The sequence below is a fragment of the Streptomyces sp. NPDC048481 genome (assembly GCF_043200075.1).
Lineage (GTDB): Bacteria > Actinomycetota > Actinomycetes > Streptomycetales > Streptomycetaceae > Streptomyces.
This window is the reverse complement of record NZ_JBICXC010000004.1, coordinates 281,657-338,669: the sequence shown is the minus strand read 5'-3', so window position 1 is coordinate 338,669 and position 57,013 is coordinate 281,657. Positions and strand designations below refer to the sequence as shown.

45 protein-coding genes and 1 pseudogene (1 of these 46 only partly in view) are annotated in these 57,013 nt (G+C 74.3%); 18 read left to right on the top strand and 28 right to left on the bottom strand.

All coding sequences use genetic code 11. The features are described from left to right. Positions 1-1,301: the 3' portion of a cytochrome P450 gene (locus tag ACGFSH_RS15585; protein ID WP_393348691.1), read on the top strand. 112 nt of this gene lie to the left of the window's left edge; only the last 1,301 of its 1,413 coding nucleotides appear in the window; its start codon lies beyond the left edge, outside the window; its stop codon occupies positions 1,299-1,301. Between the two features lie 104 nt (positions 1,302-1,405). Here ACGFSH_RS15585 and ACGFSH_RS15580 read toward each other — a convergent pair whose 3' ends face one another. From ACGFSH_RS15580 to ACGFSH_RS15535, 10 genes are all read right to left on the bottom strand, one after another. Then, the gene (locus tag ACGFSH_RS15580) at positions 1,406-3,880 is read right to left on the bottom strand and encodes a cellulosome protein (RefSeq protein WP_393348689.1); all 2,475 of its coding nucleotides are present in this window, start codon (positions 3,878-3,880) and stop codon (positions 1,406-1,408) included. Positions 3,881-4,145: 265 nt separating this feature from the next. Beyond that, positions 4,146-5,183 (bottom strand): LacI family DNA-binding transcriptional regulator, encoded by a 1,038-nt coding sequence (locus ACGFSH_RS15575; RefSeq protein WP_393348687.1) that lies wholly within the window; start codon positions 5,181-5,183, stop codon positions 4,146-4,148. A gap of 194 nt (positions 5,184-5,377) precedes the next feature. Next, the gene (locus ACGFSH_RS15570; protein ID WP_393348685.1) at positions 5,378-5,932 is read right to left on the bottom strand and encodes a DinB family protein; all 555 of its coding nucleotides are present in this window, start codon (positions 5,930-5,932) and stop codon (positions 5,378-5,380) included. A 264-nt stretch (positions 5,933-6,196) separates the two neighbouring features. Continuing rightward, a complete protein-coding gene (locus ACGFSH_RS15565; protein WP_393348683.1) occupies positions 6,197-8,059 on the bottom strand; it encodes a hypothetical protein in 1,863 nt (620 codons plus the stop codon). Next, positions 8,056-11,898, bottom strand: coding sequence for a DUF5682 family protein (locus tag ACGFSH_RS15560; RefSeq protein WP_393348681.1), 3,843 nt, complete (start codon positions 11,896-11,898; stop codon positions 8,056-8,058). The genes ACGFSH_RS15565 and ACGFSH_RS15560 overlap by 4 nt, the downstream gene beginning before the upstream one ends. A gap of 5 nt (positions 11,899-11,903) precedes the next feature. Beyond that, the gene (locus tag ACGFSH_RS15555) at positions 11,904-13,088 is read right to left on the bottom strand and encodes an AAA family ATPase (protein ID WP_393349160.1); all 1,185 of its coding nucleotides are present in this window, start codon (positions 13,086-13,088) and stop codon (positions 11,904-11,906) included. Positions 13,089-13,123: 35 nt separating this feature from the next. After that, entirely contained in the window at positions 13,124-18,133 is a 5,010-nt protein-coding gene (locus tag ACGFSH_RS15550) for a hypothetical protein (RefSeq protein WP_393348679.1), read from the bottom strand. Next, positions 18,130-18,984: a DUF4132 domain-containing protein gene (locus ACGFSH_RS15545; protein WP_393348677.1), complete on the bottom strand. Its 855-nt coding sequence runs from the start codon at positions 18,982-18,984 to the stop codon at positions 18,130-18,132. The genes ACGFSH_RS15550 and ACGFSH_RS15545 overlap by 4 nt, the downstream gene beginning before the upstream one ends. Before the next feature lie 225 nt (positions 18,985-19,209). Continuing rightward, positions 19,210-19,599 carry a cold shock domain-containing protein gene (locus ACGFSH_RS15540; protein WP_329407036.1) on the bottom strand — a complete coding sequence of 130 codons (390 nt, stop codon included), beginning with the start codon at positions 19,597-19,599 and terminating at the stop codon, positions 19,210-19,212. A 167-nt stretch (positions 19,600-19,766) separates the two neighbouring features. Continuing rightward, positions 19,767-20,153: a DUF5997 family protein gene (locus tag ACGFSH_RS15535; RefSeq protein WP_393348675.1), complete on the bottom strand. Its 387-nt coding sequence runs from the start codon at positions 20,151-20,153 to the stop codon at positions 19,767-19,769. 58 nt (positions 20,154-20,211) lie between these two features. Here ACGFSH_RS15535 and ACGFSH_RS15530 point away from each other — a divergent pair, with 58 nt between their 5' ends. Beyond that, positions 20,212-21,021 (top strand): LysR family substrate-binding domain-containing protein, encoded by an 810-nt coding sequence (locus ACGFSH_RS15530; RefSeq protein WP_393348673.1) that lies wholly within the window; start codon positions 20,212-20,214, stop codon positions 21,019-21,021. A 78-nt stretch (positions 21,022-21,099) separates the two neighbouring features. Here ACGFSH_RS15530 and ACGFSH_RS15525 read toward each other — a convergent pair whose 3' ends face one another. Further along, positions 21,100-21,576, bottom strand: a complete 477-nt coding sequence (locus ACGFSH_RS15525; protein ID WP_393348671.1) for an Lrp/AsnC family transcriptional regulator — start codon at positions 21,574-21,576, stop codon at positions 21,100-21,102. A gap of 411 nt (positions 21,577-21,987) precedes the next feature. On the opposite strand from ACGFSH_RS15525, the gene ACGFSH_RS15520 reads away from it, so the two are divergent. Beyond that, positions 21,988-23,499: an FUSC family protein gene (locus ACGFSH_RS15520; RefSeq protein ID WP_393348669.1), complete on the top strand. Its 1,512-nt coding sequence runs from the start codon at positions 21,988-21,990 to the stop codon at positions 23,497-23,499. A 130-nt stretch (positions 23,500-23,629) separates the two neighbouring features. Continuing rightward, the gene (locus ACGFSH_RS15515; RefSeq protein ID WP_393348667.1) at positions 23,630-24,670 is read left to right on the top strand and encodes a lactonase family protein; all 1,041 of its coding nucleotides are present in this window, start codon (positions 23,630-23,632) and stop codon (positions 24,668-24,670) included. A 203-nt stretch (positions 24,671-24,873) separates the two neighbouring features. Here ACGFSH_RS15515 and ACGFSH_RS15510 read toward each other — a convergent pair whose 3' ends face one another. Together ACGFSH_RS15510 and ACGFSH_RS15505 are read right to left on the bottom strand one after the other, a co-directional pair. Continuing rightward, positions 24,874-25,797: a sirohydrochlorin chelatase gene (locus ACGFSH_RS15510; protein ID WP_393348665.1), complete on the bottom strand. Its 924-nt coding sequence runs from the start codon at positions 25,795-25,797 to the stop codon at positions 24,874-24,876. Between the two features lie 188 nt (positions 25,798-25,985). Beyond that, complete coding sequence (locus tag ACGFSH_RS15505; protein WP_393348663.1) at positions 25,986-27,002, bottom strand: N-acetylglucosamine kinase; 1,017 nt, start codon at positions 27,000-27,002, stop codon at positions 25,986-25,988. A gap of 200 nt (positions 27,003-27,202) precedes the next feature. On the opposite strand from ACGFSH_RS15505, the gene ACGFSH_RS15500 reads away from it, so the two are divergent. Then, positions 27,203-27,880 carry a uracil-DNA glycosylase gene (locus ACGFSH_RS15500; RefSeq protein WP_393348661.1) on the top strand — a complete coding sequence of 226 codons (678 nt, stop codon included), beginning with the start codon at positions 27,203-27,205 and terminating at the stop codon, positions 27,878-27,880. Between the two features lie 354 nt (positions 27,881-28,234). On the opposite strand, the gene ACGFSH_RS15495 is transcribed toward ACGFSH_RS15500, so the two are convergent. Next, the gene (locus tag ACGFSH_RS15495) at positions 28,235-29,386 is read right to left on the bottom strand and encodes a WD40/YVTN/BNR-like repeat-containing protein (RefSeq protein ID WP_393348659.1); all 1,152 of its coding nucleotides are present in this window, start codon (positions 29,384-29,386) and stop codon (positions 28,235-28,237) included. 158 nt (positions 29,387-29,544) lie between these two features. On the opposite strand from ACGFSH_RS15495, the gene ACGFSH_RS15490 reads away from it, so the two are divergent. After that, positions 29,545-30,126: a hypothetical protein gene (locus ACGFSH_RS15490; protein ID WP_393348658.1), complete on the top strand. Its 582-nt coding sequence runs from the start codon at positions 29,545-29,547 to the stop codon at positions 30,124-30,126. A 404-nt stretch (positions 30,127-30,530) separates the two neighbouring features. Here ACGFSH_RS15490 and ACGFSH_RS15485 read toward each other — a convergent pair whose 3' ends face one another. Beyond that, positions 30,531-32,291, bottom strand: coding sequence for an acyl-CoA dehydrogenase family protein (locus tag ACGFSH_RS15485; RefSeq protein WP_393348656.1), 1,761 nt, complete (start codon positions 32,289-32,291; stop codon positions 30,531-30,533). Between the two features lie 73 nt (positions 32,292-32,364). Between ACGFSH_RS15485 and ACGFSH_RS15480 the strand changes: the two genes are divergently transcribed. Beyond that, the gene (locus ACGFSH_RS15480) at positions 32,365-33,117 is read left to right on the top strand and encodes a PaaX family transcriptional regulator C-terminal domain-containing protein (protein WP_393348654.1); all 753 of its coding nucleotides are present in this window, start codon (positions 32,365-32,367) and stop codon (positions 33,115-33,117) included. A 158-nt stretch (positions 33,118-33,275) separates the two neighbouring features. Here the strand turns inward: ACGFSH_RS15480 and ACGFSH_RS15475 are convergent, their stop codons facing one another. Both ACGFSH_RS15475 and ACGFSH_RS15470 read right to left on the bottom strand, forming a co-directional pair. After that, on the bottom strand, positions 33,276-34,007 hold the full coding sequence (locus ACGFSH_RS15475; protein ID WP_393348652.1) for a pectate lyase: 732 nt from the start codon (positions 34,005-34,007) through the stop codon (positions 33,276-33,278). Between the two features lie 256 nt (positions 34,008-34,263). Continuing rightward, on the bottom strand, positions 34,264-35,244 hold the full coding sequence (locus ACGFSH_RS15470) for a polysaccharide lyase family 1 protein (RefSeq protein WP_393348650.1): 981 nt from the start codon (positions 35,242-35,244) through the stop codon (positions 34,264-34,266). Positions 35,245-35,667: 423 nt separating this feature from the next. Between ACGFSH_RS15470 and ACGFSH_RS15465 the strand changes: the two genes are divergently transcribed. Continuing rightward, positions 35,668-37,002, top strand: coding sequence for a PHB depolymerase family esterase (locus ACGFSH_RS15465; RefSeq protein WP_393348648.1), 1,335 nt, complete (start codon positions 35,668-35,670; stop codon positions 37,000-37,002). A 486-nt stretch (positions 37,003-37,488) separates the two neighbouring features. Here ACGFSH_RS15465 and ACGFSH_RS15460 read toward each other — a convergent pair whose 3' ends face one another. Beyond that, positions 37,489-38,856, bottom strand: coding sequence for an FAD-dependent oxidoreductase (locus ACGFSH_RS15460; protein WP_393348646.1), 1,368 nt, complete (start codon positions 38,854-38,856; stop codon positions 37,489-37,491). 201 nt (positions 38,857-39,057) lie between these two features. Here ACGFSH_RS15460 and ACGFSH_RS15455 point away from each other — a divergent pair. Further along, positions 39,058-39,615 (top strand): annotated as a pseudogene (locus ACGFSH_RS15455) (DUF6214 family protein); the annotation flags it as partial. 75 nt (positions 39,616-39,690) lie between these two features. On the opposite strand, the gene ACGFSH_RS15450 reads toward ACGFSH_RS15455, so the two are convergent. Beyond that, positions 39,691-40,314: a DUF305 domain-containing protein gene (locus ACGFSH_RS15450; protein WP_393349158.1), complete on the bottom strand. Its 624-nt coding sequence runs from the start codon at positions 40,312-40,314 to the stop codon at positions 39,691-39,693. 204 nt (positions 40,315-40,518) lie between these two features. Here ACGFSH_RS15450 and ACGFSH_RS15445 point away from each other — a divergent pair, with 204 nt between their 5' ends. Further along, a complete protein-coding gene (locus ACGFSH_RS15445) occupies positions 40,519-42,021 on the top strand; it encodes an LVIVD repeat-containing protein (protein WP_393348644.1) in 1,503 nt (500 codons plus the stop codon). On the opposite strand, the gene ACGFSH_RS15440 is transcribed toward ACGFSH_RS15445, so the two are convergent. The 4 genes from ACGFSH_RS15440 to ACGFSH_RS15425 form a co-directional block, all read right to left on the bottom strand. Continuing rightward, a complete protein-coding gene (locus ACGFSH_RS15440; protein WP_393348642.1) occupies positions 42,009-42,683 on the bottom strand; it encodes a TetR/AcrR family transcriptional regulator in 675 nt (224 codons plus the stop codon). The genes ACGFSH_RS15445 and ACGFSH_RS15440 overlap by 13 nt on opposite strands. Positions 42,684-42,922: 239 nt before the next feature. Further along, positions 42,923-43,645, bottom strand: a complete 723-nt coding sequence (locus ACGFSH_RS15435; protein WP_393348640.1) for an HAD family hydrolase — start codon at positions 43,643-43,645, stop codon at positions 42,923-42,925. Positions 43,646-43,655: 10 nt separating this feature from the next. Further along, positions 43,656-44,405 (bottom strand): phosphatase PAP2 family protein, encoded by a 750-nt coding sequence (locus ACGFSH_RS15430; protein ID WP_393348639.1) that lies wholly within the window; start codon positions 44,403-44,405, stop codon positions 43,656-43,658. Positions 44,406-44,743: 338 nt separating this feature from the next. Further along, positions 44,744-45,292: a DUF5134 domain-containing protein gene (locus ACGFSH_RS15425; protein ID WP_393348637.1), complete on the bottom strand. Its 549-nt coding sequence runs from the start codon at positions 45,290-45,292 to the stop codon at positions 44,744-44,746. Between the two features lie 254 nt (positions 45,293-45,546). Between ACGFSH_RS15425 and ACGFSH_RS15420 the strand changes: the two genes are divergently transcribed. Further along, on the top strand, positions 45,547-47,253 hold the full coding sequence (locus ACGFSH_RS15420) for an FUSC family protein (protein WP_393348635.1): 1,707 nt from the start codon (positions 45,547-45,549) through the stop codon (positions 47,251-47,253). A gap of 203 nt (positions 47,254-47,456) precedes the next feature. Next, positions 47,457-47,963: a MarR family winged helix-turn-helix transcriptional regulator gene (locus tag ACGFSH_RS15415; protein ID WP_393349156.1), complete on the top strand. Its 507-nt coding sequence runs from the start codon at positions 47,457-47,459 to the stop codon at positions 47,961-47,963. Between the two features lie 138 nt (positions 47,964-48,101). Here the strand turns inward: ACGFSH_RS15415 and ACGFSH_RS15410 are convergent, their stop codons facing one another. Next, positions 48,102-48,866 carry a VOC family protein gene (locus ACGFSH_RS15410; RefSeq protein ID WP_393348633.1) on the bottom strand — a complete coding sequence of 255 codons (765 nt, stop codon included), beginning with the start codon at positions 48,864-48,866 and terminating at the stop codon, positions 48,102-48,104. Between the two features lie 222 nt (positions 48,867-49,088). Beyond that, positions 49,089-49,487 (bottom strand): VOC family protein, encoded by a 399-nt coding sequence (locus tag ACGFSH_RS15405; protein WP_393348631.1) that lies wholly within the window; start codon positions 49,485-49,487, stop codon positions 49,089-49,091. 72 nt (positions 49,488-49,559) lie between these two features. Here ACGFSH_RS15405 and ACGFSH_RS15400 point away from each other — a divergent pair, with 72 nt between their 5' ends. After that, positions 49,560-50,099, top strand: coding sequence for a GNAT family N-acetyltransferase (locus ACGFSH_RS15400; RefSeq protein WP_393348629.1), 540 nt, complete (start codon positions 49,560-49,562; stop codon positions 50,097-50,099). Between the two features lie 13 nt (positions 50,100-50,112). Here the strand turns inward: ACGFSH_RS15400 and ACGFSH_RS15395 are convergent, their stop codons facing one another. Next, positions 50,113-50,796: a glycerophosphodiester phosphodiesterase gene (locus ACGFSH_RS15395; RefSeq protein ID WP_393348627.1), complete on the bottom strand. Its 684-nt coding sequence runs from the start codon at positions 50,794-50,796 to the stop codon at positions 50,113-50,115. A gap of 260 nt (positions 50,797-51,056) precedes the next feature. Here ACGFSH_RS15395 and ACGFSH_RS15390 point away from each other — a divergent pair, with 260 nt between their 5' ends. The 4 genes from ACGFSH_RS15390 to ACGFSH_RS15375 all read left to right on the top strand — a co-directional run bounded on the left by ACGFSH_RS15390 (position 51,057) and on the right by ACGFSH_RS15375 (position 54,999). Beyond that, complete coding sequence (locus ACGFSH_RS15390) at positions 51,057-52,454, top strand: DUF6421 family protein (RefSeq protein ID WP_393348625.1); 1,398 nt, start codon at positions 51,057-51,059, stop codon at positions 52,452-52,454. 41 nt (positions 52,455-52,495) lie between these two features. Further along, positions 52,496-53,242: an SDR family NAD(P)-dependent oxidoreductase gene (locus tag ACGFSH_RS15385; protein WP_393349155.1), complete on the top strand. Its 747-nt coding sequence runs from the start codon at positions 52,496-52,498 to the stop codon at positions 53,240-53,242. Then, positions 53,239-54,309: a threonine aldolase family protein gene (locus tag ACGFSH_RS15380; RefSeq protein WP_393348623.1), complete on the top strand. Its 1,071-nt coding sequence runs from the start codon at positions 53,239-53,241 to the stop codon at positions 54,307-54,309. Before ACGFSH_RS15385 ends, ACGFSH_RS15380 begins: the two co-directional genes overlap by 4 nt. Before the next feature lie 96 nt (positions 54,310-54,405). Beyond that, positions 54,406-54,999 carry a transglutaminase domain-containing protein gene (locus ACGFSH_RS15375; protein WP_393348621.1) on the top strand — a complete coding sequence of 198 codons (594 nt, stop codon included), beginning with the start codon at positions 54,406-54,408 and terminating at the stop codon, positions 54,997-54,999. Positions 55,000-55,116: 117 nt separating this feature from the next. Here ACGFSH_RS15375 and ACGFSH_RS15370 read toward each other — a convergent pair whose 3' ends face one another. Together ACGFSH_RS15370 and ACGFSH_RS15365 are read right to left on the bottom strand one after the other, a co-directional pair. Then, positions 55,117-55,845: a lysophospholipid acyltransferase family protein gene (locus tag ACGFSH_RS15370; RefSeq protein WP_393348619.1), complete on the bottom strand. Its 729-nt coding sequence runs from the start codon at positions 55,843-55,845 to the stop codon at positions 55,117-55,119. A 185-nt stretch (positions 55,846-56,030) separates the two neighbouring features. Then, positions 56,031-56,438 carry a DUF4395 domain-containing protein gene (locus ACGFSH_RS15365; protein ID WP_393348618.1) on the bottom strand — a complete coding sequence of 136 codons (408 nt, stop codon included), beginning with the start codon at positions 56,436-56,438 and terminating at the stop codon, positions 56,031-56,033. A gap of 75 nt (positions 56,439-56,513) precedes the next feature. Here ACGFSH_RS15365 and ACGFSH_RS15360 point away from each other — a divergent pair, with 75 nt between their 5' ends. Then, complete coding sequence (locus ACGFSH_RS15360; protein WP_393348616.1) at positions 56,514-56,927, top strand: TlpA family protein disulfide reductase; 414 nt, start codon at positions 56,514-56,516, stop codon at positions 56,925-56,927. The last annotated feature ends 86 nt before the right edge of the window (positions 56,928-57,013 follow it).

Below are 57,013 nucleotides of genomic sequence, written 5' to 3'. Positions count from 1 at the left end.
TGTACGAGAGGTTGCGCCGCGCCCATGGCCCGGTCGCGCCGGTCGACCTGCTCGGCGTGCCCGCCTGGCTCGTGCTGGGCTACCGCGAGGCGCTCGACGTGCTCCAGGACGACGCCGCGTGGCCGAAGGGCCTGGAGAACTGGCGGGCCCGCACGGACGGCGAGGTCCCGGCCGACTGGCCGCTCGGACCGTCCCTGGAGGTCAACCACGTCCTGATCCAGGACGGCCCCGGCTACCGCCCGTTGCGCCAGGCGTGGGACGCGGCCCTCAAGCCGTTCCAGGACCCGCGGCACGCGCAGGCCAAGCGGCTGAAGATCGCCGTCACCGCCTACGCCGACGAACTCATCAGCCTCGTCGGACAGGCCGGCGGCACGGGTCTGGCAGACCTGTCCGCCCAGTTCTCCCGTCCGCTGCCGCTGATGGTCGCCAGTCATCTGCTCGGCTTCCCCGGTTCGCAGGGCGACGACGCGCTCATGGACATGTGGCGGGTGCTGGACGCCGGTCCGGACGCCGAGCCGGCGCTCCGGCGGCTGCTCGCCGCGCTGGCGGAACTCGCGGCCGTGAAACTGGAGAAGCCGGGGGACGACTTCCCCTCCTACCTGCTGGCCGCGGCCCCCGGGCTGTCGCTGGACGAGCTGGCCCGCGAGCTGTTCATGCTGCTGGGCATGACCTCGGACCACGTCGGGATCCTCATCTCCAACACGGTCGTCGACGTCATGTCCGGAGAGGGCGGCGTGCGGGCGAGCCTGTCCGCCGGCATGGTCAGGGAGAGCATGAACCGGGTGGTCATGCGCAAGCCGCCGCTGGTGAACTTCGTGCCGCGTTTCGCGGCGAGGGACACCCGGCTCGGGGACTACACGATCCGGGCGGGTGATCCCGTGTGGATCTCCTCCGCCGCGGCGCACGCCGACCCGCTCTTCGCCGGCAACGTGTGCCCGGACACCACGGTCAGCACCCGCGCGCACCTCTCGTGGGGCGCGGGCCCGCGCCAGTGCCCGGCGCGTGAGCTCGCCTCGACGGTCGCGGCGGTCGGCGTGGGACGGCTCTTCGAGCGGTTCTCCCACCTGGAACTCGCCCTGCCCGCCGACCAACTGCCCTGGCGTTCCTCGCCGTTCATGCGGGGCCTGCGTTCGCTGCCGGTGCGCTACGAGCTGGTGCCGACACCGGCCCGGCCGCCCGTGCGGTCCCCGGCCGAGGAGTCGGCCGACGACCCGGCCGAGACGGTGCTGCCGGATCCGGCCCTGCGGCAGCGCTCCTCGCTGTGGCGCTATCTGACGGGCCTGATCGGCGTCGGCCGCTGACCCGGCGGGTCCTCCCTCCGGAGGGTGTTGCCCGCGCCCGGCCAGGCCCGGCCCTCGCGGCGGGGGCCGGGCCGAAGCGGCCGGGCCGCGGTCGTCGTCCTGTGTCATGACGCCCCGGCCACCACCCGGCCCAGCTCGACGCGGGCGATGTCCGGGGCCGGGCCGGTCGCGTTGGCGAAGACCACGCTGTTGGCGCCCTGTTCCAGGTCGACGGGGACGCCCAGCGTCCAGAAGTCGTGGGCGCTCCAGGTGTTCTTGAAGGCCACCCTGCGCGGTGTCGCGGCGCCGACGGTGATGTCCGCCGTACGGGACACGATGTCCGTGTTGTAGGCGTGCCCGTTGTCGCGGCGTTCGTCGTGCGCGTAGTGCACCACCAGCACATGGCGCCCGGAGGCGGGGGCGCGCACCGTGAACTCCGCCGTGCCGGGACCGCCGCCGAGGCCCCCGATGTGAGAGCCGCCGGGGGCGTGGGCGTCGGCGACGAGCTTCGCGCCGCCCCTCAGCACGGCCGACGCGGCGTCGCAGGACAGGACGCCGTCGGTCGAGCCCGTCCCCGAGACGTCCAGCGAGCGCACCGCCGCCTTCCGGGCGGTCACGGCGACGCGGTTGTTGCCCGCCACCAGGTAGAGCCGCGACGGCCGGTCCGGCGCCGCCGTCGTCCACGCGCCGTGCAGGGCGAGCCGGACGGGCGCGGAGCCGCGCACGATCACCGTGTAGTAGCCGTCGCGCGGGGCGTACACGTCGAACACCGCCCGGTCGCCCTCGCGCAGGACGAGGGCGCCCGTGCCGACGCCCGTGGACGAGGAGTAGTCGTACGACGGCTGCCCGGTGATGTCCGCGAGCGCGGCCTCGTACGCCGCGGTCGGGACCCCGGTGCTCGCGGTGAGGTCGATGCGGTCCAGGGTGACCTCGGCGTCGCCCTTGGCGAGCGTCAGCACATGGGCGCCGGCGGCCAGTTCGACGCCGAGGTCCTTCCGTCCGCGGTGGGCGTCGTTCTGCGTGGAGGGATACGGCACCGTGGCCGCTTCGGCGCCGTCGACGAGCAGTCGCTGCGTGGCGGGGCCGCCGGACCCGTTGCCGTACAGGATCGCCAGGTCGTAACGGCCGTCCGCCGGGACGGTCACGGTGAAGTCGACCCTGCTGTCGGGGGTGCCGAGGGGGCCGACGTCCCTCGTGCCCGAGGCCGCGTAGCCGTTGGCGTCGCTCACCGTGCCGTGGGTGCGCACCTCGCCGGCGGTCACGACCGCGTCCTCGGCCTCGTACGAAGCCGACCAGGGCACGCGGGCCGGGGCAGGGACGCCCGTCCCCGCCGGGGTCAGGACGATCCGGTACGCGGACATCCGGTGCAGCCCCCGCAACGGCACGGTCGCCGAGCCGTCGTCCGCCACGTCGACGATGGCGCGGGCGAGGACCGGCGGTGCGGCGTGCGGGCCCTCGTAGCCCGACCAGGCCGCCCCGGCGACGATCGCGGTGACCGCGCGCCCGAACACGGACCGCGGCACGTCACGCAGGACGACGTCCACGTCGCCGTCCGAGCCGCCGAGCAGGACCTGGACCTGACGGCGTGAGACGTCGAGCGAGGCGAGGCCCTGAAGGGTGTCCACGGCGTCGGCCCGCGGCGGGGCGACCCGCACGGTGTCGCCGGTCAGCCCCGCGTACCAACGGAACAGCCACCAGGCGCCGTTGGGGACGCCGCCGCGCACCACCACGCCGCTCAGGTCGCCCGCAGCGTCCCAGTAGGCCTGGTTGGCGTGGACCTTGTTCCGCTCGAACAGCGAGACCCACTGCACCAGTTGGCCCGGCACCGACTGATCACGCCGGTTGGCGTACTCGTCGATGCTGATCCTCAGCGGCGCGATGCCCAGCCGGCGCTCGATCGAACGGCAGTCGTCGATGTGCCCCTGGAAGTCCCGCAGGGCGTCAGGGCTCAACTCGTGCCAGGTCAGGATGTGGGGCAGGACGTCCTCCCGCCGGGCGAAGGCGAGGAAGTCGGCCATCAGCCGGTGGTGGTAGCCCGTCTCGTTGGGGCCGGCGATCCTCGCGGCGGGGTCGATCGCGCGGATGCGCCGGTACACCGTCCGCCAGTCGTCGAAGAACCGGTCGCGGTTCGCCTCGTAGCGCTGGCGGTCCTCGACGCCGAGGTCGTACCAGATCTGGTCCGGCTCGTTGAACGGGACGTAGACGAACCGGTCGCCGTTCGGGTCCGCCGACGCCTGCGTGACGACGTCGTCGACGCGGGCGAGGTACTCGTCGAGGCCGGGGTCCTCGTACGGCCATCGCGCGAAGACGTCCTGAAGCAGCACGTTGATCTCGCCGCCGCCGTTGCGGAAGAACGACCGGGACACCGAGAGCGCGTCGCCGTTGGGATGCTGCGCGCCGCCCTCCGGCTTCTGCGAGATGCTCGTGATCTTCAACGGCTCCAGCACGGCGTCGCCCGGCACGCCGTCGTCGCTGAGCCCGTACAGGGCGCCGTTCGCGCCGAGCAGCACGGGGCCTTCGGAGAGGGCGAGTTCGACGGTGAGGCGCTGCGGGACGGCCGGGGCCGCCGGGGAATCTGCTGGGGGGAGGGTGCCTGACATGGCGTTGACTCCAGATGCGACGGCGACGAGAGCGGTTCCCGCGCGGGGGGCGGGGCGGGGCGTGCGGTGCGGGGAGTCCGGTGGCCGGATCCGCGGCCGGGGCGGGCGCCGGGAGCGACCCTCACAGCTCGGGGGCGTGCGTGGGCGAGAGCTTCCGGACGGCCGCGGGGCTGCGGGGCTGGGGGGGGGAGGGCTGTGTGGGGTGCGGTTGTGGGGGGTGCGGGGAACGAGGGGCGGATGGTGGAAAGGGGCGCTGAGGGGGCGTTCAGTCGTGGGCCGGCGCCACCCCCGAGCTTTCGCGCTCGATCAACTCGGGCGCGGCCACGGGGTGCGGGGCGACCCGCTCCGACTCCTCCAGCGCGCCGTGCAGCAGGGTGAAGGCGGACCGGCCGAGGCCGGTGAAGTCCAGGCGCACGGTCGTCAGGGACGGCGTGAGGCAGGCGGCGTACGGGGCGTCGTCGAAGCCGGCCACGCTGACCTCGCCCGGCACGGACCGGCCCGCCTCGTGCAGGGCGCGCAGCACACCCACGGCGAGGTCGTCGTTGCCGCACAGGATCGCGGTGACGGCGGGGTCCGCGGCCAGCGCGAGGCCCGCCGCGCGACCGTCCGCCGGGCTCCAGCCGCCCCGCACCGGCCGGGGCAGGGGTGCTCCCGCGGCGCGCAGCGCGTCGCGCCAGCCGGCGCTGCGGGCCCCGGTGCGCCGGGTGCTGGACGGGATCGTCACGTGATGCACCGTCTCGTGGCCCAGGGACAGCAGATGCGAGGTCGCCTCGAAGGCGGCCTCGCGGTCGTCGGTCCAGACCCAGGTGCGGTCTGAGACGGGCGGGCTCGCGGGAGTCTCGACCACGCCGACGACGGGCAGCCCGGCGGGCACCGCGCTCAGCGCCCGCACACCGGCCGGATCGTAGGCGATCACGATCAGCCCGCCGCCCGTGTCCGCGGCCCGCTGGACCGCGTCGGCGACCGCGGACTCCCCGGCCGACTCCAGGACGCCGACGCCCACGGAGTAGGCGGCGGCACGGGCGGCCTCCTCGATCCCCCGGAGGATGGAGGCGGGACCGTAGTGGGTGGTGTCGGCGGTGAGGACGGTCACGGCGCGGTTGCGCCCGCGGGCCAGGGCGAACGCGGTGGCGTTGCGCCGGAATCCCAGTTCGCCGACGGCGGCGAGCACGCGCTCGCGGGTCGTCGGCCTGACGCTGGGATGGTCGTTGATCACGCGCGAGACGGTCTGGTACGAGACCCCGGCCGCCGTCGCCACGTCCCGGATGCTCGCGGGACGCTTCGGGTGACCGGTCGCATCCATGATCCGATGGTGACCGGTCACACGGGGAGGGTCAAGAGACCGCGGACGGGGGTCGCCACGGAGACGCACGCGCACACCCCCGGGCGTCCGGGACCGAACGCCGTGCGGTGTGCGGCGTGCCCGGACGCACGGACGCACGGACGCCCGCGCTGACGGTCGTACGTCGTGCCCGGGCGTCCGCGGTCGGCCGGTGCTCAGCCCATGCTCTTCGAACCGTCCAGCGCCTCACGGATGATGTCGGCGTGACCGGCGTGCTGGGAGGTCTCCGCGATGATGTGCAGCAGGACCCGGCGGGCGGACCACTGCACTCCCGGCTCGAACCACGGAGCCGACGGCAGCGGGTGCGCCGCGTCCAGGTCGGGCAGGGACCTGATCAGGGCGTCGGTGCGGTCCGCCACCTCCTCGTAGGCCTTGAGGACGTCCGCCAGCGTCTCGCCGGGCAGCATCCGGAACTCGTCGGCCCGCGCGGCGAAGTCGGCCTCCGTCATGGCGCTGAAGTCGCCCATGGCCGAGGGGCCCTCGACGATGAAGTCGGCCCAGCCTCGTTCGACCGCGCTCACGTGCTTGATCAGCCCGCCGATGCACAGCTCGCTGACCGTGGCCCGTTCGCCGGCCTGCTCGTCGGTCAGGTCGCGGGCGGTGAACCGCAGGAAGTGCCGGTGCTTGGCGAGGGTCTCCAGCAGGTCGGCGCGCTCGCGGCTGACGGCCGGCGTGGCGGCGGTCTCGTCGAGGGGGGTGGGCTTGCTCATGGTTCGCCTTCTTCCGTGAGTGCTGTTCCGCGGTCGTAGGACCACCATAGGAGCCATAGAGGTCAGATCCTGACCTACTTCGGAAGGTGGCTGGAGTGCGCGGGTAGGACGGCTGGCCGGGGAGGGCGGAGCGTCCGGTTCCACGCCGGAACGCCCTTCTCCGGCGTGTCCCGGCTGCCCTCATGGCCGGCGGGCGGGCCGCTCCCGTTCCTGCCCTGTCCGTCCCGCCCGTCCTCCTTACACGCCTCCCCCCGCTCGTCCACTTCAGGGCGACACCGTCACCGCGGCGTCCGCGCCCCATGCGGCGGCGCACAGGGCCCGTTCGGTCTCCGCGGTGTACACCGACGAGGCCAGCCAGGCTCGGGCGAAGCGGCCCGTGTCGGCCGGGAGCAGCCGGCCGAAGGCGTCGCGGGAACGGTCCGCCGCGGCCGCGTGCAGCTCGTCGAGCAGGTCGGCGGCGGTGCTGAGGCCGACACGGCGCAGCCGCGTGCCGTCGCCGGCCGCGCCGCCCGGGAACGCCAGCACCCGACGGCCCCCGGAGACCGCCTGGTGCACCCGGCGGCGCAGCAGGTGCAACGGCGCCTCGTCCACCGGGCGGGGCACGACGGGCGTGCCGGTCGGCGTGGGCAGGTCCGCCTGCTGGAGACGGTCCAGGCCCAGATCGACCCGGGCGGCGGAGTCGGCCGGGTGCTCGGCGGCGAGCAGCAGCGCGCGCGGCAGCGGCCCGGGGGCGAGCCGGGCCACGATCCGCAGCCGGCTGCCCCGGGCGGCGGCCAGCAGCCGGAGGTTGTCGCGGTAGGGGAGCGCCGGGTCCTCGTGGGCCGTCGCCAGGCGCAGCGCGAGTCCGGCGCAGTCGGCCAGCAGACACTCGCCCGTCGCCGCCCGGACCGAGCCCGCCAGGGTGACGTCGAGGAACAGCAGGTCGTGGCCGCCGTCGAGGGCCCGCGCGACCTGCTCGGCGACGGGCGTCTCCCACAGCCGGGCGAGCGGTTCGGCGTTCCAGGCGACGCCCGCGGCGCGCACCGCCCGCACCCCGGCGCCCGCGCCCAGCCGGCCGGTCGGGGAGACGGTCGCGCCGGAGACCGCCAGTCCGGCGCGCGACAGTTCACGGTGCGTCAGAGCGGTGTCGCCGACGCGGACGGCGCGGTCGGCGGCGCCGGTCGCCCGGCCCGGCCCGCCCGGGGCGACGTCGGAGACCGTGTAGAGGCGGCCCTGGGCGTCCGCGGTCCAGGTGACCGCGCCCGCGTACCCGGTCGCGGTGAGGACGGGCTCCGAGAACAGTCCGTACAGGCGCAGGGAGCCGTCCGGCGCGTAGGGCTGCCGTACCGTTCCGCGCAGTTCGGCCAGTTCCGGGCCGCGCGCCGACGGCAGCCGATGGGCCACGCCCAGGACTTCGCGCAGCGCTTCCACCAGGTCGGGCAGCCGGTGCGCGGGATCGGCCGAGCGGGCCGCCCGCACCCCGTTGACCACCGAGACCGCCGCTCCCGCGGCCCGGGGGAGTCCCGCGAGCCGCGCGGTGTGCGCGGCGCGCAGGAGTTCGGCCTGGAGGACGGCGCCCGCCCCGTCCGCTCCGGCGTCGAGCAGGGCGGCGGCCGCGTCGAACACGGCCCGCGCGGCGGCGATCCGGACGGGGCGGGCGCAATCGTCCACCGCCGGTCCCGGCACGGCGTCGGCCTTTGCCTGCTCCGGCGCGCCGTCGTGGCTCCTCCCGCCCTCGGCCCGGGCATTGGCGGACGGGGAAGCAGGATCGGAGTCGGAGTCGCAAGCGGAGGCCGAGGGCCGGCCGGAGACGCCGGCCGGGGCAGCGTCGGCTTCAGGGTGGGACGGGGACGCGGGCTCGGCTATCGGCGCTGCCGAGGCGGCGGCCGCGCGGTGCAGGCAGTCCGGGGCGAGCAGGCACCCGCAACGGATCGCGTCCGCGCTGTTCACCGCACCGTCCACGACGAGCAGTTCCAGCTCGGTGTCGTCGTCGAGGGCGATCCGTACGGTGTCGCCCTCGCGGACCACCGGACGGGCCGCCAGCTTGGCGACCCCCGCGTCCAGCCGCTTGCGCAGCCGGGGCGAGAGAGCCTCGACGAGTTCGGCGGTCACGGACGGCGCGACCGGCGGCAGCAGGTCCTGGCTCATGCGATCTTCTCCCCTACCCAGCGGGCGAGTTCGAGCGGGCTGAGAGCGGCGACGGGCATGCCGGCGGCGACGAGCCGCCCCGCGACGCCCGTGGAGTAGCGCGGCCGGCCCGAGTCGTCGAGGCTCGCGCAGCCCAGCACATGGCAGCCCGCCCCGACCAGCGCACGCACCTCGGCGAGGAGCCCGCCGAGCGGGTAGCCCTCCTCGAAGTCGCTCACGACCACGACCAGGGTGCGCGACGGCACGGTGACCAGCTCGCGGGCGTGCCGCAGGCCCGCGGCGATGTGCGTGCCGCCGCCGACGCTGACTTCCAGCAGCAGGGAGAGCGGATCCTCGACATGGCCGGTGAGATCGATGACCTCGGTGGAGAAGGCCAGGAAGTGGGTGGACAGGGCCGGCACCCCGGCGAGCACCGAGGCGGTGAGCGCCGCCCACACGGTGGACGCCTCCATGGAACCCGACACGTCCGTCACCAGGATCAGCCGCCAGTCGGCCGACCGCCGGGACCGGGCACGGAACACCGGGTGCTCGGGGACGACCCGGACCGTGCCGTCCGGCCCGCGCCGCGCGCTCGCCAGGTTGGCGCGCAGGGTGCGGGGCAGGTCCAGTCCGCCGCCCGGACGGCGGCCGGGGCGCGGTGACGCCGTGCCGTGCAGGGCGGGACGCAGCCGGGTGGCCAGTTGCCGGGTCAGCGCCTCCACCAGCCGGCGCACCAGCGGGCGCAGCGCGGCCAGCCGGGCCTCGGGCAGCCCGCCCGCGTGCCGCAGCACGGTGCGCAGGAGATCGACCGAGGGACGCACGCTGTCGGCGTCCAGCTCGGTGAGCACGTCGTCGCGGCCCGCCACGGCGGCCGCCGCCAGGACCTCCTCCCGGATGCCCGGCCCGAAGAGCGCGGCCAGCTCCCGCGACCACTCGCGCACTCCCGGATACGGCGCCTCCCGGCCGCCGTGGGCGCCCCGGCCCGCGAGGTCTCCCCGGCTGCCCTCGCCGCGCCCGCTGCCGTACAGCTCGTCCAGGGCCGTGGCCAACGAGCGTGCGGACGGCGGAAGTTCGTCACTGCGCCGCCCGAGGACGAGCCGCCAGCGGTCGGCGGGCGCGAGGACCCGGTCCTCTCCCGCCTCCTCGACGCCGTCCACCGCGCGCGCGGAAGCGGACAGTGGGGCGGGCGGAGAAACGGGGGACGCGGCTGCCGTGGCCGTGGCCGTGGCCGTGGACGGGGCCGTCGACAGGGCAGCCGCGGCCGGGGGCCGGGTGGCCGTCGGGGAGGGGGACGCGGATCCGTCCGTCGCCGACGGGGACGCGGAGTTCGTGGTCGTGGGGACGGGGGAGGCAGGTTCGTGCGCGACGCGCGCGGGGAGCAGACCCAGCGCTCGCAGGCGGGCGCGGGCCGCGAGGTCCGCGCCCGCCCAGACGGCCAGGGCGGCCGGATCGTGGCCGTCGGTGTCGGCCACGCGCCCGGTGCCCAGGCGCTCCTCCACGGACGCCAGCAGACGGTCGCGGGCGGCCGGGCTGAGGGTGTCGAACCCGCCGCGCAGCGCGGGCAGCCGGTCCAGGAACCGCCGGTCGGGGAGCTCCGACACCAGATCGAGCAGCGGCTCCAGGGCGGCGGCCGCGGCCTCCAGCAGGGGACCGGCGGCAGTCAGCACGCCGCTCAGCCGGGCGGTCAGCGCCGACCGGGACTCCGCGTCGACCGCGCCGTCGACCCAGGACGCCACCCGGTCGCCGAAGACCCGGGGATCCTCCTGCCCCAGCAGCACCCGGACGGCTCCCGCGGCGCCGCGCATCAGGGGGGAGCCGTCCGCGGCCAGCCGGGCGAGGGCGTCGGCGAGCCGGATGCCGCCGGACAGGTCGGCGCGGTGGGCGAGTTCGAGCAGAGCGTGCGCGTCGGCCGGGTCCTCCGAACCGGTCAGGCCGTCCACCTGGCGCACCGCGGCCGCGGTGAGCAGCTCGGCGACGGCCCCCGCGCGGGCCGTGCGCGCGGCGTCGGAGCCCAGACCTGCCACGTGTCCGGCCCGCAGCCGGTCCGACAGGGCGAGCGCGGCGAGCAGTTCGGGCAGGGCGCCGGCCCGCGGCAGCACCTCGGCGACGTCGTCGAGCCGCTCGTCGGTGAGCGCTGCGAGGCCGCACTCCGCGGCCTGCGCGAGCCCCGTCAGGACCTGCGCGGCCGTCGGGCCGCCCTCCTCCAGCTCCGCGCGGCGCCGTTCGCGCAGGACGCCCTCGGCGGCCTGGGCCGGGGTCACCCCGCGTACCCCCGCCGCGGTCAGCACGGCAGCCGTGGCGGGCGTCCAGCGCGCCTCCCAACGGGACGTGAGGGCCTCGGCGCCGCCCGCGCCGACGACCTCCTTCGGCTCCCCGTACGGCACCCCGCACACCGTCAGTCTGCGCAGCAGCAGCTCACGGCGCCGGTCGAGGTCGGAGCGCAGAGGGTCGAGCCGCAGTTCCCGGCCGGCGGAAGGGCCGTCCGGTCCGGGCAGCCCCAGCGCGGCGACCTCGGCCTCGACGGCCGGGGCGAGCCCGCTGCGCGGCGCGTCCGGAGCGGGCCGTCCGGTGCGCGTGCCGACCAGCACACGTTCCATCGCCCGCGCGACGGCCCGGCCCCTTCCGTACGGTTCGCCCTGCGTGAGGACCGTCTGCACCGCCTCGACCAGCTCGCCCCGGCCGGCCGCCGGCAGTCCGCGGAGCCGGGCCAGGTCCGAGGCGAGCCGGCTGATCTCGCGCGCGTCCGCCGGTCCCGACGGATGTCCCAGACCGCGCAGTTCCGCGCAGACGCGCACGGCCGCGCGCGTCAGCGCCTCCTCCAGGGCGACGGGGTCGCCCGCGGCCCGGAGCACCATGTCCTGCCACTCCGGGTCCCGGATGCCGGCCGGATAACCGGAACGCTCGTCCAGCAGGGGGTAGGCGTACGGGATCAGCGAGGTGATCCAGGAGACCGACCCTGCCCCGGCGGCTTCGCCCCGCACGTCCTCGTACGGTGACGCGGCGCGGGCGTCGTCCGCGACCCCCGGCTCCGGTCCTGAATCCGGGCGCCGGTGCGGCCCCGAATCCGGGCCCAGGTGCGAGGCCGGGTCCAGCTGCGGTGCGGTGGCCCGGTCCGCGGCCCCGGCCGTCAACGCCGGTGCGTGGAACGCGCCGACGAGCACGGCGGCCCGCCCGCCGTCCGCGGTGGCCTCGGCGATCCGGGACCGCATCCACCGCTCCCGCCGCAGGTCCAGTTCGCCGACCCCGCCCGAGGCGGCCGCGTCCGCGCGCAGCGCCCACCCCGTCAGCAGGGCGGCCCGGCGCAGCGCCTCCGGGGGCGAGCCCGGCGCGGTCGCCTCCACCAGCCGGTCCCACAGGTCGTCGCCGGGACGGCCCGTGAGGCGGGACCGCAGCGCCCCCGCGAGCCCGGGGGACCCTCCCCGCGCCGGGCCGTCGCGCCCCTCGCGCCCCTCGCCCCACGCGCGGTCGGCGAGAGGCAGGTCGCAGGCGATCACCGTCACTTCGTGCCGGGCGGCCCAGCGCACGGCGGCCAGTTCGGGCGAGAAGTCGGCGAACGGATAGAACGCCGGGCCCGCGCCGCTCCCGGGATCGCCCGGAACGGCGGCGAGCGCGACCGGGGCCCGCGTCTGCGCGTGCCCGAGCCAGGGGAGCCACTCCTGCATCTCCGCGGGCAGCTCCACGAGCAGCACGTCCGGCTTCGCCTCGTCCAGCAGCGCGGGCACGGCGGCGGCCAGCGAGGGCGCATGGTGCCGTACGCCGATGAGGTACGGTCCCGCCGGATCGGTGAGGGCGGCCAGCGCCTCGGCGGGGGCGGCGGGCGGCTCGTCCGGAGCGCCCGGCGTGGTGGGGTGCGGGGACACGGCCGTCAGCCCTCCAGCACCGTGCGCAGCTCCCACAGGGTGCGCCAGGTGGCGGAACCCTGCTCGGCGCGGCGGCGGACCGGGCCGTCCCAGTAGCCGCGCAGCCGGGCCGCGTCCGCGGGGTCGTCCTTGCGGACCACGCCGAGCAGATGGCCGGGCAGCAGGCCGAGGACGTCGCGGTCGCCGGGGAAGTAGGCGGCCGCGAGCGCGAGCGCCCCCGCGACGGACACGGCCTCGGCGGTGCTCATCACCGTGGACGGGCGCTCCACCTCCCAGCCCTCCGCGGACCGTCCCTCCCGCAGGTCGCGGAAGGCGGTGACCAGAGCCTCCAGCACGGCGTCGTCGACCTGGAAGGGCGCCCCGGACCGCGCCACCGAGGCGCGGGCCTGGCTGCGCACCAGCGCGGTCTCCGCGTCGAGGTCGGGGATCGGGCCGACCGTCTCGAAGTTGAAGCGGCGCTTGAGGGCGGCGGACATCTCCGAGACGCCCCGGTCGCGCAGGTTGGCCGTGGCGATGAGGTTGAAGCCGGGCGCGGCGTGCGCCAGCGCCTCCGGCGTGCCCGTCAGTTCGGGCACGGCGATGCGCCTCTCGGACAGCAGCGACACGAGGGAGTCCTGCACCTCGGGCAGGCAGCGGGTCACCTCCTCGACCCGCGCGACGGCGCCCCGGGACATGGCGGCCAGCACCGGTGAGGGCACCAGCGCCTGGGGGCTCGGCCCCTGCGCCAGCAACAGGGCGTAGTTCCAGCCGTACTTGAGCTGGTCCTCGGTGGTGCCCGCGGTGCCCTGCACCACCAGGCCGCTGGTGCCGCACACGGCGGCCGACAGCAGCTCGGACAGCATCGACTTGGCGGTTCCGGGCTCGCCGACGAGCAGCAGCCCCCGCTCGCCGGCGAGGGTGACCACGCAGCGCTCCACCAGGGCCCGGTCGCCGACGAACTTGGCCTCGACGACCAGCCGGCGCGGCGCACCCTCGGGCGTGCCGACGCCCTCGGGCAGCTTCAGGGCGCGGCCGCCGCTGCCCATCACGAACGTGACGACGGCACGCGGGGTGAGCCGCCAGGCCGGCGGCCGTGGCCCGTCGTCGTACGCGGCGAGGAAGGCCAGTTCGGCGGCGTAGCGGTCCTCGGGCGGAACGATCTGCCGTTCCGGGGCCGGGGCGGAGGCGGGGGAGGGGGCGGTGGTGGTCATCGGCGCGGGTTCTTCCAGGGGTGAGGGGGCGGTGGTCATCGGCGGCGGCCCTTGCGGGTGGCCCGGGTGGTGAGCTCCTCGTAGGCGGGCGCGTCGCCGGAGCGCACGCGGTCCCACGCGCGCGTGAACAGCTCGGGCACCGGGACCAGAGGCACGGCGCGTACTCGGTCGCGCACCGGGTACAGCGCCTCCTTCCAGGTCTCCACCGGCAGGGCCGGGGGCTTCAGGTCCAGCCAGCCGCAGGGCAGGAAGAGGGTCCGGCCGGCACGCGCCCGCTTGGCCTCCACCACCAGGCCGGTCGCCGCGAGTTCGGCTCGGGCCTTCTTCGCGCGGGCGGGCCGCCACCCGGTCCAGCGCACGCAGTTGCGGTCGGTGGGATCGGGGAGAGCGAGGATCTGGAGGTAGAGCGCGGCCGCGTCCGCGCCGAGACCGAGCCGCTCGGCGACCTCGGCGACCAGTCCGGGCACGCTGAAGGCCGGGTCCTGCGCGTGCCCCGACGCGCCCTGCGGATCGGTCCCCGCGGCGACGGCGTCGCCTAGGTCCTCGCCCAGGAGCGTCCGCAACGCCCGCATGCCCTGGCCCCGATGGGGCCCCACGAGGCCTTCGACCAGCCCGAACACCGGGTCGTCGGGATCGTCGAGCGCCCCGGGCCGCACCAGTACGGTCTCCTGTTCGCCGTACCACGGCCGCAGCACCAGCGCCTCGCCCACGGCCGTCAGACCGTGCGCGTCCGCGCCTCCGGTCGCGGGCAGCCCGTAGGCCTTGCGCAGTTCGGCCGCGGTGGAGGAGCCCTTGTCCGTCCAGGCGACGTCCAGGTCGAGCAGCAGCCCGGGGTCGGCGACGCGCCGGCGCACCGCGGCCAGGCTCTCCGGCAGGACGGCCCGCAGCGGGTGCCCGTACGGCAGGGAGTAGGCGAGGCCGGCCAGGGCGGCCACGGCCCGCGTCAGGTCGTACCGGCCGGGAAGCGCCGCGGGGTCCTCCGCGACGAGGTTGCCGTCCTTGTCGGGCCGCTGCACGGTGGTGCGGTGGATCCAGGGGGTGAGCCGGGGATTGAGGACCTCCTCCGCGGAACCCGTCGGCAGGCCGTCGAGCGCGAGTTCCCCGGCAAGTTCCTCGGGCAGCCGGACGACGCCGGCGAGCCGCTCGGCCCACACCCGCCCCGCGGCCCGCGTGTCCGGCCCGGACGCCCACAGGTCCCCGGGGGCGTCAGGCAGCAGCGCGCCGACGAGCGCCGCCCGGTCGTCGGCGTCCACCGACGCGAGCAGGCCGTCGCCGAGCTGCTTCTGACGGGGCTTCAGCCCGGTGGCGGCGATCACCTCGTCGGTGAGCTGCGGCGGGTTGCCGGCGAGCAGCAGCGCCGCCTGGAGGGGACCCAGCCCGCCGAGCGTCGCGGCCGCCAGGGCGTCGGGCGCTTCCGGCTGCCAGGGGGTGGGGCCCTTGTCGCGGACGAGCCGGGCGACGGCCGCCGACGCGTCGGCCGGGTACACCGCGGGGTGCGCGCTCTCCCGCACCAGGGTGAAGTGGGCGGTCGCGCCGAACCGGCCGGCCGGGTCGTGGTCGAGGGCGAGCCAGTTCACCCGGGCGTTCTGCCGGTCGATGCTCTGGCAACCGAGGACGACGACGGTGCGGCCGTCCCGGCGCAGCACCTGCCCGGCACGCTCCTGCTTCTCGTACGGCTCGCTCAGGACGACCTCCCGCAGCCCGCCCGCGGGCGCGGCCAGCGGCCCGTCGGCGATCGCCTCCAGCAGCAGGAGCAGCGCTTCCCGGTGCTGCGCGGTCGTCGTCGGGCAGGCGGCCCGGTAGGCGAGCGGACGCAGCACGTCCAGCACGGGCGTCCACACCGGGCCGATGCCGGGAACGGTGAACTCGTCGCTGCGCCAGCCTTCGGGGACGCCGGCCGCGCGGCAGGCCTCGGGCAGGGCCTTGCCGTCGGCGGGTCTGCCCGACAGCACATGGTTCACGGCGCGGATCTGCCGCAGGGTGGCCCAGCGTGCCTCGCCGCCCCACCACCCCTGCAACGGGGAGAGGCCGGTGACGGCCTCGCGCAACGTCTGGTCGTCGCCGTGCTCGGGCTTCAGGTCGGCGAACATGCCGTTGATCCGGTTGCTCTCCGCGTTCGGCCGGACGACCGGCGGCGTCACGAACGCGGCGGTCGACTCGGCGAGCCGCAGCACCGCGCGCACGATCGCGCCCACGCCGGTCACCAGCCGCTCGTCGCCCAGCGCCGGCAGGAGACGGGACACGGTCTCCCGCACGACCTCGTCCGCCGTGGGGACCACCGAGCGGCTCTGCGAGGAGCCGTCGACCGCCCCGGCCGCGGCCAGGGCGGCCTGCCGCTCGGCCAGCGCCCGCGCGGCGGCCCGCACGACCGCGTCCGCCTGCTCGTCGGTCAGCGCCCGCAGCGCGGCCGACCCCCGCTCGTCGCGCGGACGCAGCGCGTGCCAGTACTCGGCAGGCACGACGAGCCGGGTGCCCGCGGCGAACTCGCCGCCGCGCTCCATCGGGGTCAGCCGGCCGAGTTCGCCCGCGCCATGCGTGCCGTCGCCCGAGTACAGGGCGATCTGGCGGTGGAGACGGACGGCGACGGGCTCCGCACCGCCGGGCAGCCGCAGCGCGCCGAGCGGAACGCCCGGAGCCCGGCCGCCCGACCAGGGCAGGGTGACGGTCCGGCCGTCCGGCGTGCCGGCCACCGTACGGGTCTCGGCGCCCTCGCCCTCGGCGCGCACCCACCGGCCGAGCACCGCGCCGTCGGTCCCGAAGGGGGTCTGCTCCAGGCCCGGTTGCAGCGGAAGCAGCTCGCAGTTCTCCTGAAGCAGCGTCGCCCCCTCCCGGATGCCGGACCGCAGGAACGCGGGCAGTGAGGCACGCCCGTGCGTGCCGGTGGCCGGGTCGTACTCGAGCCAGACCTGCTGCCGGCCCTGACGGCCCTGCCGCCAGTAGGAGGCCCCGTCCCCCAGGACGCGGCGGCCGGCGGGCAGGACGGTGTCGCCGGCGTGCAGGGTGCGCCCGCCGGTCGCGCGCCCGCCGCCGGGCAGCGGGATCGACGGCGCGCCGGCCTCGGAGGAGCCGTACCAGTAGGCCGGGACCTGCTCGCCGCCGAGCGGGAAGACGTCGGCGGGGCGGGTGGACCAGTAGCCGAACTGCTTGCCGTCCTGCCGCCACATCACCAGCAGTTCGCCGTCGGTGTAGCGGAACGACGGACGCTGCCAGCGATTCGGGGGCACGGGCATCCGCAGGTCGTGCTCCAGCAGGATCTCCCGCGGGCCGACGACGAACACCTTGTGCTCGCGCGAGACGACGAGCGCCGGCCACGCCTCCTGCACGGTCAGCGGGTTGTCGTGATCACGGCCGGGCTTGGTCTCGGCGTCGATCCTGCGCAGCGCCTCGTCGAGCGCGGGCCAGCCCAGTTCGTCCGGCACGCCCGCGCGCAGGGTGTGCCCGAGCAGCGGCGCGACCTCGCGCGCGGCGACGCGCGCCACGGCCGCCGGGCTGACGCGGGCGGCCACCGTGCGGAAAGGCCGCAGCCGCTCCAGCGCCGCCCGCGCGGCGGGCAGACCGACCGCCGAGGCCAGATCGCCCGCCGCGTCGTCCAGCCACTCCCGCAGCACGTCGCCGAGCACCGGGTGGGCGGCCAGGCCCTCCAGCACCTCGGCGCCGGGACGGGAGCCGCTGACGGCGCCGACGCCGGCGTACAGCAGACGGCGCGTGCGCGGGTCGGCGGCGGCCGCCGTCAGATCGCGCCGCCCGTCGCGGGGCTCGCTCAGCCAGCGGTCCAGGGCGAGGTGCACGACCCGGTCGGCGCCGGGCAGGGCCAGCGGCACTCCCTGGGCCACGCACAGGTCCAGCAGATCCAGGTCGGCGCCGGGGTGCCAGCGTCCCGAGCACAGGTCGACGGGCCTGCCCAGCTCGCGCAGCCGGGGGGCCATGCGTTCCACCAGGGCGAGCGTGGCCGGGGAGCGGCCGCTGACGGTGCTGCCGTGCTTGCGGTGCAGCGCCCACCGGCCGAGCCACTCCGCCGCGTCCACGTCGGACGCCGTCTCACCGGTGAGGAGCAGGTCCGCGCCGCACTCCGCGAGCAGCGCGAGCCAGAACTCGTCGTCCTCCACGGTGCGGCCCAGACCCGCGGGCATGATCTCCAGCAGCCGTGCGCGCACCTGCGGCCGCTGCCCGGCGAGGACGGCCAGCGTGCCGCGGTAGGAGTTCCAGAAGGACGCGGGAGCCCGGACCGCTGCGGGTGAGGCGAGCAGGTCGGCGACCAGCGCGCACTCCTCGGCGACCCGGTCCAGGCCGGCCGACCTGATCAGCCCGCGCGCGTCCTGCGGCAGGGACGCGTACGGCGGCATGCCCGCCGCGCAGCGCTCCACCGTCAGCTGCCGGAACTGCGCCCAGGCGGCTACCGGGTCCAGCCGCGCGGCGAGCGCCCTGACGTGCTCCTTGAGCGCCTTGACCGTCAGCGCGCCGGCGAAGGCGAACTCCAGGAACACCGCCCGCTGGCGCTCCTCGTCGACCGCCAGCGCGTGCACCCGCTCGGCCTCACGGGCCTTGCCGAAGAAGGCGGAGGCGTACGTCGTGTTCTCGTGCTGGAGGAACACGCGGGCCGCGTGCTCGTAGTAGGTCGGCAGGAAGTGCGGCACGGTCCGGCCGAGCCGGGCGCCGAGCTCCTCGAAGCCCTCCTTGGCGTTGCCGGGGCGGGACTTGGCCTGCCGGGCCAGTCGCTCCACGTCCTTGACCAGGGCGAGCGCGTGGTGGCCGTTCGCCGGGTCGTTGACCAGCGCCCAGGCGGGGAAGCCGAGCGTCTCGCGCCGCACCTGGCCGACCTCGGGCGTCGGCGCCTCGCGGGTCAGTCCGAGGAATTCCAGGGCGAGGTCCTCGGCGTCGCCGAGGGTGCCCGGCACGAGGCGCACGATCCTGCGGTCGTCCAGCGCGGGATGACCGTAGGTGCGCACGGTGAGCGTGTCGGCGTCCTCGCGGGCGGTGCTGCCCGGGGGCAGGACGGCGCCCGCGTCGAGCAGAAGGGCGGTGGTGTTCTCGTCGTGGGTCGTCATGCCGCCCGCTCCTCGTCCTCGATGTCGCGTCCGGCGTACAGCGAGGCCGCCATGCGCATGCCCTCCGACCAGGCCACCGGCCCGACCTGACCGAGCCTCAGCGCCCGGCCCGCGGCGTCGGTGAACGTGAGCGGACCGGTCTCGGCCTCCTCGTAGCCCTCGTAGTCGCCCACCCACACGCGGGCCTCGACGGTGCGGCCGGCCTCCAGGACGGACGTCACGGCGTTGCCCCCGCGCACCCGGTAGCCGAGCTGGGTGACGCGGCCGTGCAGGAACCGCTGCTCCTTGAAGGCGCCGCCCGCGTACTCCTCGACGGACGAGTCCTGCGCGTCGAGGGTGGCGGGCCGCCGCCACACCTCGCGGAAGAGTTGCTGTGCGCGCTGCTGGACACCGAGTTCCACGGCGAACTCCCGCAGCTCCTCCAGGTCGTCCAGGAGCACCGGGTGCGGAAGCCGCACCAGCCGAGGGGCGATGCGCACGGTGTCGCCGTCGAGGTCGACCAGACCGAGGCCGCGTTCCGGGTCGGCGTCCCGCAGGAAGCCCGCGATCTCGCCGTCCTCCCCGGTGACCACGAGGTCGCGCAGGGCGGACTGCCAGGCCGGGTCGGGCCACACGTGGGCGATGACGGCGAACGGCACCGGCAGCGAGCGCACCATCCACCGCTCGACGTCGGCCAGGCAGCGCTGTTCGTGCCTTTCCAGCCACTCGACGAGCCGGCGCAGCCCCACCACCGCCGGCTCGTCGGCGATCTTGGGCGGCACGGACTTCAACCGCCGCCCCGCCGCGTTGCGGCACACCACCTTGCCGTCATCCAGAGCGACTTCGTAGTCGCCGGCCGACACCCACCCCATGCGTGCCTCCCGCACCCGCTGTGATCAAGTGCCGGGAACTGTAGATCAGGCCACTGACAACGGGACCGGGGAGGCGGTGGGGGAGCGGTGGTCCGCCTACGGGGAGGCGTGACTTCGCAGGTCACGGGGAGGGTGCGAAGACGCGGGGCCGGGCGCCGTGCGGCCGGCGTCCGGCCGCATCCGGCCACGCGGGACCGACCGTTGCCGCGCGGGGAACGGTCCGGGTCAGCCCTCGACCCAGCCGTGGTTCTTCGCGAACTGCGCGAGCCCGGCGCGCACCTGGAGGATCTGCTCGCCCGTGAGCGTGGGCGCCGCCGTCAGCAGCGCCTCGGTGACGTCCCTGGTGAACTCGTCCGTGCTGAGCACGTCGCACAGGACGTCGTCGTCGGCGGCGAGGGGCTTGCCGTCCGCCCCGCGCGCGAGCCGCACCCCGGAGGCCTTGGGACCGCGTTCGCCGTCCTCGATCTCGAACTCCACCACGATGCCCCGGCGGACCTGGGACTCGGGCATCAGCATGTCGTTCACGTGCAGGAAGACGTCCTCCCCGCCGTCGTCGGGCGCGATGAACCCGTAACCGCGCTGACTGTCGAAGCGCACCACACGACCAGCGACCATCCCAACCCCCAGCAACCTCGAAACACCACGTCGGTGAACCTGCCCAGATCGTAGTCAAGGCGACGGTCCCCGGGCGACCACGGATCGCGGGCCGGACACGCCACGGCGGCACCGGCTCCGCCACCGGGCCCGCGTGACCGGCTGAGGCCCCGTGCGGAGCCGCCGGGTCAGGACTCCGCGCGCTCCGCGTTGCGCTTCTTGATCCGGACCGTCTCCTTGCGGACCTCGGCCTGCGTGGCACGCTCCTTCTGGAGCCACTCGGGAGCGGCGTCCTTGATCGCCTCGATCTCCTCGCTCGTGAGCGCCCCGGTCACCCCGCCGCGGGCCAGGCCCGCGATGGACACGCCCAGCTTGGCCGCGACCACCGGGCGCGGGTGCGGCCCGTTCTCGCGCAGCGTGACCAGCCACTCGGGCGGGTTCGCCTGGAGCTCGTTCAGTTCGGCGCGCGTGACGACGCCCTCCTGGAACTCGGCGGGCGTGGCGGGGAGGTACACACCCAGTTTCTTCGCCGCGGTGGCGGCCTTCATCGTCTGGGTGTTCGCTTGCGACTTCATGCGGTCCAGGGTATCGGCCGCGGCGGAGGGCCCCGACCACAGCCGGTAACCTGGCGGGATGACCGACTCCGCGGACACCCCCTCGTTCCGGCTCGCGTACGTCCCCGGAGTGACGCCCGCGAAATGGGCGCGGATCTGGGCGGAGCGCCTGCCCGACACCCCCCTCGTCCTCGTGCAGACGTCCACCGCCGAGGCCGAGGGCCTCCTGCGCGAGGGCGGCGCCGACGCGGCCTTCGTGCGGCTGCCCGTCGACCGCGAGGCGTTCAGCGCGATCCCCCTGTACACCGAGACGACGGTCGTCGTGGTGCCCAAGGACCATGTGATCACCGCGGCCGAGGAGATCACCCTGGACGACCTCGCGGACGAGGTGGTCCTGCACCCCCTCGACGACGTCATCGGCTGGGAGAGGCCGCCCGGCGAGGCCGCCTTCGAGCGACCGGCGACCACCGAGGACGCGATCGAGCTGGTCGCGGCGAACATCGGCGTCCTCGTCGTCCCGCAGTCGCTGGCCCGTCTGCACCACCGCCGCGACCTGACCTACCGCACCCTCGTCGACGCCCCGCAGTCCGAGGTCGCTCTCGCCTGGCCGCAGGAGGCGACCACCGACCTCGTCGAGGACTTCATCGGCATCGTCCGGGGCCGCACGGTCAACAGCACCCGGGGCCGCGCCGGCCGGACCCCGGCGGCGGAGCCGAAGAAGGACGAGCGCCGTAAGCCGCAGCCGGGCGGCGCCCCGCGCCGGGGCACGGCCGCCGCAACCCGCGGCCGCGGCGCGGGCGCGAAGGGCTCGGGCGCGAAGGGCGGGGGCGCGAAGAGCGGCGGGAGCAGGCGCGCCGGCGGCGGCGGAAAGCCCCGCCGCCGGTCGTAGGTCGTCGTCGGCCGGCCCTCGCAGGCCGGCGTTCCGGACGCCCCCGCCTCGTCGAGCGGTACGGCGCGGAGCGGGAGGCTACTTCGCGGCCGCCCGCCCGATCGACTCCACCAGCGGCAGCAGCCGGTGCGGGACGCGTTCGCGCAGCGCCACCTCGGTGCGGGTGCGCACGACGCCGGGCAGGCTGATGAGCTTCTGGACCACGTCCTCGAGATGCTCGTTGTCGCGCGCCACGACCCGGGTGACGAGATCGCCGCCGCCGGTGACGGAGAACGCCTCGACGATCTCAGGCACGGACGCCAAGGCGTCGCCCACGTCGTCGAGGTGGCCCTGGGTGACCTCGATGTGCACGAACGCCAGCACGGGATGGCCCAGCGCGGCCGGGGACAGCGACGGCCCCGTGCCGGTGATCACGCCGTCGCGCTCCAGGCGGTCGAGGCGGGCCTGGAGGGTGCCGCGCGCGATGCCGAGGAGGCGGGCGTACTCGCGCACGCTGGTGCGCGGCTGCTCCAGCAGCAGACGCAGGATGCGGGTGTCCAGCTCGTCCACCGCCATGTCCTCGCCCCGTCCCTTCCCTCGCCGCGCGCCCTCGGCCCGTCCACGGGCGACCGGCCCGCCCGTGCGTGACCGGCCCGCCCCTGCTGACCAGCGTGACAGTACCAACGACGTGGCATCGCGCGAGCGGACGAAGCGGGCGAGGCGGCCGAACGGCCGGGGACGCGGGTGTGGCGGGGCCGCCCCGCCCGGTGGGCCGATGGCCGACCGGCGGTCCACCCGCGGCCGCCCTGACTGGGCCATTGGCCCAACGCCGCCCGAGCCGGTTGAACCACTCGCCCATCGGATGCTGAGATGTACCGGTCGATGGCGCTGCGGACTCCGCGGCGCCTTTCTCATGTCGTTTCGCAGGTCGTGCCACATCGCGCGCGGGCGCGGGTGCGCATCAGGGTGGGGAAAGGGCGGGGCAGCTTGCTGAAGAGGGCGTTCGTGGCACCGGATCCGGGGCGGGTGCGACTGCGGTTCGCCGCCCGGGCCGTGCTCGGCATCGGGCTGGCCGTCGCGCTGTGCGCGGCGGCCGGGCACACCCTGACCGCGGCCGTCACGGGTGGTCTGGCCGCACTGCTCGCACTGTTCACGGTCACCGACGCGACGGTGCGCGGGCAGGCCGTGACGACCGCGCTGCTGCCCGCCGTCGGACTCCCCGTGCTCACCCTCGCGGCCTTCCTGCACGACGTCCCCGTCGCCCGCGACCTCGCGTTCCTCGCGGTGGTCGGCGCGGGAGGCTACGCCCGCCGATGGGGCCCGCGCGGCCACTCCCTCGGGGTGTTCGCCTTCATGACCTTCTTCGCCGCGCAGTTCCTGCACACCGTCCCCGACCGGCTGCCGGAGCTCTACGCGGCCGTGGCCCTCTCGCTCGCGGCGTCGTCGGCCGTGCGGTTCGGGGCCTGGTGCTACGAGCGGCGCATGCCGCCGCCGGCCGCCCTCGCCCCGCCGTCCGGCGGTGCCGGGCTGGCGCGCACCACCACCCGGCAGGCCGTGCAGGCCACCGTGGGCGCGGGGATCGCCCTCGTCGTGGGACAGGCGCTCTCCGACCAGCGCTGGTACTGGGCCGTGGGCGCGACCTGGTGGGTGTTCGTGAACACCGCCTCACGCGGCGAGACGCTGGTCCGAGGCTTCCGGCGGTTCCTCGGCACCGTCCTCGGGATCGCCCTGGGCCTGGTGGTGACCGTGCCCCTGCACGGTGAGCCGGTGGCGTCCGTCCTGGTCGTCGCCGTCGCCGTCTTCGGGATCTTCTACACGGCGGCCGTCTCCTACACCTGGATGATGCTCGCCGTGACCGTCATGGCCAGTGCGCTGTACGGCCTGCTCGGCGTGCTCGACCCCGCCCTGCTCGCCCTGCGGGCGGCGGAGACGGCCGTGGGGGCCCTGGGCGCGGTGCTCGCGGTGCTGCTCGTGCTCCCGGTCACCACACACTCCGTGACGGACGCGTGGGTGGAGCGCGCGCTGCGCTGCGTGCATGTCTGCACGGCCGAGGCCGCCGCCCGGCTCGCCGGGTCGGCCACGGCGGACCCGGCCCTGCGGGTGGCCGAGCTGGAGCAGATCCTTGCGCGGGTCCGTCTCTCGCTGGGCCCGCTCGTGCATCCGCTCAGCCCGCTGCGGGCCCGCAAGGAGCGGGCGCGCAGGGTGCTCGCGCTGCTCGACGACTGCGCCCGCGAGGTGCGCGGGCTCGCGGCGGTCGCCGCCGACCCGGAGGCCTCGCACGACGCCCGGCTCGTCGCGGCCTGCTGGCGGGTGGAGACCGCCGTCGAGGCGCTGACCGCCCCCTCGTCCGACGGCGGGCGGGACACGGTGCGGGCCGCCGCCGAGCCGCACGGCGCGCCCGCCGAGCCGGTCCTGGCTCATCTGCACGCCCTGGAGCACGCGCTCCTCGAACTCGCCGGACCACTGCGCGGCTCGGGCCGCGTGTCCGTCGGTACCTGAGCGTCCCGCCCCGGCGGCCCGACGGGACGCCGGGCGAGCGCGGCTGGTCTAGACCGTTCGTGATCGACTGCTACCGTCACCCCGAGCAACAGCGTCAGCAGCGGCAGCGGCGACCCGGAAGGGGACAGCGGTGGCAGACCTCGGCGGACGGAGACGGCGCGCGTTCATCGGCTCGTTCACGGCGGCCGGGGGGCCCGGCATCGTGGCCGCCGCCGTGGACCCGGCCAGTGGGGCGCTGACCGTCCTGAGCACGGTGAACAGCATCCCGGACCCTTCGTATCTGGCCCTGTCCGCCACCGGCGGGACGCTGTACGCGGTCAGCGAGACCGCGGACGGCGCGGTGGCCGCCTACCGGGTGAGCGGCGACGTGCCGGAGCCCGCGGGCCCGCCGGTGCCGGTGAACGGCAGCGGACCCACCCACCTCAGCGTGTTCGACGGCCACGTCCTCACCGCCAACTACGGCTCGGGCAGCGTCACCGCCGTCCCGGTCCGCGCGGACGGAACCCTCGCCCGCGTCGCCTCCGGCGTCCTGCGGCACACCGGGTCCGGCCCGCACACGCGGCGCCAGCAGGGGCCGCACGCCCACCAGGTGCGGCCCGATCCGAGCGGGCGCTGGGCGGTCAGCGTCGACCTCGGCACGGACTCCGTGCGGGTGTGCTCCCTGCGGGACGGCAGCCCCGTCCTGCACCGCGAGCACGCGCTGCGCCCCGGCTCCGGGCCGCGCCATCTGGCCTTTCACCCCGGGGGCCGGTACGCGTACGTCGTCAACGAACTCACGCCCACCGTCACGGTGTGCCGCTGGGACGCCGCGGACGGCGCCCTGAAACCGCTCGCCGAGGCGGCGGTCCTGCCCGGCGCGCCCGCCGGCGACGCCTACCCCTCCGGCCTCGCCGTCTCACCGGACGGCCGGTACGTCTGGACGGCGACCCGCGGCGAGGACGTGCTCTCCGTGTTCGCGGTCGAGGGGGACGGAGAGGCACTGCGACTGGTCGGGACGGTGCCCTGCGCCGGGCGCTGGCCCCGCGACCTGACCGAGTCCGGCGGCTTCCTCTACGTCGCGAACGAGCGGTCCGGCGACGTCACCTGGTTCGCCCTCGACCCGTCCACCGGCCTGCCCCGGCGCGGCGGTTCCCTCGCTGTCCCCGCCGCCTCCTGCGTCGTCCTCGGCTGAGCGCCGCAGGCCGTCGCGGCCGCCGCGAGGCCGCCCCGGAGGAGGTCGCCCGGCAGCGGCCCCCGCGCCTCTGAGGCGCGCCTCAGGAGGGGCCGGAAGCGAGTGTCCGCAGGTGCGTGTCCGCAGGCCGCGTGACAGACGCGTAGGGCCCGCTCCTCACCCGGAGCGGGCCCTACGCGTCTGATGGCGTCCTAACGGCTGGGTCAACGGACCGGCGCGCCCTGCGGCTGCGGCGGCGCGATGCCCAGGGCGGTCGTGTACTTGCCCAGCGCGAGCTTGCCGATGGCCGGGTACGGGCCGAGCGCCTCGGCGGCCGGGCAGCCGGCTTCCCTGGCCGCCTCCTCGATCAGCGTGGCGTCGATCTCCGGGCCGATCAGGTACGGCGCCAGCGCCAGCTGCTGCGAACCCGAGGAGCGCAGCTGCTCCGCGACGGAGGCGATCGAACCCTCCTGGTCGAGGGCCGCGGCCATGACGGGCACGGCCAGACGCGCGGCCAGCAGCATGCCGGTGATCCCGGCGGCCTGCACCGCCTCCTCCCCGCCCACGGAGGCGAGGATGATGCCGTCGGCGGCGGTCGCCACGGTGAACAGACGGGCGCGGTCCGCGCGGGCCAGACCCGCCTCGGACAGCCGCACGTGCAGGGCCTCGGCGAGCAGCGGGTGCGGGCCGAGGACGTCGGTCAGCTCGGCCGCGATGCGGCTCTCCATGACCGCCTGGCGGACCTGGCGCAGCAGCGCGCCGTCGGGACCGGCCAGCAGCGGCACGACCACGGCGACCGGGCCGTCGGGCTCCTTGACGTCCAGACCGGCCGCACGGGCCTGCTCGAAGCGGGCCGTGCGCTCGTCGGCGGCACGCACCAGGACCGACTGCAACGAGGGGAACTCGGAGTCGTCCCCGTCGAGGTAGCCGATGCGCGCGTCCAGGCCGGGAAGCTCGGAGCGGGCGATGCTCACGACCTCCTCGGCGAGGCCGCGGGTGGCGGCGCCGGGCGTGCCCGGGACCGCGAGGACGAGCGCCGGCGCGCCCTCGGGAGCCGCCAGAGGCTCGGGTCGGCGGTGCCGCCCGGGCTGGCGAGGTCGCGGCATTCGTACTGGCAGGCCGGACGCGGGCCCAGTGGGGGAGCTCATGGCGAGGCATGTTACTGGCTTCTTGGGCTCCCCTGTTCGGGGAGGGTGCACGTGAGCGGTATCCGTCCGCTTTTGTCTGATGAGTTACGTACGGATCAGAAGTGATCAGCGTGTTTTCCGGGCGACTTGCCCTCCGAGGGAGTAATCCCCGTTTTGCGGGGTGACGTACGGTCCCTGCGCACGACGCATCAGGGGTGGTGCGCCACCGAGAGCAGAGTCTCCTCGTACGGCCAGACGAACGTGTCCGTAGCGAGCGCCACGGCGACCCGCACGGCCCCCTCCAACGGGTCGCCCTCGGCGGGCGTGCGCCGGGCCTGCGGCAGCGCTCGCGCCATCTCCTCCTCCAGGGGGACGAGAAGGGGGGCGCCGAGGTCGAACAGGCCCCCGGTGAGGGCGATCAGCGGTTCCCCGTCCGCCGGGCACACCGCGGCGGCCGACTCCACGATGTGCCGGGCCGCGGCGCGCAGCACGTCGGCGGCGACCGGGTCGTCCTGCGCACAGGCGGCCACGGCCGGGGCGAAGGAGGCCAGGACGGCCGCACGGTCGGAGCGCGGGTACAGCAGTCCCGGCAGCCCCGGCGGGGGGCCGAACCGCTCCCGCGCGCGGGCGAGCAGCGCGGCCGAACCGCCGGAACGCCCGTCGTACGCGCGCAGGGCGGCCTCCAGCCCGGCCCGCCCGATCCAGGCGCCGCTCCCGCAGTCGCCGAGCAGGTGTCCCCAGCCGTCCGCCCGCCGCCACGACGTCAGATCCGTGCCGATCGCGATCACCCCGGTCCCCGCGGCCACGACGGCTCCGGGACGTGGACCGAGGGCGCCGGCATAAGCGGTGACCGCGTCGGCGGCGAGCGCGGTCGTCCGCACCCCGAACTCCCTGGCCAGCGCGGCGGGGAGTTCGGCGCGCAGCGCCTCGCCCAGCGTGCTGAACCCCGCCGCGCCCACGACGGCCGTGGCCGGCGGCGGCGCGCCCGTATCGGCCGTCAACGCCCGTGCCAGCGGCGCCAGTCGCGCCATCAGATCGCCGGGGTCGATGCCCCGCACGCCGGTGCGTACGGGCTCCGGGGACGAGCGCCGCCCCAGTACGCCCCGCCCGACGGTTCCCACGGCGACCCGCAGCCCGGAACCGCCCGAGTCGACGGCCAGGACGCCGACGTCGCCCACCGCGCCGACGTCCGAGGAGTGCCGCACACGGCCGGGCGGCTCGGTCACGGGAGGCAACGGACTCCCCATCCTTTTGTCGAGCGGACGAGAGGCGGGCGCGGGGCCGAACGCGACGGCGCGGCGACCTCGATGACGTCGACGGCCTCGACGGCCTCGACGAGGAGGAAGACTAGCGTCGCCGGCGGTGCCCGGGCGGGAAGGTTCGTGCCGGTGCGTGGGCGGGTGAAGTGCCAGTAGGGTGACGCGTTGTGGCACCACGACCTCTGTATGAACTTGTCGAAGCGGGCTGGGCGAAGGCCCTCGAACCCGTCGCTGAACGCGTCGCCGCGATGGGGGACTTCCTGCGGGCCGAGATAGCGGCCGGCCGGACGTATCTCCCGGCCGGGGCGAACGTGCTGCGCGCCTTCCAGCAGCCCTTCGACGACGTCCGTGTCCTGATCGTCGGCCAGGATCCCTACCCGACGCCGGGGATGGCCATCGGGCTGAGTTTCGCGGTGGCGCCCGAGGTGCGGTCGCTGCCCGGCAGCCTGGAGAACATCTTCCGCGAGATGCACTCGGACCTCGGCGTGTCCAGGCCGTCGAACGGCGATCTGACGCCCTGGACCCGGCAAGGGGTCCTGCTGCTCAACAGGGCCTTGACCACCGCTCCGCGCAAGCCGGGCGCGCACCGGGGCCAGGGCTGGGAGGAAGTCACCGAGCAGGCCATCCGGGCGCTGGCCGCGCGGGGCAAGCCGCTCGTGTCGATCCTGTGGGGGCGTGACGCCCGCAATTGCCGGCCGTTGCTGGGGGATCTCCCGGCGATCGAGTCCGCGCATCCGTCCCCCATGTCGGCGGACCGCGGCTTCTTCGGCTCACGGCCGTTCAGCAGGGCCAACGCCCTGCTCGCCGAGCAGGGTGCGCAGCCGGTGGACTGGCGGTTGCCGTAGTCCGGCCCCGCCCTCCGCGACGGGACCGCGCGACGGCGGGCGGTGACCGCAACCGCGAGCGGCCCCGGCCACGGCCCGGACCCGTTGGGCGCGGACGTCCGAAACCGGCGGCGGGCCTGCGGAGGCGCTCCGGGCACGCGCACGCCGACCGGCCCCGCACCGCCGGCCGGTCCGACGCATCACGCGCCACGGGCCACGCCCTGCGGGCGGACCCGGCGCCCGTGCCCGCCGCTCCACTCCGCCCGGGACCGCCCGCGCCGAACGGCAAGGCGACGCGGGCCGTCATCTGCTCGGTCTGCGCGCGCAGCGCGCCCTACCCGGGTCGGTCCCGCCGCGGACATGGGCGGTTCGGGCTCACCCGACCACGGCGGCCCGTACGCACAGCACGTCGGGCAGGTGCGAGGCCAACTGCCGCCAGCTGTCGCCGTCGTCGGCGGAGGCGAACACCTCGCCGTTGCGGTTGCCGAAGTACACGCCGGCCGGGTCCGCGTCGTCCGTGCACATCGCGTCGCGCAGGACCGTGCCGTAGTGGTCCTCCTGCGGCAGCCCCGAGGCGAGCGGCTCCCAGCTCTTCCCGGCGTCCGCGGTGCGGAAGACCCGGCACCGGCGGCCGGCCGGCACCCGGTCCGCGTCGGCGTTGATGGGGAACACGTACGCCGTGTCCCCGCGCGAGGGATGCGCGGCGACGGCGAAACCGAAGGTGGACGGCAGTCCCTCGCCGATGTCGGTCCACTGTGCGCCCGCGTCGTCGCTGCGGTAGACGCCCCAGTGGTTCTGGAGGTAGAGGCGGTCCGGGTTCGCCGCGTCCCTGGCGACCTTGTGGACGCACTGGCCGAACTCCGGGTCGGGATCCGGCAGGAACACCGCCGACACGCCGGAGTTGGACGGAGCCCAGCTCGCCCCGCCGTCCGTCGTGCGGAACACCCCGGCGGTCGACACCGCCACGGTCACCGCGCGTGGGTCGCGCCGGTCGGTGAGGATGGTGTGCAGGCCCTCGCCGCCGCCGCCCGGCACCCAGCGGGAGCGGGTCGGGTGCTCCCACAACGGGCGGACCAGTTCGAAGCTCTCGCCGCGGTCCTCCGAGCGGTACAACGCGGCCGGCTCCGTGCCGGCGTACACCACGTCCGGTTCGGCCGCCGCGGGGTGCAACTGCCATACCCGCTCCAGCGACGCGCCCGTGTCCTGCGGGAACCTGACGGCCGGGCTGGCCGGTTCGGTCCACGTGCGGCCGAGGTCGTCGGAGTGGAACACCGACGGCCCCCAGTGCGCGCTGTCGCCGCCGGCCAGCAGCCGCGGGCGCTCGCCGCGGGTGTCCACGGCGATCGAGTAGATCGCCTGTGCGTTGAAGTAAGGGGTCTCGTCGAACTCCCACACGCCCCCGCGCCGACGCCCGATGAACAGGCCTTTGCGCGTGCCCACGGCGAGCAGTACCTCGGTCATGCCGATCACCTCCGCTGTGTCCTCGACATCGTCGTCCGGGACACCGGCCAGTCTGCACCCCGGCACTGACAGTCACCTCCGGAAACGCCGTCGACGCAGGTCGCGGTGGGTGTGGCGGGCCGGGGCCGCTCGACTTCGGCCGCCCTGCCGATGAGCACCGGACGCGTGCGGCGCGTATGGGAGGGGGCCGGGATGTTCATGTGCTCACGAGGAGGCGGCCTTCGATGGCGTTCCGTGGTCCGAAGGTGTGGCTGTGGCGCTGGCGGCGCAACCCGCTCAAGCGTCGCGCCGACACGGTGGAGTCCTGGGTCGTGCTCGGCGTGTGGGCGCTCACCGTCCTCGCCGGGGCGCTGGCGGCGTCCTCGACCGCGGGGTCCGTGGAACAGGGGCTGGCGCGCGAGCGTGTCGAGTGGCGTCCCCTCGTCGGACGACTGACCGAGCGGGCTCCCGGCACGGCCCCGTCCGGCAGTTCCTCCAGCGGTGACATGGTGTGGGCGAAGGTCGGCTGGACCGGACCGGACGGCTCCGCCCACACCGGCCAGGTCCGGGTCGGCCCGGGCAGCGCCGCGGGCACCCCGGTCGAGGTCTGGACGGACCCGCGGGGCCGCCTGGTGACCCGTCCGGTCAGCGCGTCGCAGGCCAGGCTGCGCGCGTCCCTGGTCGGAGCCCTGGCCGGAGTCGGCGTGGCGACCCTGCCCCTCGCGGGAGGGCGCGTGGTGCGCGCCGGACTGGAACGCCGCCGCGTGGACCAGTGGGACGTCGAATGGGCCCGCTTCGCCGTGCTCTGGGGCCGCCCGACGAGCTGACCGAACCGGGCGGAGAGACATCGCCGAGGCTCGGCACGACAGGCCTGGGCGGCGATCCAGGTCAGCGGGCTTGACGGCTCCGAGCGGTCCGGTGCGTCCACCGGCCTGTGCGCAAGCCGGGTCGGGCCCGAACGCCCGCCCGGGCACGGCCGGCCGCTGCGCAGGCAGGCTCGGCCCGGTCGCCGGGTGAGCCCACCGGGCATGCCCGGCTCGTCCGGCCGGGACCCGTCCGGCCTGGGCTGCCCAGCCAGGCGGGTCCGGACGGGTCCGGGTGGCACGACGGTTCGGCCGGCCGGGCCGAGCGGCGGCTGCCTGGAGCGGCGGCGGTACGTGCGGGCGCGGTGGGGCCCGAGTGTGCGCCCGCTCTGCCAGTTACGGTGCGTGGGCGACCGGCGCGAGGTCCGTCAGTTCGCGACAGCGGGCACGCTCCGGGCGGCCCCTTCGGGAAGCGCGCGTTCCAGGATCCCGTCGACGTCGGCGGCGTCGGGGAGGGTGCCGAAGGAGTGGCCCCAGTCGCCGCCCAGCCGGGTGGCGCAGAAGGCGTCGGCGACGGCGGGCGGCGCGTGCCGCACCAGCAGGGAGGCCTGGAGGGTGAGCGCCATCTCCTCCACCAGCCGGCGGGCCCCGGACGGCGTGGCCGTGGTCAGCCGTGACGCCAGCCGGACGACGGCCGCGTCCAGCCGGGCGTCGGCGCCGCGCGCGAGGGCGAGTTCGGCGAACAGCGCGTCCGCGGTCGCCGGCTCGCGCGTCAACGCCCGCAGCACGTCGAGGGCGTTGACGTTGCCCGAGCCCTCCCAGATCGACAGCAGGGGCGCCTCGCGGTAGTGCCGGGGCATCCCCGAGTCCTCGACGTAGCCGTTGCCGCCGAGGCACTCCAGGGCTTCCGCGGTGAAGGCCGGCCCCCGCTTGGTCACCCAGTACTTGCCGATGGCGGTGGCGATCCGCCGGAAGGACCGCTCGTCCCCCCGGCCGTCGTCCCCGCGCACCGCCCGGTCGGCGGCCCCGGCCAGACGCAGCGTGAGCGTGGTGGCGGCCTCCGACTCCAGCGCCAGGTCGGCCAGGACGTTGCGCATCAGCGGCTGGTCGAGCAGGCGGGCCCCGAACGCGCTGCGGTGGCGCACATGGTGTCCGGCCTCCACGAGTGTCTTGCGCATCAGGGCCGCCGACATCATCACGCAGTCCAGCCTCGTGCAGTTGACCATCTCGATGATGGTCTTGACGCCCTGCCCCTCGGGCCCGACCAGCCAGGCGACGGTCCCGTCGAACTCCGGCTCGGAGGACGCGTTGGAGCGGTTGCCGAGCTTGTCCTTGAGCCGCTGCACACGGAACGTGTTGCGCACGCCGTCGGGCAGCACCCGCGGCACGAGGAAGCAGGACAGACCGCCGGGAGCCTGCGCCAGCACCAGGAACACGTCGCACATCGGCGCCGACGTGAACCACTTGTGCCCGCGCAGCGTGTACACCCCGGGCTCCGCCGTGGGCGCGGCCGCGGTCGTGTTCGTCCGGACGTCGGAGCCGCCCTGCTTCTCCGTCATCCCCATGCCGGCGAGCAGCCCGCTCTTGTCCGTCGGCACCCGCAGCCCCGGGTCGTATTCCCGGCCGGTCAGCAGCGGCTCGTAGACGGCGGCGAGTTCCGGCTGACGGCGCAGCGCGGGGACGGCCGCGTACGTCATCGACGTCGGACAGCCGTGCCCGGCCTCGGTGTGCCCCCAGGCGAGACCGCCCGCCGTGCGCGCCACATGGGCGCCGGGCCGCTCGTCGGCCCAGGGCGCGCCCGCCAGGCCCTCGGCGACCGCCACCCGCATCAGCTCGTGCCAGCTCGGGTGGAAGTCGACCTCGTCGAGACGGTGACCGTACCGGTCGTGCGTGCGCAGGACGGGCTCGTGCCGGTTGGCCAGTTCGCTCCACTCCTGGGCCTCGGCGCTCCCTGCCAGCAGACCGATCCTGCGTACGTCCGCCTCCGCCCAGCCGGCGCCCTCCCGCCGCAGCCCCTCCAGCAGCGCGGAGTCCTCGGCGGCGTCGTAGGGGGCCAGCGGCGGCGGCTGGTTGGTGACGTGGTGCGTCCCGCTCGCCGACGCCGAGGAGAGGAACGGCGACGGCGACGGCGATGACGAAGGCGATGACGAGGGGGAGGGGGACGAGGAGTGCGCGAGTGTCGGGGCCATGCCGACCATGTTGCACTCTGTCTGCGGTCGCAGCAATAGTGCAACATCCCTGGCGCACGTACAGTACGTGCTCATGCGGATGAACGTGCCGGCGCGGCCCGGCGAGGTCGACCTGCCCCCGCTGTCCGCCCGGTCGGTGGTGCTGAGCCTGCTGCTGGGCGCGCATCCGCCCGAGCTCCCGGCCAGGGACCTGGTGGCGGGGGTGGAGCGGTTCGGCGTCGGCGGATCGACGGTGCGGGCCGCCCTGAGCCGGATGGTGGCGGCGGGCGATCTCCGCAGAGCCGACGGCGTCTACCGGCTCAGCGACCGGCTGCTGGAGCGCCGGCGACGGCAGGACGACGCAGTGCACCCGCACACGCGCGCTTGGGACGGCGACTGGGAGATGACGGTGATCACCGCGACCGGCCGCGACCCCGCCGACCGCGCCGGACTGCGCACCCGGCTGAACGATCTCAGGCTCGCCGAGCTGCGCGAGGGCGTCTGGCTGCGCCCGGCCAATCTGGGCCGTCCCTGGCCCGTCGACCTGGACGGCGTCGTCCGGCGTTTCACCGCCCGGCCGGACGCGCCCGCGCGTGAGCTGGCCGAGAGCCTGTGGCCGCTCGACGCGTGGGCGCGGACGGCACGCGCCCTCCTGGCCCATGTCGAGGGGGCGCGGCGGCCCGCCGACCGTTTCACGGGCCTCGCGGCGGTGGTCCGGCACCTGCTGGCCGACCCCGTGCTGCCCGCCGTCCTCCTGCCCGACGGCTGGCCCGGCGCCGAGCTGCGCGCCCTCTACGACCAGCACCGCCGCGAACTCTCCGCGGCGGTGCTGGGGACGGCTCCCTGACCCTGGACGGCCGTGCGAAGCGCTGTGTGGGGGATGCTCGGCACGGCCGCCTCCTCACCGTGGGGGGAGCGGGGAGCGCCCGCCGGCGGGCGGGGCGCACCCGCCGGTTCCACGCACCGGAGTAGGGGTGAGCCACGCGCTGCCGGGCGGCGAAGGGCCTACCTGTAGGTGATGTCGGACGACGCGTACTTGCAGTAGGTGCCGTCGGCGCCCGCGCCGTTCTTGGGCGGCTCCGCGCCCGTGCTGTTGCCGATGTACTTCTGGCAGGGAACGATCTTCTTGCTGCTGTCCCCGACGATGGTGATCTTCTTCAGGGTCGCGCTGTCGCCGTAGTTGGTGTTGATGCCGACGAGCCGGCCGCCCTTGTACGTCGCCTCGATGGCGTTGAGGTTGATCGTGCGCTTGTACTGGCCGCTCTTGCAGTTGCCGCAACTGCGCACGAAGGTGCCGAAGTTCTTCACCGCGAAGTTGGAGACGTTGAGCGTGCCGCCGCCGTTGAACTGGAACACCTTGTCGCTGGCTTCCTTCGCCCCGCCGCCGGAGACGGTGTAGACGTTGGACGAGGAGGACCCGAGGAAGGTCGCCGCGTCCTCGCCGACGTCCTCCCACCAGACGTTCTGCAGCGTGCAGCTGCCCAGGCAGTGGATGCCGTCCGCGGCGGGCGCGCCGATGATGACGTTCTTCAGGACGGCGCCGGGCTTGAGCTCCAGGATCGGGTCCTGGTCCTCGTTCTGGCCGCCGCTGCCGAGGTCGCCGCTGCCGTACAGGCGCTGCATCCCGTAGTCCTTGGTGCCGGAGACGGAGATGGTGGCCGTCACCGCCTTGCTGCTGGACGGGGTCGGCCAGGTGGCGGCGCTCGCGGGCGTGAGCGCCCCACTGGTCATGATCATGCCAACCGTGAGGCCGGCCGCGGCCAGTCCACCGGTGAGGGCGCGCCCGCGCGACCGGCCACCGGGCCGGGCCGTGGACCCCCGCGGTGCCGGAGGCGTGTGCGCAGGTGTCGGTGAAGCTGCTGGTGAAGTCATGTCCCGATGCCTTCTTCCGGATGGGGGACGGGGAACGGGGAGACGAACAGGGTTGAAGTGAGGGGTACTTGGAGGGACGGACGGGAGCCGCGAGCGACGGACGGGAAGCGGCTCCGCGGAGTCAGAGCTTTCCCGCGCCCGCGCCGGACGTCACCGAGGCGACGACCGAGGAGGCGGGCTCGGCGGTGTAGCCGTACGGCGGCCTGGTGAACGTCCCGACGCGGGACACCTCGGTCGCGGCTCCGCCGAGGTCGTTGCCGGTCAGGTTGGCGTAACCGTCCACGTCGCTGTCCCGGCTCGTCGTGACGGCGACCAGCGTCGAGCGGAAGACGTTGTTCTCGACGAGCATCTGCGCGCCCATGCGCGAATGGACGGCCGTCTCGGCGCCGACGACGTAGTTGTCGTAGAAGTGACCGGTGCCGAAGCGCAGGCTGGGGATGCGCGAGTAGACGTCGGTGAACCGGTTGTGGTGGTACGTCACCCTCAAGTGGCCGGTGTCCTGGCTCGCGTTGTCGTCGCTGTGGCCGACCAGTGAGCCCTTGTAGTGATCCTTGAAGCTGTTCCACGACACCGTCACGAAGTCCGAGGCGTGGTTGATGTCGAGCAGACCGTCGTAGTAGTCCTTGTCGTGATCGCGGTCGGCCGAGAAGGAGTTGTGGTCGATCCACACCCGGGTCGAGGCCTGGACCTCGATCCCGTCGGCGGGTTTGAGCGGCTTGCTGATGTTCAGGTTGCGGATGACGACGTTCGTCACCTTCTTCAGCCGCAGCCCGCCTCCTGTGAACCCGGAGGACGAACCGACGCCCAGCACCGTGGTGTTGGAGCCGATGTCGACCTGGCCGCTCAGCGTGATCAGGCCGTTGACCTTCACCACCTTCGCCGTGCTGCCGGTCACCGCGGCCTTGAAGGCGGACAGGGTCGACACGGTGACCGCGCCGGCTCCGCCGCCCCCGGTCGTGCCGGCGCCGAAGCCGACCGGCGCGCTCTCGGCGGCGGCGACGGCCGGCGGCGGAACGGTCATGACCGCCGCGGCGGCGAGCGCGGCGGACACCGCGACGAGAACGGACCGTCGCGCAGGTGGACGTGGGGGACCTGTTCGCATGGGGTGCGCCCCTTCGTGAGGAAGGAATGGGGTCGGGATGCTGTTCAGGTATGTGTTTGCTGTACGACCTGCTGAACAGTATGCAGTGATGGTGCGCTCATTTTGTGGGGACCATGGAGCCGGGCGGTCACACTGCTGAACGGAACGTAGGGGGAAAGCGCTTTCCCGTCAACGGCTCGCGCGGAATACTTCCGGCCGCCCGGTACGCCCGGCCGCATCGGCAAGGGCTTGCCGTCCGATGGTGTGGGAGCGCTTCCATGGTGGGCGTGTGCATGCCACCATGCCAAGCGGGCCGTCCCCGTCAGGCCGTCCCCGTGAGGCCGTCCGCGTGCGGACCGTCCCCGGAAACGGGCCCGCAGCCGCCGTCCCCCGCTCACGCACGAGTTCGCCGTCGTCAGAGCAGCCATCGAGAAGGGACCGAACGTGTCGACCACCACCCCCCGCACCACCGCTCCGGCCGGAAGAAGGCCGGCCCCCGCGCTTCTGGCGCTCCTGGCGGCGCTGGTGTCGTTACTCGCGGCCGTCGGCCTCACCGCACCCACCGCCTCCGCGCGGACGCTCGGCCCGGTCCCCGCCGCCACGCTCACCGAGGTCACCGGCTTCGGAACGAACCCCAGCAATCTCCGGATGTACGTGTACGCGCCGGCGAACGTCACCGCGCACCCGGCCGTCCTGGTGGCCGTGCACTACTGCACGGGTTCAGGACCGGCCATGTACAACGGGACCGAGTACGCGCGACTGGCCGACCGGTACGGGTTCGTCGTGGTCTACCCGTCGGTCACCCGCAGCAGCAAGTGCTTCGACGTGTCCTCGCCCCAGGCGCTCAGGCGCGGCGGAGGCAGCGACCCCGTCGGCATCAAGTCGATGGTCGACTGGACCGTCCGCACGTACGCGGGCGACACCGGACGGATCTTCGTGACGGGCATCTCGTCCGGCGCGATGATGACGAACGTCCTGCTCGGCGACTATCCCGACGTGTTCGCGGCGGGCGCCGCGTTCGCGGGCGTCCCCTTCGGCTGCTTCGCCACCGGCGACGGCTCCGAGTGGAACAGCCAGTGTGCCGGCGGCAACGTGATCCACACGCCGCAGGAGTGGGGCGCCCTGGTGCGCAACGCCTACCCCGGTTACACCGGCCCGCGCCCGAGGATGCAGGTGTGGCACGGCACGCAGGACGACACACTGCGCTACCCGAACTTCGGGGAGGAGATCAAGCAGTGGACGAACGTGCAGGGCGTCGGCCAGACCCCGGCCGCCACCGACTCGCCCGTGGCCGGCTGGACCCGCACCCGCTACGGCGCCACCGGTGACCGCGCCCCCGTCGAGGCCGTCAGCCTCCAGGGCGTCGGACACAACGTGTACGGCAACGGCATGGGCGCCCGGGTCCTCACGTTCTTCGGCCTCGACGCCTCCGGTCCCGGGCCCGGCCCCGAGCCGCAGCCCGGCCCCTGCCGCGTCACGGCCGCCACCAGTGCCTGGAGCACGGGCCTGACCGCGTCCGTGACCCTCACCAACACCGGCTCCGCCACGATCAACGGCTGGAAGCTGGGCTTCACCCTGCCCGCCGGGCAGACCATCACCAACGGCTGGGGCGCCGGTTACGCGCCGGCCTCCGGGGCGGTGACGGCGACCGACGCCGCCTACAACGGCACCCTGGCGCCCGGCGCGAGCGTCACCATCGGCTACCAGGCGAACCACACGGGCGACAGCGCGGCACCGGGCGCCTTCACGCTCAACGGCGCCGCGTGCACGAGGGGTTGAGCCCGCGAGGAGGCTGAGTCCGCGAGGAGGCTGAGTCCGCGAGGAGGCTGAGTCCGCGAGGGGTGGCGTCCGGGACGGGTGGCGTCCGGGACGGGGTGAACCGCGGGGAGCGCCGGACCCGCGAGCCGCTGGGTCCGAGGCGGGGCGAGCCCCGTGGAGCGCACGGCCGGTCGCGTCCGACGGCGGTCGGGTCCACGACCGGCCGGGTCGGCGTGAGGGGGGCGATCCGCGGGACACGGGGGGCGGGCCCGGGGCCCGTCGTTCGGATCGGCGTGCAGGGTGCCGGCGGGGCTTGTCGATGCCGGTGAGCGGGGGCTGGTGCGTGCGGCTGCAAGGCGGAGGAGGGCGTCGACGCGATGGGAGGCCCCCTTCGAGCGCAGCCGCGAGCGGGGGAGTCGGCAACCGACGAGAACGCCGCTGGAGGTCCCCCTTCTGGGGGAGCGCGTGCCGGCCCCCGCGGCTGCGCGGTGATCCAAACGACAGACCTCAGGGGCGTGCGAGGGGCGGACGAGCGGCCGACCCCGCCGCGGCCCTCAGCGCCGCCCAGTCCGGCAGCTTCACCACGCCCCGCCCCAGCGAGGCGCCCAGCGCCGCCTCGGCCCGCTCGATCGCCAGCCAGCCCGCCCACCCGACGGGCTCGGCCCCGGCCGCGCGCAGCGGATCGAGCGGATCGCCGGACAGCCGCCGCTGCGCGAGCGCCGGGGCGTCCTCCAGCACCGACGCCGCCGTCTCCTTCGCGCACGGCCGGTTGGTGCCGATGACCCCCGTCGGACCCCGCTTGATCCAGCCCGCCACGTACTCGCCAGGCGCGACCTCACCTCCCCGTACGACCCGGCCCGCCGCGTGGGGCACCGTGCCGCTGACCGCGTCGAACGGCAGCCCCTCCACGGGCGATCCGCGATAGCCCACCGACCGCAGCACCAACTGGGCCTCGACGTCCTCGTAGCGGCCGGTGCCGGTGACGCCGCCCCGCCCGTCCGGCGCCGTCCGCTCGAAGCGCACCGCGCCCACCCGGCCCTCGACGGCGAGCAGCGCGACGGGACGCAGGAAGAACCGGAGCCGGATCCGCCGCCGGGCGCCGGCGGCCGGCGTCGCCGCCCAGCCGCGCAGCACCTCCACGTTGCGCCGCTGCGCCGCCGGCAACCCCGACGGGTCGCCGTACGCCGGGTCCGACGCCAGCTCCGCCTCGTCGACGAGCACCTCGGTGTCGGGCAGTGCGCCCAGCTCGCGCAGTTCCTTGGTGGTGAAGCGCGCCTGGGAGGGGCCGCGCCGCCCCACCATGTGGATCTCGCGCACCCCGCTCGCGGACAGCGCGTCCAGCGCCGCCTGCGGCATGTCGGTGGGGCTCAGCTCGGCCACGCCCCGGGCCAGCATCCGGGTGACGTCCACCGCGACGTTTCCCACCCCCACCACGACGGCCGCGCGGACGTCCCGCACGAATGCGTCCTCGGCGGCGACGGCGTCCGGGTGCGCGCTGTACCAGGACACGAAGTCGGTCGCCGACCGGCTGCCGGGCAGGTCCTCCCCGGGAATGCCGAGACGCCGGTCCGACGCGGCGCCCACGCAGTACACGACGGCGTGGTACAGCTCGCGCAGCCGCGCCACGGGCACCCCGTCCGCGCCGACCCGGATCCCGCCGAGGAAGCGCACCCGCTCGTGTTCGAGGACCGCGCGCAGGCTGTGCTGGAGGGACTTGATCTTCTCGTGGTCCGGGGCGACGCCGTACCGCACGAGCCCGTAGGGGCAGGGCAGCCGGTCCAGGACGTCGACGAGCACCTCGGGGTCCCGCTGGACGAGGCTCTGGGCGGTGTAGACCCCACTCGGCCCCGAACCGACGACGGCGACACGCAGCACGGCGGAACTCCTTGCCCCAGGGGTACGGAGAAGAGCGCTGGCGTCTCCAGCATCGCACCGCCGCCGCTCCGCTGACAGGGTGTCGTGCCCGGCCGCCGCGCGTGTGTCCGTTCGTATGCCAAGTGATCGTGCGGTTACGTTGCGTGGGTGCTGGAGGCGTCCTTTCTCGATCTTTCCGACCGTTGCGCCGAGGACGGCACGGTGTCCGTGTGGCCGGCGTGGGAGGTCCAGGAGGAGGGCGGCGCCACGTCCTGGTTCCAGGTGCGGCCGGCGTTCACCGACGGCGCGCGCGTCGAACCGCCGGCCGTGGTACGCGACGGCCGCGTCTCCATCGAGGACGTCCGCGCCCGCCCAGCCCTGTCCCTCGTCGACCTGACGCTCCTCGCGGACTGGATCGAGGGGCCGCTGTTCGAGGGCTGCGCCGTGAGCGGCGGCACGGCGGACACGCCGGGCCTGCCCGATGCCCCGGACGCTTCCTGTGCCTCCCATGCCTCCCATGCCTCCCATGCCTCCGGCGTGCCGGAGGCGCCGGACGCGCCGGACGCGCCACCTGAGCCGGACGTGCCGGACGTGCCGGGCGGGCCGTCGTCGCGGTCGTGGGAGGAGGCGGGTGAGGTCTACGACGGACGGCGGGCCCGGCCGGGCCCGCCGTGCGGGATCGAGGGGCGCCGCCTGCCGGCGCTGGAGTACCGCGCGGCCCAGGAGGAGGGCGTCGACCCGGTCCTCGCGGTCATGTGCGCGACGGGACACAGCAGGCGCAGAACGGCTGGTCGCGCAGGCGCGGGACGCCGGATACTGACGCCCCGCCACGCCCGCCGCCGAACCGGCCGGGCGTCAGCGCATGCCGCGCATCCGGGTGATCTCGCTCGTCTGCTGCGCGATGACGTCGTCCGCCATCTCCTCGATCTGCACGTTGTTGCCCTGGGCCTTGACCTCGGCGGCCATGGTGAGCGCTCCCTCGTGGTGGGTGATCATCAGGGAGAGGAAGAGGGCGTCGAACGCCTTGCCGTGCGCCGCACGTAACGCGGCCAGTTGGGCCTCGGTCGCCATCCCGGGCATGGCGGTGTGGTCGTGCCCGCCGCTCGCCGGTTTCCTGCCGTGCGCCGTGAGCCAGCCCTTCATGGCCCCGATCTCCGGGCCCTGGGCGGCGGCGATGCGCAGGGCGAGCCGCTTGACGTCCCCCGAGCCAGCATGGTCCGGCACGAGTTCGGTCATCTTCAGCGCCTGGGCGTGGTGCTGGATCATCCTCTGCGCGTACGACACGTCGGCGGTGTTGGGGGTGTCGTCGTCGGCGCGCTGCTCGGCCGCCTCCTGGGCGGAGAGGGTCCGGTTCGCGTCACCGGGCCCGCCGGGCGCGATCACCGAGGGGCCTTCGCCCGCAGGTGACGGGTCGTCCGGTCCGGAGTCGCAGCCCGCGAGGGCGAGTGCCAGCAGCAGGGCGACCGAGGCGAGGGGCATGCGACGGACCGGCACAACGACCTCCTGGGAGCGGTGAGTTGGGTACGGAATCGCTTCCTGTCTGGATCTATGCACCACGGGTGGCGTCAGTGAACGGAAAGATTCATGACGAGTGCGTTGCCATCCTTTGATATGTGCATGATGAAGACGATACTTGCGAGCACCGTGAACCGTTCCCCGTGAACGGTGACAAGGGAGGATGCAGTGACCCTGTTGAACGATCCTCGAACACGACGCAGACGGCTGTCCGTCGCCGCCGCGTGCGCCGGTCTCCTCGCCGCACTCCTGACGGCGGTCCCGGCGGCCGCGACCCCCGACCCGGGAGAGGGCCCCGCCGCGCAGCGGAAGATTTCGCAAGGCGCCAGGGCCGGTGTGGCCGCGGCGATCGCGGACGGCGCGATACCCGGGCAGGACGAGATCGTCCACTCCGCCAACATCCGGCACCTGGCGAACATCCCCAAGGACGCCTTACCGGGCACCAATTCGGACCTGGCGTTCCAGGGCAAGTACGCCTTCGCGGGCAACTACGACGGTTTCCGCGTCTTCGACATCAGCAACCCGAAGTCGCCGAAGACGGTGGCCCAGGTGCTCTGCCCCGGCTCGCAGAACGACGTCTCCGTCTCGGGTGACCTGCTCTTCCTGTCGACCGACTCCTCGCGCAGCGACAGCAGTTGCAACAGCACCACGCAACCGGTGACCGAGAAGTCCTCCTGGGAGGGCATGAAGGTCTTCGACATCAGCGACAAGGCGAACCCGAAGTACGTCGCCGCCGTCGAGACCGCCTGCGGCTCGCACACCCACACCCTGGTGCCCGAGCGCAAGAACGTCTACATCTACGTCTCCTCGTACTCGCCCAGCGCGGCCTACCCCGACTGCCAGCCCCCGCACGACGGCATCTCGGTCATCAAGGTGCCCCGCAAGGCGCCCGAGAAGGCCGCCGTCGTCAACTTCCCCGTGCTGTTCCCGGGCGAGGGCCCGGACGGCGGCGGCAACCCCGGCGGTCCGGTCAATCCGGGAGTCTCCAAGACCACCGGCTGCCACGACATCACCGTGCTGCCGGCCAAGGACCTGGCGGCCGGCGCCTGCATGGGCGACGGCATCCTCTTCTCCATCAAGGACCCGGAGCACCCGAAGGTCATCGACCAGGTGCAGGACAACGTCAACTTCGCGTTCTGGCACTCCGCGACCTTCAACCAGAGGGCCGACAAGGTCGTGTTCACCGACGAGCTGGGCGGCGGCGGTGCGGCCACCTGCAACGAGGCGACCGGCCCGAACCGCGGCGCCGACGGCATCTACGACATCGTCGGCAAGGGCGACAAGCGCAAGCTCGTCTTCCGCGGCTACTACAAGATCCCGCGCCACCAGGCGGACACCGAGAACTGCGTCGCCCACAACGGCTCGCTGATCCCGGTCAAGGGCAAGGACCTCATGGTGCAGGCCTGGTACCAGGGCGGCGTCTCCGTCTGGGACTTCACCGACTCGACGAAGCCGAAGGAGATCGCCTACTTCGAGCGCGGCCCGCTGAGCACCACTACCCTCCAGACCGGCGGCGCGTGGTCGGCGTACTACTACAACGGCTACATCTACTCCAACGACATCGCCAAGGGCTTCGACGTCCTCAAGCTCGACGACAAGCGCACGGACCCGGCGAAGCGGGTGCGGCTGGGCGAGCTCAACGTCCAGACCCAGCCGGACTACTTCGACTGATCCCCGGCCGGCAGGTCCGTCGCGAAGAACCGTGACAGATCGGCGCCGGCCCTCCCGCCGGGCGCCTCGGCGTCCGGCGGGGCGCCCTGCTCCCAGTCGAGGCGGTAGCGCGCGAACAGGTCGGCGCGCAGTCTCACGAGCGGCAGCGGCACGTTCGGCAGCACCATCGCGTAGACGGCGCCCATCAGCTGGGAACGCAGCATCGGGTAGTCGTGGGCGGCGTCCTGCGAGCCGTGCCGGGCGGCGGTGTCCCGCAGGAGTTCGGCCAGTCGCTGCTGCTCCGGGCACTGAAGGAAGCCCTCGGCCTGGAGCAGCCCCGCCATGTGCTGACGCATCAGCACCGTGCGGTCCCGGGCCAGCCCCATGATCGCGTCGATGGCCCGGGCCATCCGCTCCCGGCCGTCCTCGGTGTGCGGCTCGCGCTCGAGCGCCTCTTCCAGGGTGCGGTGCATCAGGCGGTGCACCGCCGACTGCACCAGTTGACGCTTACCGGGGAAGTAGTACGACACCAGGCCGCGCGCCGTGCCCGCCCGGTCGGCGATGTCGCCGAGGGTCGTGGCCTCGTACCCGCGCTCTCCCACCAGTTCCACCGTGGCGTGCAGCAGCCGTTCCCGGGAACGCCGCCGCAATTCCTCATTGACCGAAGCGCTGCGCGGGGACATCCTGTAACTCCTGCGTTGACTGGCTGCCAGCCAACTATACTCAGGAACCCGGCCGGCTCCGCCAGGAGTTCGCCGGGCTGCCGCCTGCTCTGGGCGACGCGGGGGATCGTCCAGAGTGGGCGTGCTCCTTCCCCGATGGTGTCCTGAGGCTACCGTCGCGCCGGTTCACCAGCCGCGGTTCCCGCCGCTCCGAACGCCGTTGTTCCCGGCGGCCCGCAACCGCTTCTCCCGTCAAGGGCCTACGCCGTGTCCCCGCCGGCCGTTCGGTCCACGGGTTCCAGCAGTTCAAGCACCGGCCGCAGTCCGTCCGGGCGTTTTGCCGCCGGCAGGTGGTCCACGAAGTGCACCGCACAGCCCAGAGCGGCCGCGCCGCCGTCGGCCCACCGGTCGTCGCCCACCATCAGCGTCCTGCGGGGATCGGCGCCCAGCGCCTCGCACGCGATCGTGAACAGCCGCGCGTCCGGCTTCTGTACGCCGTGCTCGTACGACAGCGTGTACGCGTCGACGTACGCGTCGAGGCCGTGCGCACGGAACACGGGCCGCAGATCCCAGCCGATGTTGCTGACCACGCCCACCCGCGCACCGCGCTCGCGCAACCCGCCGAGCACGGCCCGGGCATCGGGGTACGGCGACCAGGCGGCCGGCGTCATGTGCCGGTCGTACAGCGCGTCGTACAACTCCGGGGCAGGCAAGGGCACCTGACGACACAGGGCGGTGTACGCGGTCCGGTGCAGCTCCGCGCTCTCGTCCCGCACCCGCCACAGCTCCGCCAGCTCGCCGGGCACCCGGACCGGGGCCGCCCCGCCCGGCAGCCCGCCCGCCGCCTCCAGGGCCCGCGCCGTCCAGGCCAGCTCCCGCTCCGGCATCGTGAGGCCCGACGCGCGCAGCACCGAGCGCAGCCAGGACTCGGCGGACTCGATGCGGAACAGGGTCCCGGAGAAGTCGAACAGCACGCTCGTCATACGCCCGATCCTACGAACCCCGGCGACCCCGCCACCCGGCATCGCCTCGCCGTTCCGCTCGGTGCGCCCGGTACGCCGGTTCCGTCGGGCACGGACGGAAGCGCAGGTGAGCCGCGATCGCCAGTGCGACCAGCGCGGCCCCGAGCAGCCAGCCCGCCAGGACGTCCGAGGGCCAGTGCACCCCCAGCCAGATCCTGGTCAGTCCCACGCCCACCACGGAGATCACCGCCACCGTCACCGCCGTGCGCCACAGGACCGTGCCGGCGCCGTGCCGGCGCAGCAGCCACAGCAGCAGACCGCACACCACCGTGGCGGTCAGGGCATGACCGGAGGGGTAGGCGGCGTAGTGCGCCGAGTCGACGGGATCGGGCCAGACCGGACGGGCGCGGCCGACGGCGGCCTTGAGCGCCTGCTGGATCACCGTCCCCAGCGCGGCCGTGACCACCAGCCACCCGGCGGTCCACCGGTCCGCGTGCCGCCACAGCAGCCACACGGCCACCGCCGCGCCCAGCAGACGCATGGTCACGGGATCCCAGACCCAGTCGGTCAGGATGCGGCAGACCCGGGTGGCCTCGGGATCGGCGACGGCCCAGCGGTGAGTGGTGCGGGCGGCGTCCCGGTCGACGGTCGTCAGCGGCCCCCACTCGCCGACGACGAGGGCGAGGAGGACGACGGAGCACAGGCCGAGGACGAGCGCGACCCGGGCGGCCGTGCGCGGAGCGACGGAACGGCGCGGTGAGTCGACGGACGCGTGGTGCATACGACGATCCTCGCCGACCGGGCCCGCCGAGGGCGAACCCGAATCCCGCGTCCCGACCGCGATCCGGCGCAGACCGAGGGCGACTGACAGGGGGCGCCCCGTCCGGCCCCCACAGTTCCTATGACCTCCGTGGCCTCCCGTAGCCTCAGTGGCCTTCATGCCGCGGTGAGCAGGTCGGGCTCGGTGAGCAACCGGTGTACATGCAGCGGGACATGTGCCCGAGAGGTGGGAGAGGGGCAGAACATTCCGCCCTCTCACCCGCAACAGCGGTGCGTGCGGGCGGAGTTCGGCTCTGCGGGTCCTGCTGGTCGGCCCGGGGCGACGAGCCGGGGCGGGGATCACATGGTCAGCAGCATGGCCAGCATGCCGATGCCCATCGACAGGCGGCACGCCCGCGCCACCTCGGGTCGGTCGCCCCATGCGACGGCGGCCCCGGCCACGCCGGCGGCCGGCAGCAGTCTGACCCCCGCGAGGAGGACGTATCCGGTGAAGTAGGCCAGCAGCGCGCCCGTGAGGAGCGGGACCCCCGAGCCGCCGTGTCCGTGGCCGTGTCCGTGAGCCGGGGCGCCGGCCATCACCGCCGCCATGTAGACCATGGCCCCCGTGCCCACCAGATGGTGCAGGTGGTGGGCGCCGGCCCGGGCCGACCACAGCGCCCGCAGTGCCGCCGCGCCGAAGACCGCGGCGTAGGCGGGCCACGCCCACGGCGGTGGGGTGAACACGGCCGGCGGCACCGCCATCGCCGCCATGCCGAACCCCATGAGCGCCTCGCCGCCCGCCGCGCGTCTCTGTTCCTCGACCCCGCTGCGCATCCGCAGCAGGCAGTACGCCCCGGTCGCCGCGCACAACGCGACGAGCAGCCAGCCGGGCGAAGCCGGTCCGTGCACGCGCACCTCCCCGCTCGACGTTCTTGGCCCGACGTTCCCCGCTCGACGTGCACGGCCCGGCCCGGCGATTCCCGCCGGCGGTCACCTGCCGCCCGTCGGCCGCTCGGTGGCGCTCCGGCTTCCGTCGGGCGTCCGCCGTCGAGGAATGCGATGCCCATGCCGTGGCGCGGGCACGCGGGCGCATGGGAGTGCACGGGAGCACGGGAGGGGCGCCGAAATATTTCACAGGTAAAACACATGTTAAATTGATGGGTATGAGCAGTGCGACCCCTCAGCGACCCGGGCCCGGGCGGCGGCCCCTCCCCGAGTCCCGCAAGCGCCCCGGCCGCCGTCTTCCCCTCGCCGGAGTCCTGAGGCTCGGCCGCCCCTCGGACATCTGGTTCAAGCCCGCCCTGAGCGTGATCGCCGCCGTCGCCCCGCCGAACCTGCTCCTGCTGGCGCTCGGACGGCTGGACCTGGCCGTGTACACGATGGCCGGCTCCCTGTGCGCCCTCTACGCCCACAACCGCCCCTACGCGGCCCGGGCCCGCGTGCTGGCGCTGGTGGTGCTCGGTATGACGAGCGGCCTGGCCGTCGCCCTGCTCGCCGCCTCGCTGACCTCTTCGTCCGTGATCCTGGTCACCGTCGGCGCGCTCCTCGCGGCCGCGCAGAAGGCCGTCTGCGACGCGACCCGACTCGGGCCGCCCGGCAACGTGGTCCTCACCTTCATCAGTTCCGCGTCGCTGTTCGTGCCGCAGACCCTCGGGCAGGTCCCCGGCCATCTCGGTCTCGCTCTCGCCGCGGGCGGCTGGGCCTGGCTGGTCGGCATGGCGCCCGCACCGGTCCGTCCGCACGGCCCCGAGCGGCGCGCCACCGCGCACGCCCTGAACGCGGCCGCCGCCCGGGTCGAGGCGCACACGGCGGGCGAGGGCGAGGACCGGGCCCGCGCCGCGGCGGCCGCCGCCGTGCACGCCGCCTGGCAGACGCTCCTGTCGGCGCGCGCCGGGGAGAACCGTCGCGCGCTGGAACGGCTCGTCGTGCGGGCCGAGATCGCCCTCGCCGCGCCCGCCGACACGGACCCGGCCGGGCTGCGCGACTGGGCCCGCGAGCTGCGCGGCACCGCACCCGCCCCTCACCCCGCCGACCTGGCCGACGACGACGAACTCCTCGGCGTCGACGTCGAACTCGCCGTCGGGCGGACGCCGTTGAAGCGTCGTCTCGGCTCCTTGGCGCCCCTGGCGGCACGCACCGCCCTGGGCTGCGCCCTCGCCGGGTACGCCTCCCTCGCCCTCGGCGTCGGCCGTCCCTACTGGGCCCTGGTCACCGCGGCCTCCCTCTACCAGGCCAACGTCACCCTCACCTGGAGCCGCGCGGTGCAGCGCGTCGTCGGCAACGTCGTCGGCGTCCTCGCCTTCGCCGCGCTGGTCCCGCTCGCCCACCTCGCCCAGGCCGCGCTCGTCCTGGTCTGCCTCGCCCTCAACTTCGGGGCCGAGGCGCTGATCAGCCGCAACTACTGGCTGGGTACCGTCTGCGTGACCCCGATGGCTCTGCTCATCACCGAGTTCGCGCAGCTCCAGGACCCGGGCCGGCTCATGGCAGAGCGGCTCGTGGACACGCTCGTCGGCGCGGTGGTCGGTTTCACCGCGGCGGTCGCCGTCACCAACCGGCGGGCCGGCGACCGGCTGGAAGGGGCCCTGACGGCGGTCGAACAGGCCCGGGAGCACGCCGCCCGCCTGGTGGCCGAGCCGCGTCCCGCCGCCAGGGCCCTGGACGCGGCCCGCCGCGCCCTCGCCGCAGCCCTGGTCGACCTCCGCGCCACCGCCGACGCGGCGGCCGGCGAATGGTGGCAGCGCGCCCTGCCCCAGGAGCGGGTCGTGACGGCCGAGCAGTCGGGACACCGTACGCTCGCGACGACGGTACGGCGCCAGGGGCTGCTCCTGGACCGGGACGCGAACGGGAGAGCGGAGGACGTGCGGCGATGACGGCGACGCAGGGACGGGCGGCGGCCGGGAGCGGGGCGCCGGAGGGCGCCGCGGACGGGAACACCCCGGGGAGACGCCCCGAGACGGACGCCCCGGTCGCCGCTCCCGGCGCCACGGACACCGAAACGCCCGACCCCGCAGACGCCCCCTCGGTCACCGGCGTCGCCTCGGCGGGCGGTGACCCGGCCGCCGGTGGCGGCGCGGTGCGCAACGACACGGTCGCCGCCGTCGTACGGCAGTGGCGGACCGTCCGGCCCGACCTGGACACCGGCCCCATGGAGATCATCGGCCGGGTCAACCGGTGCGCCGCCCTGCTTCAGCAGGCCGAGGACGCGCCGTTGCGGGCGGTCGGGCTGAGCCGGCCCGAGTTCGACCTGCTCGGCGCGCTGCGCCGGACCGGCCACGAGCTGACCCCCGGGGAGCTGGCCCGCGAGACCTTCTCCTCCGGGGCGGCGGTCACCAAACGCGTCAAGCAGCTCACCGAGCGCGGTCTCGTGGAACGGCGCGGCGACACCCGGGACCGCCGGGTCGCCCACCTCCGCCTCACGGACGCCGGCCGGGACCTCGTCGACGGCATCATGCCCGAGCAGCTCGCCTACGAGAGCGCGGTCCTGTCGGCCCTGGACGGCGGCAGCCAGGGCGAGCTGGCCGACCTGCTGGGGGAGTTGCTCAGCCGGCTGGAGGGCCATCTGCGCACGCTGCGCGTCTGAGCGGCAGGCTCGGCCACGGGTTCCGCAGGGTCCGCGAAGTCCGCAGCGTCCGCGAAGTCCGCAGTGTCCGCGGGGGCGCCGCGCCGCTGCGGTGGTCGCGGACCGTCGCCTGCCGGGCGGTCGGGGCGTTCTCGGCCTTCACCCCTCGTCGCCCGCGCGGTACAAGCCGAAGGCCGCGCCCGGCGGGTCCCGCAGCACGGCGATGCGCGGACCGTCCGGCACGGAGGCCGGTTCCATGAGGACGCTGCCGCCCGCCTCGACGGCCGTCCGCGTGGCGGCGTCGACGTCGGCCACCGCGAAGTACGGCAGCCAATGCGGCGGCACCTCCGGCGCGAACTTCTCGTCCATCGTGATCATGCCGCCGAAGTCGGCGCCGCCGACGCCCCACTGCACGTAGTTCTCCGAGGAGCCGACGGTCCAGCCGAACACCGTGGTGTAGAAGGTCTCCGCCCGCTCCGGATCGCGGGTCAGCAGCTCGACCCAGCCGAGCGAGCCGGGCGCGTTGAACACGCCGGCGCCGGGGAAGGTCCGCGCCTGCCACAGCTGGAACGCGGCGCCGGCCGGATCCAGGGCGACGACGAAGCGGCCCGCGTCGAAGACGTCCATCGGACCGACCATCACCTTGCCGCCGGCCTCCGTGAGCAGTCGCGCGCTGACGTCCGCGTCGGTCACCGCGAACGACACGCTCCAGGCGCACGGCTGCGCCTGCTGGTGGAGGGGGGTGAGCGCGGCCACGGCCCGCTCGCCGAGGTGCGCGACCGTGTACCCGCCCGCCTCCTCCCGCGGATCCGTCTGCGCGCGCCAGCCGAACAACTCCGCGTAGAACCGCTGCGCCGTCTCCAGGTCACCGGTCCCCAGCTCGGCCCAGCAGGGCCCGCCGGGCACGGGCGCGTCGAGCTTCATGACGTTCCTTCCGACGAAGGGGACCCCCTCCAGCACGCTAAGCCTCACCCCGGACGACGGCATCCGCTGACCGTCTCGGCACGAAGGCCCTGGTCGGAGCGCCCGAGGGGCGGACGTGGCGGCGCGCGGGCCTGCGGACGAGGGCGAGGCGGGCGGGCCCGGGGCGGCCCCGGCGCGCCCTCGGGCGAGCCCTTGTCGTCCCGTCGTCCCTCGGCCGGTGGCTCAGATGCCCGGGCGGTACCGCATCGGATGGTCCGCGGGCACCTCCACCAGGACGATCGGGGTGCCGTCCGGATCCGCGATCCACATCTCGACCAGGCCCCACGGCTCCCGCACCGGGGGACGGACGATCTCGACGCCCTCGGCCCGCAGCTCCTCGTGCGCGGCCGCCGCGTCCGCCACCTGAAGCCACAGCCGTACCGCGGGGTCGGGCGGCATCGGCGCCGTCGCGCGGCCGGAGAGCTCCAGGAAACCGCCGCCGAGGAAGTAGACGATCCCGCGCTCCGGCCCCGTCCCGAACTCGCGGAAGACGGCCAGGCCGAGCTGTTCCCCGTAGAAGGCGCGGGAGCGGTCGGGGTCGGCGGGACGGAGCAGGGTTCTGCTGCTGAGCACGTGCACCATGCATCCGGAGCCTACCGGCGCGGAGTTAGGCTCACCCGTGCCCAGACATGTCAGAGACCGGAGATAGCCCGCATGGACACCGCCGCCACCGACCTGACCTTCCGCGACGCCACCCCCGCCGACGTCGACGCCGTCGTCCGGCTCATAGAATCCGCCTACCGCGGGGACTCCAGCCGGGCCGGTTGGACCACGGAGGCGGACATCCTCCAGGGGCAGCGCACCGACCCCGACGGCGTGCTCGCGGTCGTCGAGGCCGCCGACTGCAGGCTGCTCACGGCCGAGCAGGACGGCCGGATCGTCGCCTGCTGCCAGCTCGAGCACCGCGGCGACCACGCCTACTTCGGCATGTTCGCGGTCAGCCCGACCGCGCAGGGCGGCGGACTCGGCAAGGCCGTGATGGCGCGGGCCGAGCGCGAGGCGCGCGAGGAGTGGGACGTCACCGAGATGCACATGACCGTGATCTCCGTCCGCGAGGACCTCATCGCCTGGTACGAGCGCCGCGGCTACCGCCGTACGGGACGCATGACCCCCTTCCCGTACGGCGACGAGCGCTTCGGCATCCCGCAGCGCGACGACCTCGAGTTCGAGCTGCTGGTCAAGGAACTCGTCTGAACGCCCCGGCCCGCTAGGCGGTGAAGCGGCCGGTGCGCCGGATCTCCGGGTGGTCGGTGGTGACGCCGTCGAGTCCGAAGGCGCGGGCGATCCGCAGCTGTTCCTGGGTGTTCACCACCCAGCCGATGATCCGCAGGTCGCGCTTGCGGGCCTCCTCGACGATCTCCAGCGTCAGGCGCCTGAGGTTGAGGCAGAGCGTGGCGGCGCCCGCCGTCACGGCCCGGTCCACGACGGCGAGGTCGTAGCGGCTGCCGATCAGCGCGGTGCGCACCCCCGGGACCAGCCGCCGCATCTCGGCGACCGCCTCGTCGTGGAAGGAGGACACCTCCACCCGCCCGGTCAGGTCCCGGTCCCGGATCACCTCGGCCAGCGCCCGCGCCGCCCGGACGTCCTTGATCTCGGCCTGGAGCGGTGTGCGCACGGCGTCCAGGACCTCCTCGAAGACCGGCACGCGCTCCCCGCGTCCCGCGTCGAGGGTCCGCAGCTCGGCGAGGGTCTGGTCGCCGACGGCCCCGGCGCCGTCGGTCGTGCGGTCCACGTCGAGGTCGTGCATGACCACCAGCGCGCCGTCCTTGCTCAGATGCAGGTCGAGTTCGATGACGTCCAGGCCGGCCTGCTCGGCGGCGACGAAGGAGCGCAGGGTGTTCTCGGGCTCGACGCCCATCACTCCGCGGTGGCCGATGGTGAGGAAGTTCAAGGCGGGACTCGTTTCCGTCGACGGCTGGGCCGGGGGAGCGCTCGGGCCGCCGGCCGCGCGGGCCGGCACGGGAGGCGCGTGCGTCCTCGGAGTTCCTACCCGTCCTGCCCTCGCGGAAGCGTCGTCGCTTCCGTGCCCGACAGGAAAAAGTGCGGTGAAGATGCTGGCTCGCAGGATATTTTCCCGAAGGTCCACTTGCTGGAGGAAACCTCATATGCATACGGTGTGCTGACGCGAGGTTCTCCAGTGGAGGATGGGACATGACGGAAATTCTTGTGCAGGCAGCTACGGAGGATCGGGTTCCTCCGGCGACCAGGGTGGTGGAGCACCCGGCGTGGCGCGTGCTCAAGGATGCCGTGGAGGAGATCCGGCCCTGGCAGGCCAAGGACGGATCGATCGACTTCACGGCCGAGGACGCACCGCGGCGCGCGGACGCCGAGCAGGCGGTCCAGCGGGTGATCGAGGCCGTCGAGGAGCTCTCCCCGCTGCTTCCGCACGACGCCGACTACCACGGTGCCCTGGCGAAGGACCTGCGGGTCTGGGCCGACGGCGGCTTCGAGGTGCCGGACTTCCTCGACTCCCTGCTGGCCTTCCAGCCCGCCGCGAACCGTCGCGACGGCCTGCAGCACCTGGTCGTCTTCCCGATGTACACGCAGAACGGCAACCCGGACCGCAACCTGGAAGCCGTCGTGCTGCGCATGGTCTGGCCGGACTGGCTGGCCGAGCTGGAGCGCACCCGCTACGACAACCCGCTGTTCTGCGGCATCACGTTCGAGGACTTCACGGCCGGTTACGACACCAACTCGGCCGTCCTCTTCCCGGAGACCATCGCCGTCCGTGAAGCGCCGGAACGTTTCTCCTGGGGTGGCATCTTCTGCGACCGCGAGGCCGCCCGCTTCCGCCGGGTCACCGACGCCGCGGTGGACGTGCTGGGTCTGGAGCTGCCCGAGGACATCGCCGCCATGGTCCACGACCAGAAGCGCTGCGAGGAGGCCTTCGTGCTGTGGGACATGGTCCACGACCGCACCCACAGCCACGGCGACCTGCCCTTCGACCCGTTCATGATCAAGCAGCGCCAGCCGTTCTGGATGTACGGCCTGGAGGAGCTGCGCTGCGACCTCACCGCCTTCAAGGAGGCCGTGAAGCTCCAGGACGACGGCGTCCCGCAGGCCCGTGACGTGCAGTACGCGGTCCTGTTCGACCGCATGTTCCGCTTCCCGGTCACCGGTGAGCGGGTGCGCAACTACGACGGCCTCGGCGGCCAGCTGCTCTTCGCCTACCTGCACAAGCACGACGTCATCCGCTGGACGGACAACAAGCTGCACATCGACTGGCAGCGCGCCCCGCAGGTCACCAACCAGCTGTGCGCCGACATCGAGCAGCTGTACCGCGACGGCATCGACCGCCCCAAGCTGGTCCACTGGTTCGCCGGCTACGAGCTGGTCTCCACCTACCTCGCGCCGCACCCGGGCTCCAAGTGGGCCAAGGGCCCCGACGCCCTGGACCTGACCCAGCCGCCCCGCAAACTCGTCGACGACGTGCTTGCGGACGAGTTTCCGCTGAGCATGTTCTATGAGGCACTGTCCAAGAAGCTGAAGAGCGTGATCGCCTCCACCCGGGGCATCACGGCGGACAGCGCCGAGCGGATCGCCGCGTGAGCGACCTGCGTACCGAGAACACTGCTCAGGAGGCGAAGAACATGGGGAACGGGGCTCTCAGCGGTGCGGTGATCGCGGTGGCCGGCGCGGGCGGACCCGCGGGCCGGGCGGCACTGCTCAGGCTCGCCGAGGCCGGCGCCACCGTCGTCGGCGCGGACAACGACCCGGAGCGGCTGGCGGAGGCCGTGGACGCGGCCCGCTACGGCGCCGGCGGCGCCACCGTCACCGGCGAGCCCGTCGACCTGCTCGACCTGGACTCGACCCGCGACTGGGCGCTGCGCGTCGAGAAGGAGTTCGGCCGGGTCGACGGCGTGGTCCACCTCGTCGGCGGCTGGCGCGGCAGCGAGACGTTCATCAAGACCAGCCTGGACGACTGGGACTTCCTGGAGCTCCTGCTCATCAAGACCGTGCAGCACACCTCGCTCGCCTTCTTCGAGGGCCTCCAGCGCAGCGACCGCGGCCGGTACGTGCTGATCAGCGCCTCCGGCGCCACGAAGCCCACCGCGGGCAACGCCGCGTACGCCGCCGCCAAGGCCGCCGCCGAGGCGTGGACGCTGGCGCTCGCCGACGCCTTCCGCAAGGCCGGGGGCGCCGACGGCCCGACGTCCGCGGCTGCGATCCTGGTCGTGAAGGCGCTGGTGCACGAGGCGATGCGCGCCGACCGCCCCAACGCGAAGTTCGCGGGCTTCACGGACGTCAAGGACCTGGCCGAGGCCATCGCCGGGGTCTGGGAGAAGCCCGCCACCAAAGTGAACGGACAGCGTCTGTGGCTCACCGAGAAGCCGTGAACCCTCCCAAGACCGACGCCCGACGCCATCACGACCCCGAGGTCCGCGGCTTCGCCAGCGACAACTACGCCGGCGTGCACCCGGAGGTGCTGGCCGCCCTGGCCGTGGCCAACGGGGGCCATCAGGTGGCGTACGGGGAGGACGACTACACCGAGAACCTCCAGGGGATCGTCCGCAGTCACTTCGGGCCGACCGCGGAGGCCTTCCCGGTCTTCAACGGCACCGGCGCGAACGTCGTCGCGCTCCAGGCGCTCACCGACCGCTGGGGTGCGGTGATCTGCGCCGAGAGCGCCCACATCAACGTGGACGAGGGCGGCGCGCCCGAGCGCATGGGCGGGCTCAAGCTGCTCACCGTGCCCACGCCCGACGGCAAGCTCACCCCCGAGCTGATCGACCGGCAGGCCTGGGGGTGGGACGACGAGCACCGTGCGATGCCGCAGGCCGTCTCGATCACCCAGAGCACGGAGCTGGGCACGCTCTACACGCCCGAGGAGATCCGCGCGATCTGCGACCACGCCCACGCGCGGGGCATGAAGGTCCACCTGGACGGCTCGCGGATAGCCAACGCGGCGGCCTCGCTGGACGTGCCGATGCGGACGTTCACCAACGCGGTCGGCGTCGACGTCCTCTCGCTCGGGGGGACGAAGAACGGCGCGCTGTTCGGCGAGGCGGTCGTCGTGATCAACCAGGACGCCGTCAGCCACATGAAGCATCTGCGCAAGCTGTCCATGCAACTCGCCTCCAAGATGCGCTTCGTGTCGGTGCAGCTGGAGGCGCTGCTCGCCAGGGACCTGTGGCTGCGCAACGCCCGGCACGCCAACGAGATGGCCCAGCGGCTGGCGGAGGGCGTGCGTGCCGTGCACGGCGTGGAGGTCCTGTACCCGGTGCAGGCCAACGGCGTCTTCGCACGGCTGCCGCACGAGGTGAGCGTGCGCCTGCAGAAGCGGTTCCGGTTCTACTTCTGGGACGAGTCGGCGGGCGTCGTGCGCTGGATGTGCGCGTTCGACACGACCGAGGACGACGTGGACACGTTCGTGGCCGCGGTCAAGGAGGAGATGGCGCGGTAACGGCGTCGGCGGCGTGCGCAGCGCGCTCTGCATAGGTATGCGGTCACCTGAAAAGTCATTGACTCCCGGGTGATCGCTTTCCTATGCTCTCGCGCCATGGAGCTGACCCAGGACAACCCCGACCTGTCCGCCTATCTGTGCGCCGACGAGGCGATCGACCATCGGCATCCGCTGGTGCGGGAGACGGCCGCGCGGCTCGCGAGGGACGCCGAGGACTCGTATGCCTATGCGGCGCTGGCGTTCGCATTCGTGCGCGACGCCATCACCCACTCGCAGGACGCCGGCGACCCGCGGGTCACCTGGCGCGCCTCGGACGTGCTCGCGCAGGGGACGGGCATCTGCCACGCCAAGGCCCACGCGCTGGCCGCGCTGCTGAGGGCCGAGGACATCCCCACCGCGCTCTGCTACCAGCGGCTCGCCCACGACGACGGCGAAGGCCATGCCGTCCACGGACTCGTCGCGGTCCGGTTCGGCGGCGCCTGGCACCGCCAGGACCCGCGCGGTAACAAGCCGGGGGTGGACGCACGGTTCTCGCTGGACGGCGAGCGTCTCGCCTTCCGCCCCGACCGCGCGGCGGGCGAGTGGGACTACCCGCGTCTCCTGGCTGCGCCGCACCCGGCCGTCCTGGACGCGCTGCGGTCCGCCCCCGACCGGGCCCGGCTGTGGAGGAGCCTGCCCACCGCGCTGTGAGGGGGCGTGCCGCTCACGGGACGACGGGAACGGACGGAGCCCCGGCGGCCGACGGCGACCGGGGTGCGTCGAGGACCTTGCGGGCGCCGGGGCGTGCGTCACCCGGCGCCGCTCCGGTCAGCGGGCCTCGGCCTCGCGGACCTGCTCCGGCGTGGGCGCCGTGCCGCCGAGGTGGGCCGGCATCCACCAGGTGTCGCTCGCGTCCTTGGGGCGCACGGGGTAGGCGCGCTGGGCCGCCTCCAGCAGTTCCTGGACGCGTTCGCGCAGCTGCCGGGTGAGGGCGCCCGCGTACTTGTCGCGCGAGGCCTCCATGGCCTCGCCCACGCGGATGGTGATCGGGGTGTGGCTGCGCTTGAAGTTGCGCGGGTGCCCCTTGGTCCACAGGCGCTGGGTGCCCCACAGCGCCACCGGGATCAGCGGGACGCCGGCCTCCTGCGCCATGCGGGCCGCGCCCGACTTGAAGCTCTTCAGCGTGAACGACTGCGAGATGGTGGCCTCGGGGAAGACGCCGACGATCTCGCCGGAGCGCAGCGACTCCAGCGCGTGCGCGTAGGCCGTCTCGCCCTGGTCGCGGTCCACCGGGATGTGCTTCATGCCGCGCATCAGCGGGCCGGAGATCCGGTGGCGGAACACGGACTCCTTCGCCATGAAACGAACTAGACGTTTCTGCGGGAGGGCGGCCAGACCGTCGAAGATGAAGTCGAGGTAGCTGATGTGATTGCTCACCAGCACGGCACCACCTGAGCGCGGGATGTTCTCCGACCCCTTGCAGTCGATCTTGAGGTCCCAGGCCTTGAACAGGACCTGGGCGAGGCCGACGACGGGGCGGTAGACAAGCTCTGCCATGGGCGGGGCGAACCCTTCCTTCTCTTTGCCGGGGATGCCTCCGGCGGCAAAGTTACGCAGCCGTAGGTTTACGGCATCTCGCAGATCGTGCCCGAAGAACGGCCGGGGAGCCAGCCCTGGTGCCCGGCGGCGGCGAGATCCTCGTCACGTCACCCCGTGATCCACCTCGGCCTTTTATGCGCCCTTTACTCCACGCGCACCGCCGCCCTCCGCACGAGCAGGTACAACTCGCACCCCAGGCAGTACCCGAAGACGGCGTTGAGGAACGCGGCGGCCAGCGCGGCGGCCGTCGCAGCAAGGCCGAGCCAGCCGGGTCCGAGGACGAGACCGACGAGGCCGAGGCCCGCGAACGCGAGGCCGACGGCCTGGGCGAACCGCGGCGGCTCCGGGGCCTCGAACGCGACCGGCGGCCCGAGCCGCGGCCTTACGGCCCGGCGGAACACCCAGCCGTAAGGCGAACGCCCCGCCGCGCCAAGCGCGAACGCCAGTGTCTGCCAGGCCAGCAGCCAGGGGTTCCCGGTGATGAGGACGACCGCGAGCACCACGGTCGTCGCGGCGGCCCCGAAGCGCGGGCCCCTCACGTCGATGTCCATGAATCAAGCATTCCGCATCCGGCGCGATCCTCGGGGCCGGGAATCTTTGCAGTCTCGTGAACGCTGCACCAGCCGATGACCGGACTGATGGTGTGCGTGGCGGTGCTCGCGGCGGCGAGCGCCTACGGAGTGCTGCAACGGCGGCGGAGCGGGAGGGTCAGGGTGCGCGGGCGCGACGACGGCAGGCGGCTGGGAGCGGACCGGCTCGGTGGCGCCTTGGGCGAACGGGCCACGCTCGTGCAGTTCTCCAGCGCCTTCTGCGCGCCCTGCCGGGCGACCCGCAGGGTGCTGGGCGAGGTGGCCGGCCTGGTCCCCGGAGTCGCCCACGTCGAGATCGACGCCGAGGCACGGCTGGATCTCGTGAGGGAGCTGGGCATCCTCAAGACGCCGACCGTGCTGGTCCTCGACGCCGACGGCCGGATCGTCCGGCGCGCGACCGGCCAGCCCCGCAAGGCGGACGTCGTCGCGGCCCTGGGGGAGGCGGTGTGACCTGCGGCCGCGGGACGGTGAGGCATCTCCCAGTCGCGGGGACGGACTTGACTGTGCGTGCCCGCCGTCGTCAGCCTGGCGGTATG

What these genes read in the sequence shown, in the direction of transcription:
- ACGFSH_RS15375 (WP_393348621.1), top strand. Translation starts at nt 54,406, where the DNA reads ATGGAGCTGACCCAGGACAACCCCGACCTGTCCGCCTATCTGTGCGCC.
- ACGFSH_RS15420 (WP_393348635.1), top strand. Translation starts at nt 45,547, where the DNA reads ATGAGCAGTGCGACCCCTCAGCGACCCGGGCCCGGGCGGCGGCCCCTC.
- ACGFSH_RS15565 (WP_393348683.1), bottom strand. Translation starts at nt 8,059, where the DNA reads ATGAGCCAGGACCTGCTGCCGCCGGTCGCGCCGTCCGTGACCGCCGAA.
- ACGFSH_RS15580 (WP_393348689.1), bottom strand. Translation starts at nt 3,880, where the DNA reads ATGTCAGGCACCCTCCCCCCAGCAGATTCCCCGGCGGCCCCGGCCGTC.
- ACGFSH_RS15450 (WP_393349158.1), bottom strand. Translation starts at nt 40,314, where the DNA reads ATGCCCCTCGCCTCGGTCGCCCTGCTGCTGGCACTCGCCCTCGCGGGC.
- ACGFSH_RS15400 (WP_393348629.1), top strand. Translation starts at nt 49,560, where the DNA reads ATGGACACCGCCGCCACCGACCTGACCTTCCGCGACGCCACCCCCGCC.
- ACGFSH_RS15575 (WP_393348687.1), bottom strand. Translation starts at nt 5,183, where the DNA reads ATGGATGCGACCGGTCACCCGAAGCGTCCCGCGAGCATCCGGGACGTG.
- ACGFSH_RS15555 (WP_393349160.1), bottom strand. Translation starts at nt 13,088, where the DNA reads ATGACCACCACCGCCCCCTCCCCCGCCTCCGCCCCGGCCCCGGAACGG.
- ACGFSH_RS15390 (WP_393348625.1), top strand. Translation starts at nt 51,057, where the DNA reads ATGACGGAAATTCTTGTGCAGGCAGCTACGGAGGATCGGGTTCCTCCG.
- ACGFSH_RS15535 (WP_393348675.1), bottom strand. Translation starts at nt 20,153, where the DNA reads ATGAAGTCGCAAGCGAACACCCAGACGATGAAGGCCGCCACCGCGGCG.
- ACGFSH_RS15490 (WP_393348658.1), top strand. Translation starts at nt 29,545, where the DNA reads ATGGCGTTCCGTGGTCCGAAGGTGTGGCTGTGGCGCTGGCGGCGCAAC.
- ACGFSH_RS15545 (WP_393348677.1), bottom strand. Translation starts at nt 18,984, where the DNA reads ATGGGGTGGGTGTCGGCCGGCGACTACGAAGTCGCTCTGGATGACGGC.
- ACGFSH_RS15540 (WP_329407036.1), bottom strand. Translation starts at nt 19,599, where the DNA reads ATGGTCGCTGGTCGTGTGGTGCGCTTCGACAGTCAGCGCGGTTACGGG.
- ACGFSH_RS15435 (WP_393348640.1), bottom strand. Translation starts at nt 43,645, where the DNA reads ATGACGAGCGTGCTGTTCGACTTCTCCGGGACCCTGTTCCGCATCGAG.
- ACGFSH_RS15510 (WP_393348665.1), bottom strand. Translation starts at nt 25,797, where the DNA reads ATGAGCTCCCCCACTGGGCCCGCGTCCGGCCTGCCAGTACGAATGCCG.
- ACGFSH_RS15485 (WP_393348656.1), bottom strand. Translation starts at nt 32,291, where the DNA reads ATGGCCCCGACACTCGCGCACTCCTCGTCCCCCTCCCCCTCGTCATCG.
- ACGFSH_RS15385 (WP_393349155.1), top strand. Translation starts at nt 52,496, where the DNA reads ATGGGGAACGGGGCTCTCAGCGGTGCGGTGATCGCGGTGGCCGGCGCG.
- ACGFSH_RS15430 (WP_393348639.1), bottom strand. Translation starts at nt 44,405, where the DNA reads ATGCACCACGCGTCCGTCGACTCACCGCGCCGTTCCGTCGCTCCGCGC.
- ACGFSH_RS15410 (WP_393348633.1), bottom strand. Translation starts at nt 48,866, where the DNA reads ATGAAGCTCGACGCGCCCGTGCCCGGCGGGCCCTGCTGGGCCGAGCTG.
- ACGFSH_RS15550 (WP_393348679.1), bottom strand. Translation starts at nt 18,133, where the DNA reads ATGACGACCCACGACGAGAACACCACCGCCCTTCTGCTCGACGCGGGC.
- ACGFSH_RS15475 (WP_393348652.1), bottom strand. Translation starts at nt 34,007, where the DNA reads ATGATCATGACCAGTGGGGCGCTCACGCCCGCGAGCGCCGCCACCTGG.
- ACGFSH_RS15525 (WP_393348671.1), bottom strand. Translation starts at nt 21,576, where the DNA reads ATGGCGGTGGACGAGCTGGACACCCGCATCCTGCGTCTGCTGCTGGAG.
- ACGFSH_RS15480 (WP_393348654.1), top strand. Translation starts at nt 32,365, where the DNA reads ATGCGGATGAACGTGCCGGCGCGGCCCGGCGAGGTCGACCTGCCCCCG.
- ACGFSH_RS15370 (WP_393348619.1), bottom strand. Translation starts at nt 55,845, where the DNA reads ATGGCAGAGCTTGTCTACCGCCCCGTCGTCGGCCTCGCCCAGGTCCTG.
- ACGFSH_RS15530 (WP_393348673.1), top strand. Translation starts at nt 20,212, where the DNA reads ATGACCGACTCCGCGGACACCCCCTCGTTCCGGCTCGCGTACGTCCCC.
- ACGFSH_RS15440 (WP_393348642.1), bottom strand. Translation starts at nt 42,683, where the DNA reads ATGTCCCCGCGCAGCGCTTCGGTCAATGAGGAATTGCGGCGGCGTTCC.
- ACGFSH_RS15405 (WP_393348631.1), bottom strand. Translation starts at nt 49,487, where the DNA reads ATGGTGCACGTGCTCAGCAGCAGAACCCTGCTCCGTCCCGCCGACCCC.
- ACGFSH_RS15360 (WP_393348616.1), top strand. Translation starts at nt 56,514, where the DNA reads ATGACCGGACTGATGGTGTGCGTGGCGGTGCTCGCGGCGGCGAGCGCC.
- ACGFSH_RS15365 (WP_393348618.1), bottom strand. Translation starts at nt 56,438, where the DNA reads ATGGACATCGACGTGAGGGGCCCGCGCTTCGGGGCCGCCGCGACGACC.
- ACGFSH_RS15470 (WP_393348650.1), bottom strand. Translation starts at nt 35,244, where the DNA reads ATGCGAACAGGTCCCCCACGTCCACCTGCGCGACGGTCCGTTCTCGTC.
- ACGFSH_RS15570 (WP_393348685.1), bottom strand. Translation starts at nt 5,932, where the DNA reads ATGAGCAAGCCCACCCCCCTCGACGAGACCGCCGCCACGCCGGCCGTC.